The following is a 57,671-nucleotide window of genomic DNA, read 5'->3' on the forward strand; positions in this document are numbered from 1 at the left end:
GACGCCGCAGCAGGGCCGCCAGCTGCGGGGCGTACCGGGCCTGGTTGGCGGCCGTGGACCCGCCGCCGGGCGACGGGGAGGCGCCCGGCGTGCCCGACGTCGGGGTGTTCCCGGCCGCGCCGAACCCCACCCGGTTTCCCGCGGCGTCGGTGGCCGTCGCCGCGCCGCCGGGGTCGGTCGCGCCCGGCCCCGGGCCGCCGCTGTCACCGCAGCCGGTGAGGGCGCAGGTTGCGGCGGCCAGGCCAGCTCCGAGCAGGGTACGACGGGCGACAGGCATGCCGATGATGGTGACAGGAGGGACGCGGGGTCGCCAGCCTCGCTCAGCCGAACGCCGACCGCGTCCAGCGGCATGGTTGGTGTCTGACACCCGGGCGGACGTGTCGGGTAGACGGTCGCCGCTGTGCAACGATCGGTGCCACACCTCGTACCCCTTGGAGAGCACGATGTCCCTCTCCCCGGTTCGGGTCTTCGCCGCGCTGAATGCCGTGCGACCCCCCGACCAGCCGACCCCACGCCTGGGTAAGGCGGTGGTGGTCGGCGGCAGCGTCGCCGGCCTCCTGGCCGCCCGGGTCCTGTCCGACCACGCCCAGAGCGTGGTCCTCCTCGACCGGGACGACCTGCAGGTGAGCGGCGCCCGGCCCGGCGTGCCACAGGGGACGCAACTGCACGCGCTGCTGCCCGGCGGCCTGCTCCAGCTCGAGCAGCTGTTCCCCGGGTTCCGGCAGCAGGCGCTGGCCCACGGGGCGATCGAGGCGCCGCCCGCGGCCCGGCGCAGCTACCTCGACGGCCGCCGGAAGGTGGTCGTACCCGACGACGACGACAGCCTGGCGGGCAGCCGGCCCCTCCTGGAGGGGCTGATCCGCCAGCAGGTGCTCCGACTGCCGAACGTCAAGACGGTCACCGGCCGTGCCACGGGTCTCGTGTTCGACGGCGACGCGGTCACCGGCGTCCAGTGCGAGGTCGACCAGGTGCCCGGCGTCGAGGTCGCCGACCTGGTGGTGGACGCCATGGGTCGGTCCAGCCGGCTCTCCGACTGGCTGGAGCAGGCCGGCTGGGAGCGGCCCGCCACCCGTCGGATGGCTGTGCACCTCAACTACGCGACAGCCCTGTTCCGCCGTCCCGAGCAGACTCCGGAGGCGACAGTCGTCCTGGCCCTGCACACTCCGCGGACGATGACGGACATCGCCGGCGCCGCCTTCTTCGCCATCGAGGACGGCCGGTGGATGGCCATGATGGCCGGCTACGGACAGGACCGGCCGGGACGCACCGCCGAGGACTTCGTCCGACGGCTGCGGGAGCAGTTCCCGCCGGAGTTCGGCGAGGTCGCCGCGCAGGAGATGATCGGCGACGTCCAGACCTACCACCACGCCGACAGCCGGCGGAGGGACTTCCACGCGCTGCGGCGGTTCCCGGCGCGACTCGTCAGCGTCGGTGACGCCGTCGCGTCGTTCAACCCCGTCTACGGGCAGGGAATGACGGCGGCGGCCCTGCACGCGGCCTGCCTGTCGGCGTACCTGCTCTCCGACCCGGACCTGAGCGTTCCCGCCCGCCACTTCCTCGACCTGCAGAAGGTCGTGGTCGACGCCGCCTGGTCGACCTCGACCTCCGCCGACCTGGCGCTGCCGCACGTCGACGGGCCCTACCCGCGCGGCTACCGGGTCTCCAGCTGGGTCAGCCGGCAGATCCTCTCGGCGACGGTCACCGACGTGGCGATCGCCCGCCGGTTCAACGAGGTCGTCTCCCTGCGGGAGCACCCGCTGTCGCTGGCCACACCCGGCGTGATCCTGGGCGCCCTGCGCGCGAACCGGCGGGCCGGCTAGCCCGCCGCCCCGCGCAGGATCTCGACGACGAAGCGGTGGTCGTCCAGCTGCGGAAGCCCGGAGACACCCATCCAGCCCACCACGCCGGTGCCGCGCACCCGCAGCGGCAGCGCGCCACCGGCGGCGGCGTACCGGGAGGCCGGCAGGCCGTAGCGTTCGGTGAGCGTCACGTTCTTGTCCTGGCAGAGCCGGGCCACGTAGAGCGACGAGTGCTCGAACCGCATCACCACGCGTCCCTTGCGGCGCAGCCAGGCGTCGTTGTCCCGCGTCGAGCCGGGCAGGCCACAGTGGAAGAGCTGGCGCCCGGCCCGCCACACGCCCACCGCTACCGGCAGCCCCCGCCCGCTGGCGGCGGCGACGGCGCGCATCCCCAGCTCGTACGCGTCGGTCTCGGACAGGCCCGTACGCTCCAGCTCCGCCTCCTCGCGCAGCAGCTCGTCAAGCGTCGGCCAGGTGTCGTGGTCAGAAGGCATGGGTGTTCTCCTCGTCGTTCACCAGGCGCAGGGCGCGTAGTCCTTCAGGAAGCAGCCGTACAGGTCCTCGCCCAGCTCGCCGCGGACGATCGGGTCGTACACCCGGGCCGCGCCGTCGACGAGGTCCAGCGGGGCGTGGAACCCCTCGTCGGCCAGCCGCATCTTCGTCGGGTGGGGTCGCTCGTCGGTGATCCAACCGGTGTCGACGCTCGTCATCAGGATGCCGTCGGTAAGCATCTCCTGGGCACTGGTGCGGGTGAGCATGTTCAGGGCGGCCTTGGCCATGTTGGTGTGCGGGTGCCCGGGGCCCTTGTAGCCACGGCCGAACTGGCCCTCCATCGCCGAGACGTTGACCACGTACTTGCGCCGGGCCGACGCGGCGGCCATCGCCTGTCGTAGCCGACTGACCAGTACGAACGGCGCGGTGACGTTGCACAGCTGCACTTCGAGCAGCTCGACCGGGTCGACCTCCTGCACCCGCTGGACCCAGCTGTTGACCGAGTCGAGGTCCGGTACCAGGCCGCCGGCGTCGATGGCGGTGGACGCGGCGATCCGCTCCGGCGAGGCGGAGCCGCTCGTCAACGCCAACGCGGTGAGCGCGTGCGGGGTGAGCGCTGTCGACTCCGTGCCGGCGGTCAGGCTCCCCGCCGGGCCACCCGGGCCGGTCGGCTTGGCGAACGTGATCAGCTCCGGCAGGGGACCGTCCGGCAGCGCCGCGGCCTCCGCGGCGACGAGTTGGGCGTACGCCCCGGGCGAGCGGCGGACGGTCTGCGCCGCGTTGTTGATCAGGATGTCGAGGGGGCCCTGGCTGCTGACCGAGTCGGCGAGGGCGATCACCTGGGCGGGGTCGCGCAGGTCGATCCCGACGATCCGCAGGCGGTGCAGCCAGTCCCCGCTGTCGGGCATCGCGGCGAAGCGGCGTACCGCGTCGTGTGGGAACCGCGTGGTCACCGTCGTGTGCGCGCCGTCGCGCAGCAGCCGCAGCGCGATGTACATGCCGATCTTGGCCCGGCCGCCGGTGAGCAGCGCGCGCCGGCCGGTCAGGTCGGTACGGGCGTCGCGGCGCTCCCGGTTCAGCGCGGCGCAGGACGGGCAGAGCTGGTGGTAGAAGGCGTCCACCTCGCGGTAGCGCTGCTTGCAGATGTAGCAGCCGCGCGGGTTGTGCAGGAATCCCGCAGTCGTGCCGGCGGTGGGGGAGGCGAGGGGGATGCCCTGGGTCTCGTCGTCGATCCGGCCGGGCGCCCCGGTGGCAGTGGCCTCCGTCACCGCCCGGTCTGCCGCGAGGACGGCGTCGCGACGCTCCTCGCGTCGCCGCTGCTTGATCACCTTGTAGAGCTTCGCGGTGGCCCGCTGCACCCGCACCACGTCCGGGTGGTCGGAGGGAAGGGCCTCCAACGCCTCGAAGACGCTGAGACAGGTCTCCAGCCGGTTCCGGTCAATACCGTCCTGACCGTTTTGGGCAATCTTGTCCACTGTCATGCGTCGTTGTCTCGTCCCGTTTCCTGTGCCGGATTCTCCCCGGCCCACCCCAAGTCCGACCCGAAACTGTACGCACCACGCCGTCCCGGACGCATCCCCCGCCGCGTCGCCCACCCCCGACGACCCGCACGCCGTCGGACACCCTGCTCGGTGCCGTGGTCGGCGTGGGGGATGCTGGTGGCGTGCAGATCACGATCCTCGGCCCCCTCGCCGTCGACGGCCGGCCGGTCCGGGGCGAGCGGCTGGCGGCGGTGCTCCGCGCGCTCGTCGACGCGCGTGGCCGGGCGGTCTCCACAAGCCTGCTCGTGGACGCGGTGTGGGACGGGGCGCCGCCCGACGACGCGACAGGGGCCGTGCAGGCGCTCGTGTCCCGCGTACGCCGTCTCGGGCTGCCCGTGGTGGCCGTGCCGGGGGGTTACCGCCTGCCCGCCGACGAGGTCACCGTCGACGCCGTCGAGTCGCGGGAGCTCCTCGATCGGGGGCGTGCCGCCCTGCGGGCCGGCGACGCGCGGGCGGCCCGGGACTCGGCCGACCGGGCCCGTGCCCTGTTCCCCGAGGTCCCGGAGATCCTCACCATCGAGGACACCCGCCTGTTCACCGAGGTCGCCGCGCTGCGCGCCGAGGCGGCGCTCGCCGGCGCGGGGCCGTACGACGAGGCCGACCTCCGCCGGCTCGCCGCGCGGACGCCTCCGGACGAGCCGTCCGCCGCCCTGCTCGTGCGGGTGCTCGCCGCGCAGGGGCGGGAGGCCGAGGCGTTGGAGGTGGTCGAGCGCCTCCGCGACGACCTGGCCGAGCGCTACGGCACCGACCCGTCGCCCGTGATCACCCAGGTCCATCTGGCGCTGCTGCGTGGCGAGCTCACCGCGCCGGCCGCCGTCGCCCCACCCCGCCCGCCCGCGCGGATCGCCCTGCCCGCCGCGTGGCGCCGGCCGATGACAGCCCTCGTCGGCCGCGAGCGCGACGTCGAGGCCCTGGACGCGGCGCTCGACGAGTCGGCCCTCGTGACGATCGTGGCGTCCGGCGGCGCCGGCAAGACCCGCCTCGCGGCCGAGGTCACGCGGCGTACGGCGGCGGCCGGGCAGGCGGTACGCGTGGTGGAGCTGGCCGGTCTGCGCTCACCCGACGAGGTGCTGCCCACGGTGCTCGCGGCGCTCGGTGGCGCGGACACCTCGACGACGGGCGGCAACCTGGGCCTGGAACGGCGGGTACTCAGCCCCGAGGAGCGGTTACAGGCCCTGGCGCCGGACCTCGACGGACTGGTCGTGCTCGACAACTGCGAACACGTCCTCGACGCGGTGGCAGCCGTCGTCGCCGACCTGCTCGCGGTGAGCGCCCCGGAGGTCGCGGTGCTCGCGACCAGCCGGGCGCCGCTGGGCCTGGCCGGTGAGTGGGTGCACCGGCTGACCGCCCTGCCGGACTCCGACGCGCTCGGTCTGATCGAGTCCCGCGCGCGGGCCGGTGGCGCGGTGCCGACCTGGGACACCACGCGGGCTCTCGCGCTGTGCAACAGGCTCGACAACCTGCCGCTGGCCCTCGAACTGGCCGCCGCGCGACTGCGGCACATGCCGATCGACGACGTGCTCGCCGGGCTGACCGACAGGTTCGCGCTGCTCGACGACGCGCTGCGGGGCCTGCCGGAACGCCACGCGAGCCTGTGGGCGATGGTCGACTGGAGCCGCGAACTGCTCGCCCCCGACGACCGCACGCTGCTCGCGCGGGTCGCGGTCATCCCCGCGCCGTTCACCGCGGATCTCGCCGCCGCGGTCGCGCAGACCCCTGACGTACGGCGGGGTCTGGCGCGGCTCGTCGAACAGTCCCTGCTGACCCTTGTCGAGGGGGACGGCCCGCCGCGCTACCGGATGCTGGAGACAGTCCGCGAGTACGGCGAGGCACGCCTGGACGCGTCCGGCGACCGGGCCGCGGCGATGGCCGGCCTGGTCGGCTGGGCCCGGGACGAGGCGGTCGGGCTCGCCGGTCGCCTTGTCGGCCCCGGCCAGGTCGAGGCGCTCGACCGCTGCGCCGCCGAGCAGGACAACCTGGTCGCCGGGATGCGGTGGGCCCTGGCGCAGGACGACGAGCCTGCCGTCATCGACGTCGCCACCGCGTTGCTGCACCTCTGGACGGTGCGTGGCCTGCACCTGGAGGTCCTCGTGTGGGCGCGCGGGCTGCTGCACGTCGACGAGCCGCAGCGGCGTCGACGCTCGGCGATCCTGCGAGGCCGGGCCAGCGGCCGGCCGCTGCCGCACGCCGACCGGCTCGCCTGGACATGCCTGTTGATCAGCGTGAACAGTGGCATCAGCGCCGACCTGCGACCCGCCGTGCTCGGTCGACGTGCCCTGCGGACGCTGCTCGCGGAACGGCCCGCCGAGGTGTCGCCGCGGCTGACCGCGTTCGCTGTGGCGTTGCCCGGCTTCGACAAGTCCGACCTGGAGCAGAGCCTGAAGAGCGCGACCGAGATGATCGTGCATCCGGACCCGTACGTGCAGGCGCTCGGCCTGATCGCGCGAGCGGCGGTACGGGAGAACGGCGGCCTGGCCGAGGCGTCGATCGACGACGCCGAGCAGGCGTACCACCGCTTCGAGGTCGCGGGCGACCACTGGGGCATGGCGATGGCCGCGGGCGCCGTCGGGCAGTTCCTGCTGCCCGGCCGGGAGGGGCGGTCGGCCGAGTGGCTGGCGCGCAGCGTCCGGCACATGGAGATGGTCGGCGCCCAGCAGGACGCGCGCTCGATCCGGGTGCGGCTGGACGTGCAGCTCGCCCTGACCGGCGACCCGGACGCGGAGCGGCGGCTCCGGGAGACGGCGACACCGGGCCAGGCCGAGCAGATGGACGTCGCGCAGGCGCTTCTGGGCCTGGCGCACCTCGCCTGGCAGCGCGAACGCTACGACGAGGCGCTCACCCACGCCGACGAGGTGAACCGTAGTCTCGCCGGCTGGACCGGCCCGCCACCGCAGCCGCGCGTGATGATCCGGGCCTCGGTGGCGGTCCTGTATCTGCGGGTGGCCGACGCGCGGGGGGTGTCGGGCGCCGACGCCGCAGCCCAGGCGGCCGCGTTGCTGGCGCTCGCCCGCGAGGACGCGTTCACCTCGAAGGACCTGCCGGTGATCGGGGCGTGGGCGTCGGGCGGCGCGGAACTCGCCGCGTACCGGCGCGACTTCGACGCCACCCGCGAACTGTCCGCGCTCGCGAAGCGGCTCGGGACGCACATGGAGCTGTTCTTCCCGACCGGGCGCAGCGAACGACTCGACGCCGCCCTCGGTGACGAGGAGCAGCGTGAGTCGTCGCTGGCGGCCTGGCGTGCCCGGCCGGTGGCCGCGGCCGTCACCCGGATCCGCGAGCTGATGGAGAACCTGCTCGCCTAGATCTTCTTGCGGTACGCGCGCAGCGCCAGCGGCATGAACACCGCCACGAAGCCTGCGCACCAGGCGAGGGTCCACCACACGTGCGAGTCGAGCGGGGTGCCGAGGAACAGTCCGCGTACCGACGCCACCAGGTGGGTCATCGGGTTGACGTCCACGAAGGCCTGCATCCAGCCGGGCAGGGTGTCCGCGCCGACGAACACATTTGACGCGAAGCTCAGCGGCATGATCAGCGCGAACATCAGGCCCTGCACGGCGCCCGGGGTGCGCACCTTCATCGACACGTAGACCGGCAGCCAGCTCAGGCAGAGCGCGAACAGCACCGCGAGCAGGCATCCGGCGATCGCCCGGAACGGGTCGGTGTCGATCCGGAAGCCCATCAGGTAACCGATGGCGAGGGTCGAGACCGTGACGATCACGTACCGGACGACGTCGCCCAGGACCGCGCCGACCAGCGGTGCGGAGCGGGGGATCGGCAGCGACCGGAACCTGTCGAAGATGCCCTTGGCGATGTCGGTGTTGAGGTTGACGCCGATCGCGATGGCCCCGGTGGCGATGGTCTGCGCCAGGATTCCGGGCAGCAGGAACTGGAGGTAGTCGTGTGTGGATCCGGCGACCGCGCCGCCGAAGATGTAGACGAAGATGATGAGGAACAGCACCGGTTGCAGCGTGACGTCGATAAGTGCCTCGGGCGTCCGCCAGGTCTTGATGAGACTGCGCTTGGCGAGCGCCAGCGAGTGCCGCACGAGCCGGAACGGTCGCGGGTTGACAGTGGCCGTCGACAGGACGGGGTTCGTGGTGGGTGGTGTGCCGACCAGGGTGCTCATGCCGCTACCTCCACGCGCGCGGTGGTGTCGTCCTCGGATGCCGTACGCCCGGTGAGGGTGAAGAACACCTCGTCGAGGCTCGGCAGGTGCAGGGAGAGTTCGGTGACGGAGATGCCGGCGGAGGCGAACCGCGCGACGCTCTCGGTCAGGGCCGTGTCGTCGGTGACAGGCACCGCGAGCACGCCCTTGCGGATCTCGTCGGCCTGCGCGCCGGAGCCGACGTCGGACAGGATCGTCGCGATTCTCGGCAGGTCCGCGAGGTCGGACGGCCGGACCTCAAGCGTCTGCCCGCCGACCACCCGCTTGAGTCCTTCGGGCGTGTCGTGCGCGATGACCCGCCCGTGGTCGATCACCGTGATCGCGTCCGCGAGCGCGTCGGCCTCCTCCAGGTACTGGGTGGTGAGCAGCACCGTCGAGCCGTTGGTGACAAGCGACCGGACCACGTCCCACATGTCCTCGCGCTTGGCCGGGTCCAGCCCGGTCGTCGGCTCGTCGAGGAAGATCACGTCGGGGGAGCCGACGAGGCTGGCGGCCAGGTCCAGCCGCCGCCGCATACCCCCGGAGTAGGTCTTGGCCTGCCGGTTCGCGGCGTCGGTCAGGTCGAACCAGTCAAGCAGCTCGGCGGCCCGTCGCCGGGCGCCGGAGCGACCCAGCTCCAGCAGCGTGCCGAACAGCTCCAGGTTCTGCCGCCCGGTCAGGTCCTCGTCGACCGAGGCGTACTGGCCGGTGAGGCCGATGCTCTGCCGGACCCGCTCGGCGTCGCGGACGACGTCGAAGCCGCCGATGCGGGCGCTGCCGGCGTCCGGGGTGAGCAGCGTGGAGAGGATGCGGACGGCGGTGGTCTTGCCAGCGCCGTTGGGACCGAGCACGCCGAGCACGGTCCCCCGGGGTACGGCGAGGTCCACGCCCTGCAGCGCCCTCGTCTTCCCGAATGTCTTGACGAGGCCCTCGGCCTCGATCACCAGATCGGTTGTCATGTCCCAGAGCGTGCGCCGGTCGCCTGACACCGCGCCGACACGCCGCCGACACCGCCGCCGACACCTGTCGACACCGGTGAGGGAGGGCTGCCGGGAGGGCGACCGGCGGCCGCCGGTTCGCGTTATGCTGGTCCCGGCAGAGCGCCTGCCCGCGCCCGATGTGGTGGCCCACGCCCGACCACATGCTGGGGCCAAGAGTCGCCGACTCCGCGCCGTCGCGTCGACCCTCGGTGTGCCCGTCACGCCGCCCGTTCGGTGCAGTGCGTGGGGCTGCCCCGGAGGCGCCATGTCTGATCACCACCCCCGCCGCACCCCGACCCCGGGACGTGCCCGTCAGCGCGCCATCCGGGAGCAGGCGGCCCGCGCCGGCGTCGCCTACTCGGTGGCCGCCCGGCACCTCGAGTCGCTCGGTCTGCGACCCGGCGAGACCCTCGCCACGTACGGCCGGACGATCTATCCGATCGGCGTCGACAGCCACCGTCAACTGCTCGTCGAACGCCGCGAGCGGCGCTCGTTCGAGGAGCGGGTGACTGACACGCGGCGGGCCGCCGCCCTGCCGAACGGTCGTGCCCGCCACCTCGTCGACCGGTTTCCGCCCAGTCGGGGGCGTACGGGCGCCGGGGTGGGCCCGCTCTACCACGGTGACGGTCGCGAGGAGCTGCTCGCGATGCTCTACCTCGTGGTGGCGGCCGAGTCACCGGGGCTGCTGCCCGAGGTGGGGGATCTGGTCTGGATCGCGGAGCTGGGCGAGGACACCGCCCTCGACACGGCCTGCGCCGAGGTCGACCGGGAGGCCCGCCGCCTGCTCGACCGGGAGCCGGTGTCGCTCTGGTCGATGATCGAGCAGGCGCTCATCCGGGCCGAGCGCGCCCCGGACTGGCCGGTTCGCGAGGAGGCGATCCGGCACGCGGCGCTCCTACGGGCGATGATGACCCCGCGGGTGGGACCCTCGGGCGAGCCGTACGTGGCGGAGTTGCCCGTCACAGGTGTCCGCCAGATCCTCGACGTGCTGCTCATCGTGGCCGACGACGGCCATGCTCCGGGCACCCGGGTACGCCTGCTCGACCCGTCGAACGGTACGGGGACGGCCACCATCGTCGGCGCCCGCTGGGGTTCGTCAGGCCCGCCGGTGGGCTATCTCGTCTGGCCCGACGGTGCGAAGGCGCCGCTGGCGTCCCGCGCCGAGGAGCTGGTCGTCCTGGCTGCCCAGGAGGCCGTCCCACGGTGAGGCCGGACGTCGGGCGGCAGGGCGCACGCGCCCGGGACTTGAAATCCTACCTGTCTGATAGGAAAATCGGTTCATGCTGCTTGTTCGGCTGTTCACCTCCCGCCGAGTCGTCGACCTGATGAGGGTCGCCGCGCAGCTCTGTCCGACGGCGCCCAGCCCCGCCTGAGCGGGCCGCCCCTGCCGCCTGGACCCATCCCTCGGGAGGAACGCCATGACCTCGTCCGCGGACGACGTGACCGATGCCGACGCCGATGCGCTGCGGACGTTGCTGCGCCACCAGGCCAGCACCGTCACGGTGGTCACCGCCCCCGGCTCGCCGCCGGTCGGCTTCACCGCGACCTCGTTCACCTCGGTGTCGCTGTCGCCACCGATCGTCTCGTTCTGCCTGAACCTCGGCTCGTCGAGTTGGCCGACGCTGGGGCGGGCCCGACACGTGGCGGTGCATCTGCTCGCCCACGGCCAGCACGAGTTGGCCCAGACCTTCGCCACCAGCGGCATCGACAGGTTCGCCGCGCCCACCCGGTGGCGGCCCGGCCCGCAGGGTGCGCCAATTCTCGACGGCACCCTGGCCTGGCTCCTGTGTCGGGTCGTCGACCGGGTGACGGTCGGCGACCACGTCGTGGTGCTGGCCGAGCCGGAACTGCTGCGGCACGCCGACGTGGGCTCGCCGTTGCTCTACCACCGAGGCCGTTACGCCGGTCTCGCGGACGCTCCGGACGGGCCGGTCCGTCGGGCCGCCGCCTGACGGCTCACAACCTGACGGCCATCCCGGCCGACGCGGGGCGGTGACTGCCCCGACCGGCCGCGACCTGACCGGAGCGCCGGCCCGCCACAATTCGGGAGGATGCCATGCGTGCCATCGTCGCCGCACCGGATGCTGTCGACGGGTTCCGGGTGACGGAGGTTCCCGACCCGGCGCCCGGGCCGGGGCAGGTGCTCGTCGAGGTGCGGCACGCCGCCGTCAACGCCGGCGAGGTCCGCCACCTCGACGTCTGGCCGGCCGGCAGCGTGCTCGGCCACGACGCCGCCGGGCACGTGCTGCGCGGCGCCGAGGACGGCAGCGGCCCCCGGCCGGGTGACCGGGTGCTCGCCTTCGGGCAGGGGGCCTGGGCGCAGCGTGCGGTGTACGAGGTGGACAGTGTCGCGGTGGTTCCCCCGGCCGTCGACCTGGCCGAGGTGGCCGCGCTGCCGATGGTCGGCCTCACCGCGTTGCGCACGCTGCGGGCGTCCGGTCCGCTGCGCGGTCGCCGGGTGCTGGTCACCGGCGCGTCCGGGGGAGTGGGTCGGGTGGCGGTCCAACTCGCCCGGCACTTCGGCGCGTACGTGCTCGCGGTGGTCGGCTCGGCGGCGCGGGGCGAGGGACTGGCCGCGCTCGGCGCCGACGAGGTGATCGTCGGCCTCGATGGCGGCGTCGAGCATGTCGACGTGGTGCTGGAGACCGTGGGCGGCGCCCAGTTGGTGGCCGCGTGGGGTCTGCTGACGCCCGGTGGGGTGCTGCACAGCATCGGCTGGGCATCCGGTGCGCCTGCCGTCTTCCCGGTGAACTCGACCTTCGCCCCGGGCGTCGCGCGAACGCTGCGGTCCTTCGGCGACACGTCGTCGCCGGCGGCGGATCTGGCGCTGCTGGTGGACCTCGTGGCCCGGGGAGTGTTGCGGGCGCCGATCGGCTGGCGCGGATCGTGGCACCACCTCGGGGAGGCGGTCGGCGCGCTGCGGGAGCGTCGGGTGCCGGGGAAGATCCTGCTCGATCTGGACTGAGCACGGCGTCGGGCGGCTGCCCGGTGGGCCGGTCCCGGCTCGCGTGCACGTCCGGGCCGGACCACCGGACACAATCCCTTTAAATCCTATAGCTTTAGTAGGTATTACGTCAACGAATCGGCCCCGCCACGTGCGATAGCCGACATCCGTCGATCGATTCGTTGACACCACCCCGGCGGTGACTGTGGACTCGGCTCATGTCCAGCGAGCTGCGGCTGACGATCCGCGGCCACATCGACTTCGGTCGGGTGTGGTCGAGTTCCTGTCTGGCCTGACCCGGCACCCTCGCCCGTACCCGGCCCGCCACACCGGCCGCCGAGGTGGGGCTCACCGCCGAGCCGACCGCCGCGCCATCCGCACCGACACCCCCTGACCGGCCCGCCCAACCGCGCGGGAGTCGGGTGTCGGCGTACCCGAAACCGCCTGTCTGGACAGGAGACCTCGCCATGCCCGCCCGCCGTCTGCGTACTCTCGCCGCCGCCACAATCGCCCCGCTGCTCGCCGTCCTCGCCGGTTGCTCCACAGGCGCCGCCCCCGCCGCCGAGGCGGCCGGCGAGCCCCGCTCCGGCGGCGCCCTCACCTGGGCCGTGGAGACCGAGCCGATCACCCTCAACCCGCACCAGTACGCCCAGGCCAAGGCCCGCCTCCTGGTCTGGAACACCTTCGAGTCCCTGCTCACGTACGACAAGCAGGGAAAGCTGGTGCCCTGGCTCGCCACCGGCTGGCAGGCCGCCCCGGACGGCAGGTCCTACACCCTGACGCTTCGCGACGGGGTGACCTTCACCGACGGGACGCCGCTGGACGCGGCCGCAGTCAAGGCCAACATCGACAAACTCCGCGAGCCCGGGTACGCGCCGGGCGTCGCCGCCGTGCAACTGCGCAACCTCAAGGCCGTCGAGGTGGTCGACCCGCGCACCGTACGGCTCATCCTCACCACGCCCGACGTGCTCATCCTCGACTTCCTCGCCTCCCCGCAGGGCGCCCAGGTCTCGCCGAAGTCGCTTCGCGAGGCGAAGAACCTCAAGGCCGGCGGCGTCGACGTCGTCGGCACCGGGCCGTTCGTGCTGGACCGCTACGTCCCCGGCCAGGAGCTGCACTACCGGCGCAATCCCGGCTACGACTGGGCGCCGCCCACCGCGACCCACACCGGCCCCGCCTACCTTGACGAGATCACCTACCGGTTCCTCAAGGAGTCGGCGGTGCGCGTCGGCGCCCTCACCTCCCGCCAGGTGCAGCTCGTCGAGGGCGTGCCCGCCACCGACCAGCCCCTGGTGACCGCCAACCGGACGCTGCGCCTCACCCGGGAGCTGAACTCCGGCTCGGCCTACTCCTACTACTTCAACACCTCGCACGCGCCCTTCGACGACCTGCGGGTCCGGCAGGCGTTCCGGGAGGCCGTCGATGTCGACACCGTGCTGAGGTCTGTCTACCGCGACACCGCCACCCGCGCCTGGAGCGTGATCAGCCCGTCCAGCCCGCTGTACGACAAGAGCCTCGACGGCGGGTACGGCGGCGACGTCGCCAAGGCGAACGCCCTGCTCGACCAGGCCGGCTGGGCGACGCGTGACGCGGAGGGCTTCCGGGTGCGCGACGGCAGGCGGCTCACCGTACGGCTGGTGCAGGCCGCCCCGTACGTCCGCGACCGCCGCGACGTCCTCGCGCAGGCCGTCCAGGCCGCCGTGAAGCAGAGCGCCGGCATCGACCTGAAGATCGCACTTGTCGACCAGGGCACCGCCACCCAGGCGTTCGAGCGCAACGCGTACGAGGTCTTCGACAACTCGCGAGCCGACACCGACGCGGGCGCGGCGCTGAACCTGCTGCTGCACTCGAAGGGCGGCATCAACCGCACCCGCGCCAACGATCCCCGCACCGACAAGCTCCTGGAAGCCGGTCAGGCCACCGCCGATCAAGCGAAGCGGGCCGGCATCTACGCGCAGCTCCAACAGCGTGTCGTCGCCGAGCAGGCCCTGGTGCTCCCGCTCTACGCGCCGGCCGACCAGATCGCGGCCAGCACCAGCGTCGGCGGGGTCCGCTTCGAGCCCACCGCCGGGGTTCCCGCAAGCGCGTACGACCTGTGGATCGGCAGGTGACATGAACAGCTCACCCCTGCGCGCGGCGGCCCGCCGGCTCGCCGCCGGACTTGTCGTCCTCTGGGCCGCCGCCACCGCCGCGTACCTGGCCCTGCTTGTCGCGCCCGGAAACACGGTGGACACGATCGTCGGCGACGGGGCGGACACCCCGCAGATCCGTGCCCAGATCATCGCCGAGTGGAGCCTGGACCGGCCCGCGGTCGTCCAGTACCTCGACTACCTGCGGCGGCTCGCCGGCGGCGACCTGGGCCGCTCCTACTTCCTGCAACGGCCCGTCGCAGAGGTGATCGGCGAACAGCTCGCACCCACGCTCGCCCTCGCCCTCGCCGCCGCGGGCCTCGGGGTGCTGCTCGCCCTCGTCCTCGCCGTCGCCACCGCCGGGGACCGTCGTCCCTGGCTCCGCAGGGCCAGCTCCGGCGCCGAACTGCTGCTGGTCTCCACCCCACCCTTCCTGATCGGCATCGTGCTGCTCAGCGTCCTGTCGTTCCGGTTCGGACTGTTCCCGGTCTCCGGCGACCAGGGCATCGGCGCGCTGGTGCTGCCCGCCGTCACGCTTGCGCTGCCCGTCGCGGGACTGCTCGCCCAGGTGCTCCGCGACGGGCTCGACCGGGCACTCGACGAGCCGTTCGTGCTGACCGCCCGGTCCCGGGGCGTACGGGAACGAACTGTGCTCCTGCGGCACGCGCTGCGGCACGCGCTGCTGCCGGCCGTCACCCTTGCCGGCTGGCTCTTCGGCATCCTGCTGGGCGGCGCCGTCATCGTCGAGCAGGTCTTCGGTCGACCCGGCCTCGGCCAGGTCACTCTCACGGCGGTGACAAGCAAGGACATGCCTGTGGTGCTGGCGGTGGTCACCCTGTCCGCCGCCGTCTACGTCGCGGTCAACACCATCGCGGACCTGACGTACCTGCTTGTCGACCCGCGCCTGAGGAGGAGCTGACCCGATGACAGTCACCCTGGCCCCGGCAACCACCGACGCGCACATACCCCACCCGTCCACCCCGCCCGCCCCGACCGTCCGCCGACGCCGGTGGCGACCAGGGCTGCTCACCGCCGGGGCGTACCTGCTCCTGCTCGTGGTCGCCGCGGTCTGGCCGGCGGTCCTGGCGCCCGGTGACCCGCTCGCGGCGGACCCGCTGGGAGTGCTCGAAGCGCCGAGCGCCGCGCACTGGTTCGGCACCGACCACCTCGGCCGTGACGTGTGGACCCGGGTCGTGCACGGGGCCGGGCACTCGCTCACCATCGGGGTGGCCGCCACGGCGATCGCTGTCACCGGCGGCGTGCTGCTCGGTCTGCTCGCCGGTCTCACCCACCGGCTCGCCGACGAGACCCTCAGCCGCGCCTTCGACGCCATCTCGGCCTTTCCGATCCTGCTCCTGGCGTTGCTGTTCATCGCCGTCGCCGGGCCGGGCACGGTCAGCCTGATCATCGCCATCGGCGTCGCCACCCTGCCGCACCACGCCCGGGTGGTGCGTGGTCAGACACTGCTCGTCCGCCGCGCCGCATACGTCGAACAGGCAGTCACCTTCGGCCTGTCCCGACGCCGGCTGGTGGCGCGGCACGTCCTGCCCAACGTGATCGGCCCGGTGCCGGTTCTCGCGGTGATCGGGCTCGGCGAGGCGATCATGATCGCCGCCGGGCTCAGCTTCCTCGGCATGGGTCCACAGCCACCGTCGCCCGAGTGGGGCGCGATGCTCTCCGAGGGACGCAACTACCTCCAGGTGGCCTGGTGGATCACCGTCCTGCCCGGCGTCGCGGTCACCGCGACAGTCGTGGCGTTGACAGTCGTCGGCCGGCACTGGCAGACCCGCTTCGACGGGCGGCAGCGCTGATGGCCCCCCTGCTCGCGGTCGAGGACCTGCACGTCGACTTCGACACCCCCACCGGACGGGTCGCGGCGGTCCGAGGGATCAGCCTCACCGTCGAGCGCGGCGAGTGCGTGGCCATCGTCGGCGAGTCCGGGTCCGGCAAGAGCGTCACCGCCCGTACCCTGGTCGGCCTCGCCGGCCCCGGCGCGAGCGTCCGCGCCGCCCGGCTCGACCTTGCCGGCCAGGATGTCCGTGGCCACCGCCCACGGGACTGGCGACGGGTACGCGGACGGCTCGCCGGGCTCGTCCTGCAGGACGCGTTGGTCTCCCTCGACCCGCTGCGTACCGTGGGCGCCGAGATCGGCGAGGTGCTCGCCACCCACGGCATCGTCGGCCGCCGCGAACGGGCCGGCCGGGTCACCCATTTGCTCGACGAGGTCCACCTCCCGGAGCCGGAGCGCCGCGCCCGGCAGTACCCGCACCAGCTCTCCGGCGGGCTGCGGCAGCGGGCGCTCATCGCCTCGGCGATCGCCGGGGAACCGGCCCTGCTCATCGCCGACGAGCCGACCACCGCGCTTGACGTCACCGTGCAGGCGCAGATCCTGCGGCTGCTCGCCGAGCGGCGGGCAGCCGGGGTGAGTCTGCTGCTGATCAGCCACGACCTCGCGGTGGTCGCCCAGGTCGCCGACCGGGTGCTGGTCATGCGCGACGGTCGGATCGTCGAGCACGGCCCCACCGCCGGGCTGCTGCGGGCCCCGGCACATCCGTACACCCGGCAGTTGCTGGCGGCGGTGCCCTCGGCGTCGTCGCGGGGGTACCGGCTCGCCGCCGCCGCGGTCGGGCGTGACGGCGGCGTCGCGCGGCGGGAGGCGCTGCCCGCCCGTCCCGAGGTCCGCCCGGGCGACACGCTTCTCGACGCGACCGGGTTGACCAAGAGGTACGGCGACCACACGGTCGTGCGGGACGTCTCCTTCACCATCGCGCGGGGCGAGACGTTGGGGCTGGTGGGGGAGTCCGGGTCCGGTAAGAGCACCCTGGCCCGGATCGTCGCCGGCCTCCTGGCCGCCGACTCCGGCGCCGTCACCTTCGAGAACGCGCCGTGGTCCGGGGTGCCCGAACGGGTCCGTCGCCCGCTGCGCCGCCGGCTGCAACTGATCTCCCAGGACCCCCTGAGCTCCTTCGACCCGCGCTACCGCGTAGCCCAGGTCGTCGGGGAGAACCTCGACCCCGACGTCCGTCGGGGCGATCGCCGCGACCGTGTCGTCGACCTGCTGCGTCGCGTCGGCCTCGGGCCGGAGCTGCTCGACCGGCACCCGCGACAGCTCTCCGGCGGACAGCGGCAGCGCGTCGCCATCGCCCGCGCGATCGCCCCACGACCCACCCTGATCGTCTGCGACGAGCCGGTCTCCGCGCTCGACGTCTCGGTCCAGGCCCAGGTCCTCGACCTGCTGGCCGATCTGCGTGCCACCGACGGCACGGCTCTGCTCCTCATCTCCCACGACCTGGGCGTGGTGCACCACCTCAGCGACCGCGTGCTGGTCATGCACGACGGCGCGGTGGTCGAGCAGGGCCCGGTCGGCGATGTCTTCACCTACCCCCGACACGACTACACCCGGTCCCTGCTCGACGCGTTGCCCACGCTCGTCACGGCCGGCCGACCGCAGGAGGTACGCCAATGACCGAGAAGACCCTGCACCTGGCCGTGGCACTTGACGGCCTGGGCTGGCACCCGGCGGCCTGGCGGCGCTCGCGCGCCGGAGCGTCAGCGCCGCTGACCGCCCGCTACTGGGCCGCGCTCGCCGGCGAGGCCGAGAAGGCCACTCTGGACCTGCTCACCATCGAGGACAGCCTCGACCTCCAGTCGTCGCGGCCCGACGGCCCGGACGGCCGCGCCGACGAGCTCCGGGGGCGTCTCGACGCGGTGCAGATCGCGGCCGGGGTCGCCCCGCTGACCCGGCACATCGGGCTGGTCCCGACCACCAGCACCACCCACACCGAACCGTTCCACGTCTCGACCGCCGTGGCCACGCTTGACCACATCAGCGGTGGGCGGGCCGGTTGGCGGCCCCGGGTCTCGGCCCGCCGAGCCGAGGCCGGGCACTTCGGCCGCCGCGAGATCCCCGTGCTGGACCCGACCCGGCTCGACGAGCCGGAGACGGTACGGCTCGTCGGCGACCTCTTCGCCGAGGCCGGCGACGCGGTGGACGTGGTACGCCGACTCTGGGACAGCTGGCAGGACGACGCCGAGATCCGGGACGTGGCGACAGGCCGTTTCGTGGATCGGGACCGGCTGCACTACGTCGACTTCACCGGGCGGTGGTTCTCGGTCAAGGGCCCCTCCATCGTGCCCCGGTCACCGCAGGGCCAGCCGGTGGTCGCCGTGCTGGCCCACTCGTCGGTGCCGTACGCCTTCGCCGCCCGGCACGCCGACGTCGTCTTCGTCACCCCGACCGACCCCGGACACGCCGCCGCCGTCGTCGCGGAGGTCCGGGCTGTCGAGGAGACAGTCGGCCGCGGCGGGCCACCGCTGCGCGTCCTCGCCGACCTGGTCGTGCTGCTCGACGAGACGCCGACGCTCGCCCGCAAGCGCAGGAACCGTCTCGACGACCTGCACGGCGCGCCGTTCACGTCGGACGCGGCCCTCTTCTCCGGTACGCCGGGGCAGCTCGTCGACCTGCTGGTCGAGTGGCACCGGGCCGGGGTGGACGGTTTCCGGCTGCGGCCGGCCGTCCTCCCCGACGATCTGACCGCGATCACCCGGGCGCTGGTGCCGGCGCTGCGTGCACGCGGTCTCTTCCGCGCCGGATATCCGGGCGGGACGCTTCGTGGCCTGCTCGGCCTGACCCGACCGGCCAGCCGCTACGCCGTCGCCGCGACCGCCTGAGTCTGGAGACCGTCATGCCCAAGCAGATCATCCTGGCCGCGCACTTCCCCGGCGTGAACAACACCACGGTCTGGAGCGATCCGGACTCCGGCAGCCAGATCGACTTCTCCTCCTTCGTCCACCTGGCCCGCACGGCGGAACGGGGCACGTTCGACTTCATCTTCCTCGCCGAAGGGCTGCGCCTGCGCGAGCAGCGAGGCCGCATCCACGACCTGGACGTGGTCGGCCGCCCGGACACGTTGACCCTGCTCGCCGCCCTCGCCGCGGTCACCACCCACCTGGGCCTGGCCGGCACGCTCAACACGACCTTCCGGGAGCCGTACGAGCTGGCCCGCCAGTTGGCCAGCCTCGACCACCTCTCCGGTGGGCGGGCCGCCTGGAACGTCGTCACCACCTCCGACGCGTTCACCGGGGAGAACTTCCGCCGGGGCGGCTACCTCGACCGTTCGCTGCGCTACGAACGGGCCGCCGAGTTCGTGCGTACCGCCCGGACGCTGTGGGAGTCGTGGCCGGCGGGAGCGATCGTGGGGGACCAGGACGGCGGCCGGTACGTCGCGGACGCCGACCCGGGCGCCTTCGCCCACCACGGCGACCAGTTCGACATCGCCGGGCACTTCACCGTTCCGCGCAGTCCGCAGGTGCACCCGGTGATCCTGCAGGCCGGCGACTCGCCCGACGGGCGCGAGTTCGCGGTGTCCAGCGCGGATGCGATCTTCTCGCGGCACGGCACCCTGGAGGCCGGTCAGGAGTTCTACCGGGACGTGAAGTCCCGGCTGGCCCGGTTCGGTCGCCACCCCGACGAGTTGAAGATCATTCCCGGGGTCACAGTCGTCCTCGGTGACACCGACGCCGAGGCGCAGGAACGCGCCCACCACATCCGCCGCCAGCAGGTCAGTCCGCAGACCGCGATCCTGTTGGTGGAGCAGCTGTGGAACCGTGACCTGTCCGGGTACGACCCCGACGGCCCGCTGCCCGCCGAGGACCCGGACGTCACCGCCGACACGATCAGCAGGGGTCGGGCCGGCATGTACCCCGACCCGGTCGCCACCGCCCGGCAGTGGCGGACGTTGGCCGAGGAGAAGGGCCTCGGCATGCGCGACCTGGTCATCGAGGTCACCGGCCGGCAGTCGTTCGTCGGCACCGCGCGGCAGGTCGCCGAGCGGATGGACCACTTCGTGCAGTCCGACGCCGCCGACGGGTTCATCCTGGTGCCGCACCTGACCCCGGGTGGTCTCGACGAGTTCGTCGACCAGGTCGTTCCGCTGCTGCAGGAGCGCGGAGTGTTCCGCGCCGAGTACACCGGCACCACCCTGCGTGACCACCTCGGCCTCGGCCCCGCCCGCCCGGTCACCCCGGTCGGTGCGGCGTGAGCCCGCCGGTCACCGTGTGCCGGCGACGCGGGGACGATCCGGACGCCGCCGCCCTGCGCGCGGCGATGACCACGGAACTGCGTCGGCGGTACGCCGACCGCCCCGCCGACCCGATCCACCTGCCGGACACCCAGGTGCTCGCCCCGACCTCGGTGGCCTGGACGGGTGTGGCGTACACCGTCGACGCCACGCCGGTCGGGCACGCCGCGCTGCGCTGGCACGGCCCCGACCTGGAACTCAAACGGATGTACGTGCTGCCCGCCCATCGGGGGCGCGGAGTCGCCGCGATCCTGCTCGACGCGGTCCGCGAGGCCGCCGGCCAGCTCGGCGCGGCACGGATCGTGCTGCAGACCGGTGACCGCCAGCCCGACGCGGTCCGCCGGTACGAGCGGGCGGGCTACCACCCGATCCCGGTCTTCGCCCCGTACGACGCCCTGCCGTACTCGCGCTGCTTCGCCCTTGCGGTGCGCCCGCCCCTGACCCTGCCGCCGAAAGTGACGGTCCCGGCATGAAGTTTCTGCTGATAACCCTGATCACCCATCTGCCCGACCCGGTCACCGGCCGGCGCAGGAGCACCACCGACCGGTTCCGCGAGGTGATCGACACCGCAGTTCTCGCCGAGGAGCTCGGCTTCGACGGGTACGGCGTCGGCGAGCGGCACGAACGCCCCTTCATCTCCTCCTCGCCGCCTGTGGTGCTGAGCCACATCGCGGCCCGGACCGCCACGATCCGGCTCTTCACCGCTGTCACCACCCTGAGCCTGCTCGATCCGGTCCGCGCCTACGAGGACTACGCCACCCTCGACCACCTCTCCGACGGACGGCTCGAACTGATCATCGGCAAGGGCAACGGCGCCGCGCAGGCCCAGCTCTTCCACGTCACCGCCGACGACCAGTGGGACCGCAACCGGGAGGGCTACGAGCTGTTCCGTCGGCTCTGGCGGGAGGAGAAGGTGACCTGGTCCGGGACGTACCGGCCGTCGCTCACCGAGGCCGAGACCTGGCCCCGCCCGCTGCAACAGCCCATCCGGGTCTGGCACGGCAGTGCCACCAGCAGGGAGTCGGTCGACCTCGCCGCCCGCTACGGCGACCCGATCTTCTCGGCCAACGTCACCAACCCCATCGAGCCCTACGCCGAGCTGATCCGCCACTACCGGGATCGGTGGGTCCACTACGGACACGACCCGGCCGACGCCCTCGTCGGCGCCGGGACCGCGGGATTCCACGTGGCGCGCACGTCGCAGGAGGCGATCGAGAGGTACCGGCCGATCTTCGACGCCCGGCTCGCCGCGTTCGGCCGGCTCGGCATTCCGCCGGTCTTCCACACCCTGTCCGACGCCATCGAGCGCAGCTCGATGCTCGTGGGAAGTCCGCAGCAGATCATCGACAAGGTGCTGCGCTACCACGAGCAGTTCGGCCACGAGGTCATCCACCTCCAGGCCGACCACGACGGGCTGACCGACAAGCAGCACCGGGAGAGCCTGGAGCTGTTCCAGGCCGAGGTGGCGCCGGTGCTGCGCCGGGAGATCCCCAGCCGCCCCTTCCGCGCGCCGGTGACCGCCGTCGCGCCGGCCTGACCAGAAACGGGGACCACGATGTCAGCGACCCCTCTGTCCGTTCTCGATCTCTGCCCGGTTCCCGCCGGCGGCACCGTCACCGACGCGCTGCGCAACACGGTCGACCTGGCCGGCCGGGCCGAGCAGTCCGGCTACCACCGCTACTGGCTGGCCGAGCACCACCTCGCCGCAGGCGTGGCCAGTTCGGCGCCGGCCGTGCTCATCGGGCAGGTGGCCTCGGCCACAAGCGTGCTCCGCGTCGGCTCCGGCGCGGTCCAGGTCGGCCACCGCACCGCCCTGTCGGTGGTCGAGGAGTTCGGCACCCTCGCCGCCCTGTATCCGGGGAGGATCGACCTCGGCCTGGGCCGGTCCGGACAGCGGCGTGTGGAGGCCGTCCGAGAACTCGCCGCGTCCACCCCGCCGCCGCAGGCCGAGGCCCGGGTGGTCGACGGACTGCTGATCCCGCCGCCGTTCTCCTACGCCGGCGTGCTCGCCTCCCCCCGATTCGCCCTGAGCAGCTCGCTGCTGCACCAGCCGGGCGCGCAACCGCCGGCCTTCGCCGACCAGCTGGCCGACGTGCTGGCCCTGCTGCGCGGCGACTACACCGACGCCGACGGCCTGGACGCGCACGCCGTTCCGGGGGAGGGCGCCGACCTGCGGGTGTGGCTGCTGGGCAGCAGCGGCGGGGAGAGCGCACAACTCGCCGGCGCGCTGGGCCTGCCCTTCGCCGCCAACTACCACGTCAGCCCCTCCTCGGTGCTCGACGCGGTCGCCGCCTACCGGGCCGCGTTCCGGCCCTCGGCCGTGTTGACGCAGCCGTACGTGGTGGTCTCCGCCGACGTCGTGGTCGCCGAGACCGACGAGGCCGCACACCGCCTCGCCACGCCGTACGGGCCCTGGGTGCGCAGCATCCGCAGTGGCGAGGGGGCCATCCCGTTCCCCAGCCCGGAACAGGCCGCCGCGCTGCCCTGGACCGACGCCGACCGTCGGCTCGTCGCCGACCGGGTCGACACGCAGTTCGTCGGCTCGCCCGGCACGGTCACCGAGCGACTGCGGACCCTGCGCGACGTCACGGGCGCCGACGAGTTGCTGATCACCACGATCACGCACGCGCACGCCGACCGGGTCAGCTCCTACGAGCTGCTCGCCAAGGAGTGGCGGGACTGACCGCGCTCGTCGCCGTACACGGCTGCCGGTTCCCCTGGTCGTCGAGCGCTGCCATAATGACTGTGGCGCCCGTCGATACGGCCGGGCCCGGGGGAAGCCCTCCGCGGAGCGCGGATGGTGGGTCGTAACCCGGAGGCCGCCATGGACCTTGTCCCCGACACCAGCGCCCTTTCCCCCATCGTCGATCTGCTCGGCGCCGCGCTGCAACTGGCAGCCGCGGTGGTCAGCCTGCTTGCCGTCGGCGCCGCCCGTGGCCGTCGCGGAGATCGACGTGGCAGGCGCGACGACGACGCCTCGGCCCCATAACGCGGGAATACGATCCAGCGGGGATGACCCGCAACATCCATGCACCTCAATATGATGATCGCTATCTCGAATCAAGGTGCGCTCACGAGGCGTACCGTCCTGATGCGGAGGAATGCATGGTTCGCTGGCGTACCCTCACCGGCCTGGTGGCCGCCGCGCTGGCCGCGGCCAGCCTCACCCTCGCGGCGCCCGCCGCCGCGGCCGACAGCCCCGTCACGCCGAACGTCGTGGGCGGCACCCGCGCCGCGCAGGGCGAGTTCCCGTTCATGGTGCGGCTCTCGATGGGGTGCGGCGGGGCCCTCTACAGCTCCCGGCTGGTGCTCACCGCGGCGCACTGCGTGGGTTCGACAGGCACCAACACCAGCATCACCGCGACCCTCGGGACTGTCGACCTCCAGTCGTCCAGCCGGATCACCGTCCGGTCCAACTACGTCTACCGCGCTCCCGGCTACAACGGCGCCGGGAAGGACTGGGCGCTGATCCGCCTGGCCACCCCCGTGACCGGGTTGAGCACGTTGAAGATCGCCACCACCACCGCGTACGACAGCGGCACCTTCACCATCGCCGGCTGGGGCGCCGCGCGCGAGGGTGGCGGCCAGCAGCGGTACCTGCTCAAGGCCACCGTGCCGTTCGTCAGCGACTCCACCTGCAACTCCAACTACGGCGGCGACCTCATCCCCGCCGAGGAGATCTGCGCCGGCTACGCCAGCGGCGGCACGGACACCTGCCAGGGCGACTCGGGCGGCCCCATGTTCCGCCGCGACGCCACCAACGCGTGGATCCAGGTCGGCATCGTCAGCTGGGGCAACGGTTGCGCCCGACCCAACTACCCGGGTGTCTACACCCAGGTGAGCTACTTCGCCTCGTCGATCGCCTCGGCCGCGGCGAGTCTCGGCGGCTGACGAACCCCCCGACGTACGACCTCTTGGGCGGCCCGGACGACCACGGTCCGGGTCGCCCGCTCGTGCGCCGGCTTCGGCCCGGCGCGGTCCGGTACCGCGCGGCGGCGCCCGGAGTGGGCCAGCCGACAGATTCGGCAGGCCGCGCGTTCGGTGTCGTCGGAGGCCGCCATGATGAGTCGGTGCAGATCCTGTCCATCCAGTCGTCGGTCGCCTACGGCCACGTCGGCAACTCGGCCGCCGTCTTCCCCCTCCAGCGGCTCGGGCACGAGGTCTGGCCCGTCCTGACTGTCCACTTCTCCAACCACACCGGGTACGGCGCGTGGCGTGGACCGCTGCTGGCGGCCGCCGACGTGGCCGAGGTGATCGCCGGCATCGCCGACCGGGGGGTCCTCGGTGACGCCGACGCGGTGCTGTCGGGCTACCAGGGTGATCCGGCAGTGGGTGCCGTGATCCTGGACGCCGTGGCCCAGGTCAAGGCCCTCAACCCGGCCGCGGTGTACTGCTGCGACCCGGTGATGGGCGACCTCGGTCGGGGCATGTTCGTCCGGCCGGGCATCCCGGAGTACCTGCGTGACACAGTCGTGCCGCGCGCCGACATCATCACGCCGAACCACTTCGAGCTGAACTTCCTCGCCGGCCGCGAGACGTCCTCGCTGGCGGAGGTGCTGGACGCCGTCGACGTCGTACGCGCCACCGGGCCGAGGCACGTCCTCGTCACAAGCGTGCTGCACGGCGACGTGCCGGCGGGCTCGCTTGAGGTGGTGGCGGTCTCCGACGAGGGCGCCTGGGCGGTGACCACGCCGCTGCTGCCGATCAACCCGAACGGCGGGGGCGACGTCACCGCGGCGCTGTACCTGGCGCACCTGTCGACCTCCGGCTCACCGGCGATTGCGTTGGAGCGCACCATCTCATCAGTCTTCGCCGTCCTCGAGGCGACACTCGCGGCGGGCACCCGGGAGATCCAGCTGATCGCGGCGCAGGACGCGATCGCCCAGCCGCCCACGAGGTTCACCGCCCGCCGACTGCGCTGACGGCGGGCCGCCGCGTCGCAGCGGCACGGCGATCCCAGGCGGCTCAGCGCAGCGCGTCGTCGCGAAGCACCGCGTGCGCGCCGACGGTCTGGTTGACGATCTGGGTCACCCGCACGTCGACGACGACGCTGGCCAGCGCCACCGCGTCCGGTCGGCTGAGGCCGTGCAGCCGTTGCAGCAGGGTCAGCATCGAGGTGAGGGCCATGAACGTCGCGTCGTCGAGGGACGCGCCCACGCCCAACGTCAGCCAGGCGTCGGCGGTGCGGGCCACCGGGCCGGTGACCGGGAAGTCGTCGCGGACGTCGAAGGTCAGCGTCACCTCGTCCATCGGGCACTCGATCGCCGTACCGCCGACCTCGCCGTCGCCCTGCGCGGCGTGCCCGTCCCCGACCGAGAACAGCGCCCCGTCGACAGGGATCGGCAGCAGCAGGGTGCTGCCGGCGGTCAGGTCCTTGCAGTCCAGGTTGCCGCCGCAGGGCCGAGGCGGAATTGTCGAGTGCTTCCCCGGTTCGGCGGGCGGCATGCCGAGCACCCCCATGAACGGGCGCAGCGCCACCGTGTGGCCGTGCTGGTTGCGGCCGGTCAGCGCCACCGGGTCCAGTTCCCAGGCGTGCACCACGCCGTCGGTCTCGACGCCGTAGCGCTTGTTGAACCCGCTCGGCCACCCGCCGGCCACAGTCGTACCCCAGGTGGCCGGCACGATCGCGTCGACGCGTACCGCGAGGGTCTGGCCGGCGCGGGCACCGCGCACCGCGACCGGCCCGATCAGCGCATGCCCGTGGTCGGGCTGGTACTGCGGGGCGCGGGGACGGTCCCGGTTCGGCCCACCGGCGTACGGGCCGGCCGACCACCAGCAGTCCAGGGTGCGGTAGGTGACTGTGTCGCCGGGGTCGATGGTGAGCGTCGGCGGAAGGTCGGGGGAGAAGTGACCGTGCAGGGTCTCGTCGCCGGGTGCGAGGGTGTGTCGCATCTGGGCAGGCTACGTGCCGGCGTGGAGCGGCGCGACCCGCGCGCCCGGCGACGGCTGGAAAGCCGGTGCGCGGCCGGTCCGACCCGGGCCGACCGCGCACCTCGACAGTCAGTCGACTGTCGGCGCTGCCGTCCTGGCCGCCTCGGCCAGCGCCGCGGCGGCCCCGGCGTACGGGTTGTAGCTGTAGCCGCGCGCCAGCCCGGCCGGGACCGCGAAGTACTCGGCGGACACCTTCGCCGGGTCGCTGGCCAACTCACCGCGGGCGGGTACGTCGTTGCCGTCGTCCCAGCCCCACGGGGCGTTCGCGGAGTTCGCCGAGCAGCTCCACGTGCCCGAGCCGCAGTCGCCTGAGGTGTCGCCGGCGAACGTACCCAGGCTGGCGAACAGGTTCGCGTTGGTCCGCTGCGCCCACAGGCCCCCGGCGGCGAAGATGTCGACGAGTTGGTAGCGCACGTCGCGGTCGTCGCCGCTGCTCGGCGTCTCGGCGACAGTGGACGGGTAGTAGACCAGGCCGTCGCCGTTGATGGCGTACTGCGGATAGGCCTTCAGGCCGTGCCCCTGCGCCTCCTGCGCGGTCACCGGATGCGCGAACGAGTCGTGCGGTGACGTCTGGAACTGGAGGGTGCCGTCGACGCTCTCCCGGCCGCTGGTCCAGGTGCTGCCGGCCGGCGTGTACGAGTAGAAGTCGCTGTGTGCGACGGTGACCGCGCCGCGCAGGACGCCGTACGGGGAGCCGTCGCGCTCGACCGCGAAGAGAACGCCCTCGCCGTCGTTCTCGTGTTCGGTCTCGAAGAACGGGTGGTCGGTCCAGTCCCGGGGGTGGAAGAAGAGGTACGTGATGTACCAGTGCGTGCTCGTCTCCACGACGGAGTAGTACGCGTGCGCCGCGAGCGAGGTGCCGGCCTGGCCGGCGCGGTCCCAGTTGTTGCGCCCGTTCAGGTCGCCGTCGAAGTCCACGGCGGTCAGATAGTCGGACTGACCGCCCAGGGCGTGGGCGCCGGTGGCGTCGACGTCCTGGTAGTGGACGGGCGCCCACCGCAGGGCCAGCTCGGCCCGGCTGACGGCGGCGGTGGCGGGCGTCGGCGCCGCGAACGGAGCGACGGCCAACGCCGCCACGGCGGCCGTCGCGGTCAGTGCCCTCGCCACCCGGGTTCGCCGGCTCGTGCTGCTTCTGTCGCGCATGGTGTGCTCCCGCGTCGAATTGACAGGCCACGATGGATCATCGTCGGTGCAGGGGCCCGGCACGTGTCCCCGCGGCGACGAGCAGGCAGCCGCTTCTCGACGGGCTCGCGTCCCACGACCCGGCACCGCCGCCGGCCTTGTATTGACGCTTGTCGAATGCAATGCTGTGGTCGGTCGCGCTCGGGAGCCAGCGCGCCCACTCCTCTCCGGATGCGGGGACGCGCGAGGTGGCCCCACCACCCGCGCCGGGCAGTCCCCGTCAGCGGCCGCATGCCGATCGCCGTCGGGCGGCCGCCGCACTCCGGCCCCGTACGGTCGGTCGCCCATCCTCGGCCGCGACGGCGACGGTTCCCCCGGAGGTACCGATGCTCCGCATCTTCCTGGCAGCCACGACAATGGCTCTGGCCGGCTGGGCCGGCACGACAGGCTTCGTCGAGGCCGCACCGGCGCCGGCGCCGGCGGTCACGCCCACACCCACCCTGTCGCCGTCACCGACCCCGACCCCTACCTGCCCGCCGGCCCTACCGATCGCCGCCTCGGTGACCGCGGTGACCACCACGAGCGTGACGTTGTCGTACTCGATCTTCTTCCGCCCGCCCTGCGGCTACGACCCGCCGATGACCGTCAGCCTCTTCGCCAGCCGGGCGGACGCCCAACAGTGGCAGTCTCCGGTGGCCCAGGCCGTCACCGGGCCCGAGCGCAACGGGGTCGTCACCATCGACCAGCTGACGCCCGACACCGAGTACTGGTACCGGTTCAGCGACGCCGAGGGCCGACGGGACCCGTACTGGGTCGCCGCGGTCCGGACCGCTGCGCTGACGGCGTGCTCGGCGACGGCCACGATCGACTCCCGCTGGGGCACCGGCTTCGTCGCCACGGTGACAGTGCGCAGCACCGGGACGCAGACGCTGGACCGGTGGAGCGTCTCCTGGCGGTGGGCCGGCGACGAGCGCATCCAGACGGTCTGGCGCGGCGTCGCCGAGACGACAGGCGCCGACGTCACGGTCCGCAACGCCTCCTACAACGGGACACTCGCCCCGGGCGGCGTGACGACGTTCGGCCTGCTCGTGACCACAAGCGCGGTGCCCGACGGGCTGACGCTCACCTGCAACCGCTGACCGGTGACCCGGCCGTGGCCCGCGCCCGTCAGGGTTTGCGGGCCACCGCGCCGTAGGCGTCGATTCCCTTGGCATCGGCGTCGTCCGGGCGCCACAGCGGGATCGGCACGAGGCCGGGCTCCACAATCGTCAGCCCGGAGAAGCAACCGGCGAGATCCTCAGGGCTGCGCAGGATGTACGGCACACCGCCGTTCTCGGCCAGCCGCTGCGCGCCGGAGACCACCGCGGGGCTGGTGTTGGTGCCGTCCCAGAGAACCAGGTGACTGCCGGACGCGGTCGCGTCCATCGTCCGCCCGACGATCGAGCGCACCACCTCCAGGTCCGGCTCGTACCCCAGCACACCCATGAACATCACCGCGATCGGCTTGTCGAAGTCAAGCGTCCGCGCCGCCTCGGCGAGGATCCTCTCCGGGTCGTGGTAGTCGGCCGGGACGTACGTGGTGACGCCCTGCGTGGTCGTGCTGGCCAGCAACGCGCGGGCGTGCACGAGGACCATCGGGTCGTTGTCGACGTAGACGATCCGCGCGTCGGGCGCGATGCCCTGGGCGACCGCGTGGGTGTTCTGCATGGTGGGCAGGCCCGTGCCGATGTCCAGGAACTGCCGGATGCCCGCCTCGGCGGCCAGGTGCCGTACGGCCCGCACCAGGAACCCGCGCGACTGCTGCGCCATCACCACGATCTCCGGGTAGACCTCGGCCACCGCGTCACCGGCCGCCCGATCGGACTGGAAGTTGTCCTTGCCGCCCATCCAGTAGTTCCAGATGCGCGCCGCGTGCGGCACGTCGGGCTGCAACGTCGCGGCGAGTTCGGGGTCCGGGCCGGCCATGCCAGGCTCCTATCGAGGGGTTCGTGGGCGTGGGTAGCACCCCGGATTGTCCACTATCGACAGCGCCGGCCCGGACCGGGTCGCCCACGGCGGCACGGGCGACCCGACGACGGGTCACGGCGCGTCCACGACCTCCCGGCCCAGCGGCCAGAACGCGGCCGGGACGAGCTTGAAGTTGGCGACGCCGAAGGGGATCCCGATGATCGTGACGCAGAGCGCGATGCCCGCGAGGATGTGCGACAGGGCGAGCCACCAGCCCGCCAGGACCACCCACAACACGTTCGCCAGCCCGGAGCCGACGCCCGCGCCCGGCTTGGGCACCAGGGTGCGACCGAAGGGCCACAACGAGTAGACGGCGAGGCGCAGCGAGGCGACGCCGAACGGAATGGTGACGACCAGGACGAAGCAGACCAGGGCGGCGAAGCCGTAGCCGATCGCCAGCACGAGGCCACCACCGAAGACGAGCCAGAGGACGTTCAGGAGGAAGCGAATCACCCCTTCAGCATGCGCGACCCGCGCCACCGGGCCCTGGCCCGCGCTCAGTCCGGCAGCCCGCCGCAGGCGACCCCGTCGATGGTGCACGCCGTGGGAGTCGCGCCGATCGCCGCGCCGTTGACCCGGAACGTCACACGGACCGAGGCGCTGCCCGGCACCTGCCCGGCGCTCCCGTCCGGCACGAACGTCCACACCGCGCCGTCCTGCGTGGCCCGCGCGCCCTGGACCGCGCTGACACGCAGCGACTCCCGGGGCAGCGTGACGGCAAGCGTCCACTGCGCCACCGGAACCGGCCCCGGATTGGTGACCGTCACGGCGGCGCCGTAGCTGAGCAGGGCCTTCTCCTCGATGGCGAAGTCGGCGCCGAGCGCGGCCGGAGTCGGCGACGCCGACGAGGGGGTCGCGGCCGGCGCGCTTGTCGGCGGCGGGGCGGGCGGCGGGGCCGCGCTGACAGATGGTGGCACGGAGGTGGTCGGGTTGCTGGCCGCCGGCTTCGCCTGCCCCCGGGGCGTACCGGCCTCGGGAGTGCCCAACTGGTCCACCGACGGGGGCGGGTCGAGGGTCACCGGCGCCAACTGCTCCGGCGTGCGCACCACACCGACGATGGAGACCACAGTTGCCACCACCACCCCGAGCGCCGCGAGCACGGCGATCCAGGTGGCCCGCGACACGTCGGCCCGGCCGGTGACCACCCGCCGTACGGCTGCGGCGGCGGCCACGATCCGGTCCAGCAGAATGATCGCCACAGTACGCCGTGGCTGCGGCGGTGTTGCCGGCACTGCCTCTCCCCTTCACTTCATCCCCGGACGCCCGCCCGCGACAGTTGGGCCGCGGTGGCACCCGACCCGTCACAGGCCGCGCAACCCGACGAGTATCGACTCGAGCAGCTCCTGCGACGGCAGCTCCGACAGCGTCGGTGGTTCGTGCGTCTCGACCAGACCCGCCCCGAGCAGGTCACCGAGGAGGACCCGGACGGTGCCCAGGGGCAGATCCAGCTCGGCGCTGACCTCGGCCACCGACACTGGATGGTGACACAGCTCGACGATCCGCGCCTGTTCGGGGAAGAGCGCCGTGGGCGGTGCGGCCGGCCGCCGCGCGACGACGAGCGAGATGAGGTCGAAGCGGCCCCGCTCGGGCGCGGTACGCCCACCGGTCATCGTGTACGGGCGGGCCACCGGGCCGGCGTCGTCGTCGTACCACGCCTCGTCAGCCGAGCCGGCGCTGTGCACCAGAGTCCCCGCTTCTCGCCGCGGAGGCGGGGCCCAGGCTGATCGGCAGGTGCTGTTCGGCCTGCCCCACGAAGAGCGCGACCTCGTACGCCATGTCACCCACCTCGATCTCGTCGCCGGCGATCCGGACGGTGAGGATGGTCCCGTTCGGGATGGTGGCGACGAACAGGAACGCCCGCGACATCTGCACCACGATCTGCCGGAGCCCGCCCGCGTCGCAGGTCCGGGTGGCGGCCAGCCCCAACGCCAGCAGACCGGCGACGATGCCGGAGATCTGGTCGGCCAGCGTCGCCTCCACCCGGCGGGAACCGCCCAGCGGCAGCCCGTCCGGTGAGAGCACCACGGCGAACTCCGCCCCGCGTACCCGGTCGACCAGGCGGTCCAGCGCGCCGGTCAGGCTGTCCGCGGTGACCACTGCATGCGTCATCGATGTCTCCTCGTTGCTCTCGTGACCGGCAGTTCGACGGTGTCGGGGCCGGTGCTGCCGGATTCGGGCCCGGCGAAGCGGGACTGGCGGACCCGTATCGGCAGCTCACCCGTTCCGCCGGCCCTGCCCGCGTCGGGTCCGCTCCGACCCGGTCGGTACGCGGGCCCGGGAACAGTCCCGGCCGGGCCGCCGGTCACGGTGACCAGCTCCGCCGGCAGGTCCACGATCGCGGCCGTCCCGCCGCGCCGACTCGGCCGCAGCGTGACCCGGGCACCGCAACGGGCGGCCAGCAGGGCGACCGTGTGCAACCCCGTGGCGTCGGTGGGCGGGCGGGCAGGCGGGTTCGCGAGCAGGTGGTTGGCCTCGCTCAACGCGGTCGCGTCGAGGCCGGGACCGTCGTCGACCACGACGACCGCGCAGCCGTGCGGCCGGTGTTCACCGGCGACCCGGACCGTGGTGTCGGTGGCCGAGTAGGCCAGAGCGTTCTCGATCAGCTCGGCCAGCAGGTGCACGACGTCCGTGACGGCGGGCCCGGCGAGCGACCACGGCCAGTGCGGCGCGACCAGGACGCGGTGGTATTCCGGCACCTCGGCGACCGCGCCGCGCGTGACGTCGAGCAGGGCGACCGGACGCCGCCAGCGGCGGGCCGGGGTCGCGCCGGCCAGGGTGATCACCTTCTCCACGTTGCGGCGGATCCGGGTGGTGAGGTGGTCGAGCTGGAACAGCTCGTCGGCCTCCTCGGCGCTGCGCTCCCGCCGCTGCATCGCGTCCAGCAGGTCGAGCTGGTCGCGGAGCAGGACCTGGTTGCGCCGGGTGACCCGCACGAACAGCTCTCCGAGGCGACGGTCCTCGACCGGCCCGCCGCCGGTCTGGCCGGTCCCGGACCGGTCGGCTGGTGGCTTGTCGTCGGCGGGCGGGGCCGGCGGCGCGGGCGCGGATGGCTCGGGCCGACGCTCATCGGCGCCCGAGCGGTCCCGCTCATCGGCGCCCGAGCGGTCCCGCTCATCGGCGCCCGAACGGTCCCGCTCGTCGGTCAGTCGGCGCACGGTGGCGGCCCAGCCGAGCAGCACCGCCAGCACGGCGATCAGCCCGAGCCCCACCACCGCGCCGGTCCGCCCGACGATCACCGCGGCGCCCGGCGTGGCCCGTTCGACGCTCCCGCGGGCGGTGGTCGTCACCAGTTCGTGAAGCGCGCCGAGCGCGGCGTCCGCCGCCGCCCGCCAGTCCGCCGCGCTGATCCCGCGCAGGGCGTCGGCCCGGTCCGTCCGTAGCAGGGCGTCCTCCACGGCGAGCAGGCCCGCGAACTCCGGGCCCGCCGCGAGACGCTTGTGCGCGCTCCGGCCGCCGGCCGGCAGGCCGGCCGCCGCCTCGGCGCGGGCGTACCGCTGGGTGGTCACCAGCTCGACCAACAGGCGTCGCTCCTCGGCGCTGATCCGACCGCTCACGACGGCGGCGGTGACCAGGGTGTCCTCCCGGGCGAGCAGCTCGCGGGCGCGGGCCAGCGCGATCACCGCGCGGGTCTCGACAGCCAACCTGCTCTCGTACGCGCCCCACTCCGGTCCGTACACGTCGAAGGCGGCGTCGACGAGCTTGTCGTACCCGTCGGTCGCCCCGGCGCGGTCGAGGTACCCGGAGTCCACCTGGGACCGGACGGCGCCCAGCCCGTTGAGCCGCCGGACGAGCGCCTCGGCCCGGTCGCGGACCGCTCCGGCGCTGAGCAGGCGCAGATCGCGGCCGGTCGGGAACGCCCGGACCTCCGTCGCCGCCCGGTCGGTCACCTCCCGCGTCCCGGCCAGCGCGGTCCGCGCCCGCGCCGACCCGGCCAACGACTCGGCCGTCACCCGGCGCTCGGTCTGCAGGCTGAGGATCAGCCGGTCGATGGGCTGGCCCAGGGTGTCGGCCAGGGTCCGCACCCGCAGCAGGTCGACCGCGTCCTGGCCGGTCAGGTAGGCCGCGTAGGACCAGAGCGTGAGCAGCACCGCCGCCGCGGCGACGAGCCGGACCCGCAGCCGTCGTTCGTTGGTGCGTGTCACGTCGCGCTCCGCCGCGACACGTGGTGCGACCGGTTCATCGCGCCGACCGTTGCGGCCAGGGCTGCCCGGCGGCGTCGCTGGCCCGGTCGGCGACGACGGTACGCAGCAGCGCCAGCAGCTCCGCACGGTTGGCGCAGTTCAACCGGTTGCGCATGCGGGCCACGTGGTGCTCCACGGTCTTCGCCGAGATGAAGAGCCGATCGCCGATCTCCCGGTAGGTCAGTCCGGCCAGCACCAGCTCGGCCACCTCGTACTCCCGGTCGCTGAGGCCCTGCTGGGCGGGGGCCGCGATGGCGTCGGTCGCCTGGGTGGTGCTCTCGCCGGTGGTCGGTCGCGGCCCGCCGGTCGCGGCAGCCGGCCGGCCCTGGAGCACCCGGGCGCACTCCAGCAGGGTGGTCATCGCCCGCCGGTCCGAGGTGCGGATCGCGGCCTGCCCGGCGAGGCGCGCGCCGTCCCAGCACAGGCCGGTGTCGTGCAGGCCACGGGCGGCGGCCTCCACCCGCACCGGGTCGACCACGCCGCGCAGCACCTCGACCCAGCTCTCGGCGGCCGCGGCGACCACGGCGGCGTAGCGGCTGTGGTCCGCGGCGGCCAGCAGGGCGGCGACGTGGTCGTCGGCGGCCGTCGGCTCGCCGCTCAGGATGGCCGCGTGCAACCCGCTCCAGTGCAGCGGGACGCTCCACAGTGTCGGGGCGCCGAGCCGGTCGAGCAGCGCCCGACCCTCCCGAAGGTACGGGGCCAACCGGGCCGCGTCGCCCAGTCGCGCGCCAGCGATGGCGAGTTCGCCGAGCGGCAGCAGCGTGAACAGGTCGACGGGATGGCGGACCACCGCCTCCAGGGCCTGGCCCCACCCCCGCTTGAGCGCGGCGAGGTCGCTGGTGCGCCGGCCGATGCCCATCCGCAGCGCGGCGGCGAAGAGCAGGTCACGTGACTCCAACGGCCGGTCGTCGGTGGTCACCGTGGCGAGGCGTTCGGCCGCCGCGGCCGTCTGGCCCCGGACCATCAGGATCCAGGCCTGCAACAGTCGGTGCCGGCGGGCCATCAGCGGACCACCGACGCCGGCCTCCTGCGCCCGGTGCAGGACCCGCTCGGCGATGTCCAGCTCGCCTGAGTGCACGGCGGTCAGGGCGGCCAGCGCGGCCGGACTGTCCGGCAGGAGCGCCGCCCGACCGTCCGGCTCCAGCAGTGCGGCGGCCTGCACGAGCGCGGAGAGCGCCGCGCTCGGCGTGCCGGTGACGCTCTCGCGCACCCCCTCGGCCATCAGCCGGGCGGCGCTGGCGTGCAGTGTGGGCGGTTCGCCTGCCGACTCGTCGACAGGCGGCCCGGCGGCGGTCAGGTCGCCTGTGGCGAGCCCGCCGACGGTGGCGAACGCCAGCGAGGAGGCGGTGCCCGACCACCGGTACAGCTCGACGCTGCGGCCGGTGTGGCCGCGGTGCGCCAGGGCTGTCGCGGCCACCACTGCCGCGTCGGCGCGGTCCGTCGGGTCGGTCGTGGCAAGCAGCCGGTCCGCGAGGCGCAGCGCGTCGTCGAGGTTGCCGGCGAGCGCGGCGGCGAGAGCCTGCCGGGCGCTCGTCGGGTGCCCGGCCGCCGTGGCGGCGGCGAACAGGTCGGCCGCGAAGGCCGGCTCGTCGGCCAGCGCCTCCTGCGCCGCCGCGGTCAGCGTCGAGGACGGGCAGTCGCCCAGCACGCCTACCGCGAGCAGCGAGCGGACCAGCGGTAGCACCGGCCCGCCCCGGGCGAGCTGCAACTCGGTGAGGCGACGCCAGACCGCGCTGCGTTCGGTGGCCGGGCTGAGCGTGGTGACGGCCCGCCGGACGATAGGCGTGAGCCGGCCGTCGGCACCGATCAGCCCGGCCGCCCGGGTCGTGGCGATCAGCTCGTCGACCGCCTCCGGCTCCTGGTCGAGCAGCGGGCCGAGCATGGTCACCGGCAGCGGTACGCCGGCCGCGACCGCGAGCAGCAGCCGTCGTACGGCGGTGGGCTGGATCTCCAGCTCCGGCGCGAATTCGAGGACGACGGACCGGGGTGGTTCGGTCGGGGCGCCGGTCAGGCCCGGGGCTGCGCGCAGGCCACGGGTCAGCCGCTCCACGTCGCGGGGGACGCCACCGGTCTGCGTGTGCACGAAGTCGACCAGGTCGCCACGGTGTGCCAACTCGGGCGCGGCGGCGAGGTGGGTCGCGGTCTGTTCCCGACCGAACGGGCCGAGCAGCACGGCCTGCCCCTCGCGGCGCAGCGCGTCGGCCAGCTCGGAGAGGGCCGCCGACCGGGGCCAGGGTCGGTGGGCGACGACCAGCCGGTGCCGGCGGGTGGTGACCAGGCCCAGCAGCACGCCGATCCGCTCGTCGTCGAGCAGGTGCGCGTCGTCGACAAGCAGCAGCTCGGTCGGATCGACGGGATCGCCAGGCTCCGGGACGCCCGTCCGCACGGTGCCCCCGACCCGCTGCTGGACGCGCGTCAGTTCGGCGAGCAGCGCCGTCTTGCCGTGACCGGCGGGGCCGACCAGGCCGACGGTGAGCGGGCCAATCGGATCGTCGACGACCCGGTCCAGCAGGGCCGTGGATGCGCTGCCCAGCACCAGCCGGGACTCGACGACGTGTTTCATGATCATTGCGGTCATCCTTCGCGTCCCCGGCTGAGCGTCAGTGCCAGGCGGGACGCCTTCGGCAGGTCGAGGGGCAGGATCCGGACCGGAGGGCGCGGTGGTGGAGCACCCGGATCGGTGGTCCGGTCTCGGGGTCGGCGCGACGCCGGGATGGTGGCCCGGCCGGCGTCGCTCACCGGCGCCGGGTCGCGTATCGGCGCCGGGGGCCGGGGGCGGGGCGACACCACCTGGCAGGCCGCGCTCGCCGCCCCGGTGGCGGCGGTCAGCTGCGCGTCCGGCTGCACCTCGACCGGGACCGCAAGCGCCGCGGTGATCAGCTCGGTGACCAGCGGGATCCGGGCCGAACCGCCGGCGAGCAGCACGCCGTCGAGCTGCGTCGGCGCGAGGCCGGCACAGCGCACGGTGCGCAGCAGGAGGTCGACTGTGGCCTGCACGGTCGGGCGGATCATGGCCTCGAACTGCGCGCGGGTCACCGGTATCCGCGCCGGGCCGGTCGGCAGGCTCAGCACCACGTCGGCGGCCAGTTCGACGGTGAGCGCCCGCTTGACCCGGTCGCACTCGGCCGGCAGCCCGCGCAGGGCGGCGTGGTGCTCCCGACGGCCGGTGGCGGCCAGCTCCCGGGACAGCACGGTACGTACGTGGCTGGCCAGCAGTTCGTCGAAGTCCGCGCCCCCGATCGGGTCGAGCCCCTGCGGGGTGCCGAAGCCCTCGTAGGTGCCGCGCGGGGTGCGCCGCACCAGGGCCGCCTCGAAACTGGCGCCGCCCAGCGCGTAGACGGCGGCCGTGGTGCCGGCGAACCCGTGGGCCGCGTGGCTCTCGGCGACCGTGACCGTGCGGGGCAGTAGCGTGACGGAGCGCAGCCCGAGGTCGACGAGCGCGCGGTGCAGCAGCTCCCGCCGGTACGGCCGCCAGCTCGCCGGGTGGCTGAGCACTACCGCCTCGGCGGGGCCGCCCTCCGCGGCGTGCACCTGCTCCACCACCCAGGCGGCCAGCTCCGCCGTGAGCGTCTGCGGCGCGCACGGCTCGCCGCCGAGCAGCAGGGGCACGTCGTCGCCGATGCGGCGGACGAAGTCCCTGGTGGTGCGGCTGCCGTCGTCGGTGGCGGGCCCGCCGATGTGCAGGGCGCCGTCCTCGGCCAGGTGCAGCACCGACGGTACGAGGGGCGAGCCGGCGTTCAGCGGGACAGCCTCCGGGCGCGTCCAGGTGCGACCGTCGCGCCGTGCGACGGCGGCGGCGGTGTTGGTGCTTCCGATGTCGATCCCCAGGACGTACGGCATCCGTCTCTTCTCTTTCCGCGAGTTGGCCGGCTGGTGGCGATGGCGTCGGCGCTTCCCGGCGACCCGCCCCCGGCGAAACCCGCGGGCTCCTACGTTCGTACCAGAGATCGCTCCCTGGTCGGGACCCTAATCTGGCCGGGACGGTTTCCCCCAGTCCCCCTAACGGTGGAGCCGATCAAGGCCCTAACGCGGCGGGATCGGATGCGGGCCGAGCCCCGATGTCCGGGATCGGCCCCCGCAATAGCGTCACTGTCGACGAACGACGGTCGCCGATGCCAATCCGAGGAGAACCGGCACATGGACTCGCAACAGACCCTCCACGACTTCGTGCTCGACCTGCTGACCAACCCGGACGCGCGGTCGGCCTTCGACCTCGACCCGGAGGGCGCGCTGCACGCCGCGGGGCTCAACGACATCACCGCCGCCGACGTGCAGGACGTGGTTCCGCTCGTGGTCGACTACGCCCCGGGGCAGGGCCTCGCGCCGCTGGTCCCGGCCGTCGGGCAGCTCGGGTTCGACCCGCTGGTGACCGACGCCACCGACGTGGTCGGCCAGTTGCAGAGCGTGGCGCAGCAGATCAGCGTCACCAGCTCTCCTGCCGGGGTGGACGTCAAGGCCGGTGTGCTCGGCGCCATCGCCGTCGACCCGACGACCGTCGCGGCCGGAGTGACGGTGCTTCCGGGCGTCGGCCTGGGCGTCGGCCCGAGCGGCCTCGACACCGACCTGACCGGCGTGGCCGACGTGGCGCACACCCTCGACGCCGACGTGGTGCAGCCGGTCGACGGCATCGCCGACCCGGTGCTCGGTGACGTGACCGGCACGCTCGGCGACCCGACCGGCCTGCTCGGCGCCACCGACCCGGGTCTGCTCGGCGGCGACCTGACCGGCGGTGTCCTCTCCGACGCGCACGGTCAGGTCGACGGCATCGTCGGCTCCCTCGGCGTCCACGACACCCTGGGTGGTCTGGGCCTCACCGACGGCGCGGTCGGCGGCGTGGTGCCACCGGTCGACGTCCCGTCAGTGGTGGGCGGCGTCACGCACCACGTGGACAGTCTCCTCCCCGGTGTCACCGGCACGGTCGGTGACGTGACCGGAGGGGTCACCGACGGTGTGACCGGCGACGTGCACGACGGGGGGCCCGCCTCGTCGGACCACGGGCTGCTGGGCCTCACCGGCGGTCTGCTCTGACGGGGATTCCCGTCGGAAGCGGGGGGCCGGGTCGCCTCGGGCGGCCCGGCCCTTCCCGGGTTCCCTTCCGGAACCTCTTGATAATTGAGCCGAAATCCGCACACTTGGTGCGGTGATGGCGGGGATCTGGTTGGACGTCCTGGACGAGATCGCCCGGACGTGCACCACACACGGTCGCGGCGACCTGCTCCAGACGGTCCGACAGAAGCGTGCCCAACTGCTGGACCCGAAGCTGCGCGTCCTGGTCCTCGGCGAGCCGAACCAGGGCAAGAGCCAGCTCATCAACGCGATAATCAACGCGCCGGCCTGCCCGGTCGGTGATGGTCGTACCACAGTCCTGCCGACAGTTGTGCAGCACGCCGAGGCCGCCTCCGCGGCAGTGGTCCAGGCGCCGCCGACGTCGGGACGGCCCGCGGGCGTCCCGGCCGCGACGCTCGTCGAGCGGACCCCCCTGGCGCTCGACCAGGTCACGGCCGGGGTGTCCGGCGCCCTCGGGCGGCGGCCGGGCGGCGGTCCGGCGTACGTCGAGGTCGGCCTGCCCCGCGCGCTGCTCGCCGCCGGACTGGTGCTTGTGGACACTCCCGGCACCGACCAGGTGGCGGCGCTCGGCGGGGCCGCGGAGGTCGCCGCCTCCACCCGCGCGGACGCCGTGCTGCTGGTCACCGACTCGACACGGGAACTCTCGGTCGCCGAGCTGGACATGCTGCTGCACGTCACGCGGTCGCAGCCGAACGTGGTGGTGGTGCAGAGCAAGACCGATCTCGTGGCGGACTGGCGTGCGGTGGCCGAACGCAACCGGCAGCACCTCGCCGACGCGGGCGTCGCGGCGCCGCTGATCCCGGTGTCGGCGACCCTGCGGCTGCGCGCGGCGGCGACCGACGATCGCGGTCTCAACGCCGAGTCCGGCTTTCCGGCGCTGATCGCCCGCCTGCAGCGGGACCTGACCGGCAAGGCCGACCACCTGGCGCGGGCGTCGGTGCAGGCGGTGGCCCGTACGGTGGTGGAGCAACTGGCCGCGCCGCTGCGCGCCGAGTTGGCGACGCAGGAGGCCGAGGAGCAGTCCGGGCCGATCTCCCGGCTGCACGCGGCCCAGCGGGAGGTCGACGAGCTGCGCCGCTGCTCCACCCGTTGGCAGAACACCCTCGCCGACGAGATGGCCGACCTGCTCTCCGACATCGAGTACGACCTGCGCGACCGCACCCGCCAGATCCTGCGTGCCGTGGACGAGGCGTTCGACACGGCCGACCCTCTCGTCGCCTGGGACACCTTCGCCGAGTGGCTGGAGCGCAGTCTCGTCGAGGCCGCGGAGGCCAACCACGAGTGGCTGATCCAGCGCTGCGACTGGGTCGCCCGTCGGGTGGCCGCCACCTTCGACCGGTACGGCTACGACGTGCTGCCGCCCTGGTCGATGACGATGCCGGCGGATCTCGGTGACCGGCTGCCGGATCTGGAACGACCGCGGATCGACAGGTTCACCACGGGTCAGAAGCTGTTCACCGGCATGAAGGGCTCGTACGGCGGCATGTTGATGTTCGGCCTCGCGACGACCCTGGCCGGCATGCCGATGATCAACCCGGTCTCGGTCGGCATCGGCGCGCTCTTCGGCGGCAAGAGCATCCGCGACGAGGGCAAGCAGTTGCTGCGCCGCCGGCAGGCGACGGTCAAGACGGCCATCCAGCGTCATGTCGACGAGTTCTTCGTCCGGATGGTTCGGGACTGCCGCGACGCCGCCCGCCAGGTGCAGCGGATGCTGCGCGACCACTTCACGGGGCTGACCGAGGAGTTGCAGGAGGCCATCGTGCAGTCGTTTCGCAGCGCGAAGCAGGAGGCGGACACCGATGTCGCCCTGCGCGAGCAGAGGCAGCGGGAGATCCGGCTGAAGATGACCCGCCTGGCCGCGCTCTACGAGCAGTCCCAGCAGTTGACCGCGACTCGGTCCACCCCGGTGCTGTTGGAGCCCCGGGCATGACGGTCGGGGTGCGGTTGGACGAGGCGGCGTGGGGGCTGCTGCACCAGGCCATGGACCTCTACCAGCACGACGCGCGGGCCCTCGGGCGGTTGCGGCACCAGGTGGCGCGGTTGGAGCAGCCGCTGCGGATCGCGGTGGCCGGTCCCTGGCGTGCCGGCAAGTCGACGGTGCTGAACGCGTTGATGGGGGAGGAGGTCGCGCCTGTCGAGGGCGCCGACGGCGTCTTCACCTGGTACGAGGACGGCACGTCGCCGCGCGCAACCGCGTACCCGGTCGGCCAGCCGCCCCAGGAGCTGACGGTGGTCAAGTCGGCGACCGGGATGCGGGTGGATCTGGGCTGGCGGGTCGGCGAGGTGCGCGACATCGTGGTGCGGTGGCCGACGCGGGCGCTGCGGCAGGTGACGCTTGTCGACACCCCGGCGCTCGCGGCGGTCGACGAGCAGGGCCACGCGCCGGTGCTGGATCGCGTCCTGCGGGACTCGGACGCGGTGCTGTTCCTGACCCGCGACGGCCGCGACAGTGATCTGCGGGTGTTGGAGTCCGCTCGGGACAGTGTCGTCGGGCAGGCCGCCCCGGTGAACGTGATCATGGTGTTGTCCCGGGCGGACGAGGTGGGCGGCGGCCGGATCGACGGGCTGCTCACCGCCCGCCAGCTGGCCCGACGGCACCACCGCGATCCCCGGGTGGGCGCGCTGGCCGTGAACGTGGTGGCGTGCAGCGGGGCGATCGGCCTCGCGGGCCGGATGCTGAGCGAATCCGACTTCGCCGCGCTCGCGACGCTGGCCGGGGTGTCCCGCGCCGAGTTGGAGGCCCACCTGCTCTCCGCCGACCGTTTCGTCCGTGGCGAGCTTCCGGTGCACCTGGACTCGGAGGTGCGCGCCGGTCTGCTGGATCGGTTCGGGCTCTTCGGGATCCGGCTCGCGACGACCCTGGTGCGCGGTGGGTTCGACACCCGGGTGACGTTGTCGGCGGAGCTGATCCGGCGCAGTGGGCTCACCGAGCTGCGGGAGTCGATGACCCGTTGTTTCGTCGATCGTCGCGACGCGCTCAGGGCGCGTTCGGCGCTGGCGGCCGTGGAGGCCCTGGTGCGGGCCGAGCCGGTGCGGGGCTCGGGCGAGTTGGTCGGCGCGATCGAGCAGATCCTGGCGGGCGCGCACGAGTTCCGGGAGTTGCGCCTGCTGGTGGCGCTGCGCAACGCCCGCCTCGGTTTCGACGCCGAGCTGGCGGCCGAGGCGCAGCGCCTGGTCGGCGGTGACGGGGTGGGTCTGGCCGCGCGGCTCGGCGTCGAGCACGAGGCGACAGTGCAGCGGCTCTGGGAGGTCGCCGCCGACGCCCAGTGGCGGTGGCGGGACCGGGCCGAGGATCCGTTGCTCCCGCTGGTTCAGCGCCGGGGCGCGGAGGTGGTCGTCCGCAGTTGTGAGGGGATGCTCGCCGAGCTGGCCGCGGGCGGCCGCTGAGCGTCGCGCGTGCGGGGCGTCCACCCGGGACGCCCCGGCCGGCGTGTTTCGGTGCGGTCGACCCATTGACAGCGCCGTGGTCGCCGGGAAGCATCTGCCCAACATCCACCGGTTCTGCCCTCGGTTGTCTCGCACGTCCGATGACAACGATGTCAGGGTCGGCCCGTCCGTCCACGATCGACCACCGCAACCACCATCCCCCCGTACGACGTACTCGACCGGATCGAGTCGAAAGGCCCCGCCCCCATGCCGTATCTCCCCCGTGCGCGCACCGTGTCCCTCCGGATGGCCGCCGCGACCACCGCCGCCCTGCTGCCGCTGAGCCTGGTCGTCGCCGCGCCCCTGGCCAACGCCGCGCCAAGCGCCGCCCCACCGGGCTCCTTCAGCTCGTCATTCGAGTCGGCCGACCCGCAACCCGCCACGAGCACCGTCGAGGTCGACAGGTCGGGCCGGCCCGTGCAGGGCAACCTGAGCGGATCGAGCAGCGCGAACCTTCCCGGCAGCCTGCTCGGCCAGGTCGACGCCGTGACCGCGAGCGCCCAGAACGCGCCGAACGAGATCGCGGCGAACCTCGCCGACGGAAACCCGTCCACCAAGTGGCTGGCGTTCGAGGCGGCCGGCTGGGTGACGTACCGGCTGGCGAAGCCGGCGGTCGTGACGCGGTACGCGCTGACCTCTGCCGACGACGAACCGACCCGCGACCCCCGCGACTTCACCCTCCAGGGGTCCACCGACGGCAGCACCTGGACGGACCTGGACCGGCAGACGCAGCAGCGCTTCGCCAAACGGTTCGCCACGAACACCTACCGCGCCACCAACACGACGGCGTACGGCTGGTACCGCCTGCTGATCTCCGCGAACTCCGGCGACTCCCTCACCCAGCTCGCCGGCTGGGACATCAGCGACGGCTCGGACGTCCGCCCGCCCGCCACGCCCATGGTCAGCGGCGTCGGCCCGGGGCCGGTCGGCGGCTACACGACGAAGCCGAGCGTCGGCTTCACCGGGCTGGCCGCGCTGCGCTACTCCGGCGGCGCCGAGGCCGACGGCCGCTCGTACGCGACGAACAGGCTGTTCGACGTCGACATCCCGGTCGGGTTGAACACCCGCCTGTCCTACCGGATCTTCCCCGAGTTCACCGGCCAGGACGCGCGGTACCCGTCCACGTACGCCGCCGTCGACCTGCACTTCACCGACGGCAGCTACCTGAGCGGACGCAAGCCCGTCGACCAGCACGGCTACCCGCTGACGGCGGCCGGCCAGGGCGCGTCGAAGGTGCTCTACGCCGACCAGTGGAACGCGGTGCGGGCCGACCTCGGCACCGTCGCGCGGGGCAAGACGATCGACCGCATCCTGCTCGCCTACGACGACCCGCGGGCCACCTCGGAGACCCGGTTCCAGGGCTGGCTCGACGACGTCGAGGTGACCGGATCGCCGACGGCGATCGACGGCTCCCGGCTGACCCCCTACGTCGACACCCGGCGCGGGACCAACTCGACGGGCGGGTTCTCGCGCGGCAACAACCTGCCGATCACCGCGGTGCCGAACGGTTTCAACTTCTTCACCCCGGTGACCGACGCGACCTCCGACTCCTGGGAGTACGAGTATCACCGCGCCAACAACGCGGCCAACCTGCCGATGTTGCAGGGCCTCGCGATCTCCCACGAGCCGAGCCCGTGGATGGGCGACCGCAACCAGATGTCGGTGATGCCGGTGGCCGGCGACGGTCCGCTCACCGGGTCACCCGCCAGCCGGGCACTGGCCTTCCGCCACGACGACGAGGTCGCACAGCCGGACCTCTACCGGGTCACGACGCAGAGCGGCCTGGTCGCGGAGATGTCACCCACCGACCACGCCGGGATCATGCGGTTCACCTTCGGCCCCGGTCCGGCGACCGGAAGCCTCGTCTTCACCAAGGGCACCTTCACCATCGGCGCCGACGGCACGTTCACCGGCTGGGTCGACAACGGAAGTGGCCTGTCCGCCGGGCGCAGCCGCATGTTCGTCTCCGGCACGTTCGACCGGGCGCCGACGGCGTCCACGGCGACGTCGGCGACCTTCGACGTCTCCGCCGAGCGGCAGGTGACCATGCGGATCGCGACGTCGTTCCTCTCCGTCGACCAGGCCCGCCGCAATCTCGACCTGGAGGTGACAGGCCGCAGCTTCGACGCGATCCGCACGGCCGCCACCGCGGCGTGGAAGGACCGGCTCGGCCGGGTCGAGCTGCGCGGCGCGACCGAGACGCAGCTGGTCACCATGTACTCGAACCTGTACCGGCTGAACCTCTACCCGAACTCGCAGTCGGAGAACACGGGCACCGCCAGCGCACCCCACTGGCAGTACGCGAGCCCGGTGTCCGCGCCGACCGGCACGTCGAGCGACACCCGGACCGGCGCGAAGATCGTGGACGGCCAGATCTACGTGAACAACGGCTTCTGGGACACCTACCGCACCGTGTGGCCCGCCTACGCGCTGCTCTACCCGGACGTCGCCGCCAGGATCTCCGACGGCTTCGTCCAGCACTACCGTGACGGCGGCTGGATCGCCCGCTGGTCGTCGCCCGGCTACGCCGACCTGATGACCGGCACCAGCGCGAACGTGGCGCTCGCGCAGGCGTACCTCAGCGGGGTCAAGCTGCCCGACCCGCTGGCGGCGTACGACGCGGCAGTCAAGGACGCGACAGTCGCGTCCGGCCGCGGCGCGGTCGGCCGCAAGGGCATCGAGACGTCGCTGTTCCTCGGCTACACGCCGACGTCCACGGGGGAGTCGGTGTCGTGGGCGCTGGAGGGCTACATCAACGACTACGGCATCGGGAACATGGCCGCCGCCCTGGCGAAGGACCCGGCCACGCCGAAGTCGGAGCGTGACCGGCTCAAGGAGGAGTCGCGGTACTTCCTGGAGCGGGCCCGCAACTACGTCCACCTGTTCGACCCGAAGACGAAGCTGTTCCAGGGTCGGGACGCCACCGGCGCCTTCCTCGCCGGTGACCCGCTGGACTGGGGCGGCGTCTACACCGAGACCAACGGGTGGAACTTCGCGTTCACCGCGCAGCAGGACCCGCAGGGCCTGATCAACCTGTACGGCGGGCAGAAGGCCCTGCGCGACAAGCTCGACACCTTTTTCGCCACGCCGGAGAACGCCGACCGCCCCGGCGGCTACGGGGGCGTCATCCACGAGATGCTCGAGGCCCGTGCGGTGCGCCTGGGTCAGCTCGGCATGAGCAACCAGCCGTCGCACCACATCCCGTACCTGTACGACGTCGCCGGCGCTCCGGCGAAGACGCAGGCGATCGTGCGCGAGATCATGCAGCGCCTGTACGTCGGCAGCGAGATCGGCCAGGGCTACCTGGGCGACGAGGACAACGGGGAGATGTCGGCCTGGTACGTCCTCAGCTCGCTGGGCATCTACCCGTTGCAGGCGGGCTCGACCCACTGGGCCATCGGCTCGCCGCAGTTCACCAGGATGACCGTCCACCGCACGACAGGCGACATCGTGGTCAACGCCGCGAACAACAGCACCCGCAACGTGTACGTGCAGAGCGTGCGGGTCAACGGCAAGAAGCAGAACGGGGTGTCCGTCGACGTGTCCGCGCTCGCCCGGGGCGCCACGATCGACTTCCAGATGGGGCCCAACCCGTCGTCCTGGGGCACCGGCCGGAACGACGTGCCGCCGTCGCTGACGAAGGGCGACGCGGCGCCCGAGCCGCTGCAGGACGTCACCGGGCCCGGCCTGGGCACCGCCACCACGAGTGGCGGTCAGGACGCGGCGGCGCTGTTCGACGACTCGTCGACCACGCAGCTGACCGCGTCGACGGGCACGCCGCAGATCAGCTGGGCCTCCCGTGGCGGCCGCCAGAAGCCGACCTACTACACGCTCACCTCCGGCGCGGGCGCCGGTGACGCGGCGGACTGGCGGCTGCAGGGCTCCACCGACGGCCTCACCTGGAGCACCCTGGACTCCCGCACGGGGGAGGTCTTCCGCTGGCGCAACCAGACCCGGCCGTTCCGGATCGACAAGCCGGGGCGGTACTCCCAGTTCCGCCTCGTCGTCACCAGGACCGCCGGCGCCGCACAGCCGACCCTCGCCGAGATCGAGCTGCTCGCCGGCGGAGACCTCGACCTGGGCGGCGGTGACATCACGGTGACCGCCACGGACGGCGCGACCGCGCGATCCGGCGCACCCGCGACGGTGGCACTGGCCACCGTCACCGGCGGCGACGCCGACGACTATCGGGCCACGATCGACTGGGGTGACGGCTCACCGGCCACCGAGGGCACCCTGACACTGAGTTCGCGGGCCGTCTACCGCGTCAGCGGCGCACACACCTACACCACGCCCGGGTACCACCAGGCGAGCGTCACGGTGACCGACGGCGCCGGCCAGGGCTCGGTGACTGTCGGCGTGGACGTCGCGTACGCGCCGGACTCCGGTCTCGCCGCGGCGTTCGACACCGTGTGCGTCGGCGACGAGGGCACCCTCGCGGCGGACTGCGACGCGAAGTCGTGGGCGTACTCGCGGGCAGCCCTCGCGGCGGCCGGCGTGACCCAGGGGCAGCGACACCAGGTCCCGGGCACGGCGTTGAGCTTCACCCTGCCGCAGATCCCGGCGGGACAACCGGACAACGCCACAGGCAACGGCGCGACCATCGCTCTGCACCTGCCCTCCGACGCCCGGAGCATCTCGTTCGTCGGCGCCGGTACGCAGGGCAACCAGAGCACCACCGCCACGGCCACGTTCAGCGACGGTGGCACCGCCAGCATTCCGATCCAGTTGAGTGACTGGACGTTGGGCGGCAACGCCAACGGCACCCCGTCGTACGGCAACATCGTTGTCGCGAAATCCGCGTACCGGCTCAGTGGCACGAGCCGTGACGGCGCCCAGCCGTTCCTGTTCGCCACCGCGCCGTACCAGATCCCGGAGGGCAGAACGCTTGTCTCGGTGACCCTGCCGACGCAGACCGGCGATCCCCGCTCGGCGGGCCGCATCCACGTGTTCGCCGTCGCCGACGACGGCACGCCTTCCGCCGCGCTGGTGACCGCCGCCCCCGCCGACCAGAGCGTCGACGCCGGGCAGGTCCTCGCGGCGAACCTCGGCTCGGTGACCGGAGGGGTACCCGGTTTCACCGGCTACCACGCCCGTGTCCAGTGGGGCGACGGGACGGTTCCCGCCGACGTCACGGTCGGCGCGGCCGGGGCGCTGAGCGGCCAGCACACCTACGCGAGGGAGGGCACCTACACGGTGCACGTCACCGCGTGGGACACGCTGTCGAGCAGCACCGCCACGTTCACCGTGACCGTCCGGCGTACCGGGCGCCAGCCGGCACTCGCGGTGTCCGGCACCCAGCCGGTCACCGCCGGTGACGCGGTCACTGTCGACGGCAGCGGGTTCGCCGCCGGGGAACGGGTGACTGTGGTCCTGGCCGCCGGCACGACGCGCAGCGTGACGGTCCCGGCGTCCGCGACGGGCACGGTCCGCGCCACCGTCACGACGGCGGGGGACACGCCCCCGGGCAGGTACGCCGTCCGCGCCACCGGCGCCTCCTCCGGTACGCAGGCGACGGCCACCGTGCAGGTGACCTCGCGATCGGGAAGCCCGGCCTACCAGCCGCGCGTGTCGTTGCCCACGACGTCCGGACCACGCGGTACGTCGATCACGGTCGACGGCTCCGGGTTCGCGCCGAACGAGGCGATCACGGTCAGCTTCGGCGACGGCCGTGGGGTCGGCACGGTGCGCGCCAACGGTGACGGCGTCGTCGCCGGCGCGACCGTGAGCGTTCCGGATTCGGCGCAGCCGGGCGCGACACGGGTGACGCTGTCCGGTGTCACCTCGGCGACTGCGGTGTCCGCACCGTTCACCGTCACCGGCGCGAGGTGAGCCGGAGGTGACACCGTCGGGCGGGCCGTGCTCCACGGCCCGCCCGACGTCGGCGCGACGGGCCCCATCGAGCCACGGTGGCCGTCCGGCCTCGGTGCTCGTCCGTCGTGGTCCGCGCGTCGTGGTCCGCGCGTCGTGGCCCGCCCGTCGCGGGGCCGATCCGCTGGCAGCCGGGGCAGCGCGCGTGGTGCGGCCCGGCTTGCAGAACGGACGCTGCTGGCGTGCCTGCCGCGCTGTGGCGCGGCCGATCCGCGCCGCCGGCACGGCACTGTCGCCCTTGGCCGGTATACCGCAGAGTCATATTCATACCTCTGCGGTATACCGCTCACGGGTTCATCCGCTCCGCGGTCCGTCCGCGAGGGCCGCCCGCGAGGTCCGTCCGCCAGGTCCGTCCGCGAGGCGCGTCCGCGAGGGCCGCCCGCGAGGTCCGTCCGCCAGGTCCGTCCGCGAGGCGCGTCCGCGAGGTCCGTCCGCGAGGGCCGTCCGCGAGGGGCGTCCGTCCGTCAGGCCAGTGCGTCCGTCAAGGGCCGTCCGTGCCGCTGCCCCACGTCCGGGGCAGCTCTACAGGGGCGGCTCCCGGCCCTTGTCACCGGTTCGGCGGTGTCGCCGCCGCGGATCCCGGTGGCGCGCTCAGGCGGAGCTGCCACCGCCGGCCGTGGTCGGTGAGCCGGACGATCGCCAACGGCTCCACGTCCAGCTGCCGGTAGGTCGCCAGCGGCAGGCCCAGCGCGTGCACGACCGCCACCCGGATCACGAGCGGATGGGTGACGGCCGTGACCCGTCGGCCGAGGCCGCGCTGTCCGTCGAGCCACCGGCCGACGCGCTCGCGCAGGCCGGCGACGGATTCGCCCCCGTGCGGCGCGGCGTCCGGGGTGGACAACCACTCGTGCAGGGCGTCGGGTTGCGCGGCGGCAACCTCCTCAAGCGACCGGCCGGTCCAGTCGCCGTAGTCGCAGTCGGCAAGCGCCGTCTCGACGGCGGGCGCGAGGCCGAGGGCGTACGCGGTCTGGACGGCCGCCACGGCGGGGCTGGACAGGCAGGCGTCGGTGTCGCTCGACGACGCCCGCCGGTCCAGCCCGGGCAGGGCGAGGGCGGCGCGTCGGCCCCCCTCGTCCAGTCCGTCGTCCCCGCCGAACCGGGCCCGCCGCAGGGCGGCGGTGTGACCGTGGGCGACCAGCCGCAGGCTGGTGGCGCTCACCCGGCCAGTCGTGCGTCGGCGAGCGCGCGCTGCCTGTGCATCAGGGCTGCGAAGAGCAGGCCGATCCCGGTCCACAGCACCACCTGGGTGCCGAGGGAGGCGAGTCGGAAGCTCCACAGCAGCGTGGCGGGGAAGTCACCCGGGACTTCCTGGAACGACGGCAGCACCACGTAGGCCACGCCTGTGACAAGCAGGAAACCGCCGACCGCCGCCGCGGCGCGTTGCCACACCGGCGCCTGTGCGCCGACCGACCGGTAGCCCAGCGCACCGGACCAGACCGCCACCAGCCCGAGAACCACCAGCAGCAGGTAGGTGACCGTGCGCTGGTTGATGGTGGCCGGGTCGCCGACGGCCGGAGGGTTCGGCGGGTACTTGAGGAACGGCACGATCACCGCGCCGAGCAGCGCGCCGCCGGCCAGCAGCAGCCCGGACCGCCCGTCGTCAACAGTCCGCCGCCGCCGGTTCAGCAGGACGTACGCCGTGGCCAGCAGGCCACCCATCGCGGTGCCGAACAGCGCGGTGGCCAGGAACAACCCACCACGCTGGCCGTTCCTGCTGACCAGGGCTTCCTCGTCGTGCTGGTGCCCGCCGGTGGCGGGTTCGGCGTGTGACGCCGCCTCCTCGATGGCGATGGCCGCCTCGACGTGTGGTTCGCCGACGACGTAGGCGAACGTTCCCGCGAGCAGGCCGGCCACCAGGCCGGCGAGCAGCCCGCGCAGGAGAACCGTGACGAACGTGGGTGCGGTGCCGGCGCCGCTCAGTGGCACGGGACACCGAGCAGGTGCCGGCCGTCGTGCATCAGCTCGTGCAGGTACATCCCGCTGCGCGAGACCGCGCCCTGGTCGAAGGCGACGAGATAGGCCAGCAGGGTGAGCACGGCGACGGTGGCCAGGACCGTCCACAGGAGACGGGTCGGGGCAGCGGGGTGCACCAGCGGCTGGCTGGACGTGGAACTGGACATGCGTGCACGAACCTCCTCGGGGATGACGCGTCCCCATCGCAAGGCTGCGGACGACCGAGCGTCCTGGCTCGCGGCCCCCGGGGTCGGGGACCGCTCACAGTGGCGCGACCGCGCCGGATTCTCACCGGCTTCCCTCGCGTCGCCGCAGATAGTGGGTCGACCGTATCGGTGCCGGTTCTCCTCGGTCAAGCCGGCGGCGGGGTCCGATCACGACGCCGCCGACGCTCGCTCGCCTGCGCGCGCCGGCGGATCGACGACTGCCGTCACGGATGAGCGCGACACGCCCGGCCCCGACATGTGGGGTGTGACAAACGTGGTCGCCCCTATATATGGTGTCGACCGCAGCTGGTTCGGTCACTCAACCCAGGGTGGCCGACGCAAGAGGGAACCCGGTGGAAGTCCGGGACTGCCCCGCAGCGGTGAGTGGGAACGACAGCCGTCATCAGCACTGGGCCGCCATCTGGCCTGGGAAGCGACGGCCGGTAGGTGACCGGGCGACCCCGGTCGTGCCCGCGAGTCCGAAGACCTGCCAGCGCGCCGCGTACCCGCATCCGGGTGGGCGGTGGTCCGAGGCCGCGTGGGACGGCCGACGCCTTCCGGATCCGCGCCCCGTCGGCGTGGCGTCCGCCGGTGTCGGCCTCCTCGCGCCGAGGGCCTTCAGGTCCTCAAGCTCGCGAGGAGTGAGTGGTGACAGTTACCGAGGTGACCCCGGCCGGCGGCGACACGGCCCTCCGGCGTACGCCGTCGCAGGTCCGCGAACGCGACGGCGGCAGCGAACCGGCGGACGTGCGCACGCTCGTCGCCACTGTCGAGCGCTGGGCCGACGACCTGCCCGACGTCGACCCGCTGCGGGTGGCGACCCGCACGATCAGCGGCCTGTACGACGGCGCGACGACTGCCGAACGGGACCGGCTGACCATCCAGACCGCGGCCGAGATGATCGGTACGGAGCCGCAGTACTCGCGCCTCGCCGCCCGGCTGCTGGCCAGCCACATCGAGCGGGAGGTACGCCGGCAGGGCGTCACCTCGTTCAGCGCGGCGATCCGGGCGGGCCACGCCGAGGGCCTGATCGGTGACGACACCGCCGCGTTCGTCGCCGCGCACGCCGCGACCCTCGACCACGCGATCGACCGGGACGGCGACCGCCGATTCGAGTACTTCGGCCTGCGCACGGTCTACGACAGGTACCTGCTGCGCCACCCCACCAGCCGATTGGTGCTGGAGACCCCGCAGTACTGGCTGCTGCGGGTGGCCTGCGGTCTGTCCCGTACGCCGGACGAGGCTGTGGACTTCTACCGGCTCATGTCCAGCCTGGCCTACCTGCCCAGCTCGCCGACGCTGTTCAACTCCGGCACCCGGCACACCCAGATGTCCTCGTGCTACCTCGTCGACTCGCCGCGCGACGAACTGGACTCGATCTACCAGCGCTACGCCCAGGTCGCCAACCTGTCCAAGTTCGCCGGCGGCATCGGCCTCGCGTACTCCCGGGTCCGCTCCCGGGGCGCGCTGATCCGCGGCACGAACGGGCAGTCAAACGGGATCGTGCCGTGGCTGCGCACCCTGGACGCGAGCGTGGCGGCGGTCAACCAGGGTGGCCGGCGCAAGGGCGCCGCCTGCGTCTACCTGGAGCCGTGGCATCCGGACATCGAGGAGTTCCTGCAACTGCGGGACAACACCGGCGAGGACGCCCGGCGTACGCACAACCTGAACCTTGCCAACTGGATCCCGGACGAGTTCATGCGGCGGGTCGAGGCCGACGAGGTGTGGTCGCTGTTCGACCCGGACGAGGTGCCCGAGCTGCCCGACCTGTGGGGGGAGCGGTTCGACGCCGCGTACCGGGCCGCCGAGGCGCAGGGCCGCTACGTGCGACAACTGCCGGCGCGGGAGCTGTACGGCAAGATGATGCGAACCCTGGCCCAGACCGGCAACGGCTGGATGACGTTCAAGGACGCGGCCAACCGGCTGTGCAACCAGACCGCCGAGCCGGGCAACGTGGTGCACCTGTCCAACCTGTGCACCGAGATCATCGAGGTGTCCAGCGACGCCGAGACCGCCGTGTGCAACCTCGGCTCGGTGAACGTCGCCGCCCACGTCGCCGACGGCGGCATCGACTGGGAGCGCCTGCGCGCCACCGTCCGGACGGCGGTGACGTTCCTCGACCGGGTCATCGACATCAACTACTACCCGACACCGCAGGCGGCGGCGAGCAACCCCCGTTGGCGGCCTGTCGGTCTCGGGCTGATGGGCCTTCAGGACGTGTTCTTCGCGCTGCGGCTGCCGTTCGACTCGCCGGCCGCGCGAGAGTTGTCCACCCGGATCAGCGAGGAGCTGTACCTGACCGCGCTGGAGACCTCCGCCGACCTGGCGCGCGACTTCGGCGCGCATCCGGCGTACGCGCAGACCCGGGCCGCGCGGGGCCAGCTCCAGCCCGACCTGTGGGGTGTCGACGGTACGCAGACCGCACGCTGGGCCGCGCTGCGCCAGCGGGTCGGGGCGTACGGGCTGCGCAACTCCCTGCTGGTGGCGGTCGCGCCGACCGCGACGATCGCCTCGATCGCCGGCTGTTACGAGTGCGTCGAGCCGCAGGTGTCCAACCTGTTCAAGCGCGAGACCCTGTCCGGGGAGTTCTTGCAGGTCAACACGGCCCTGGTCCGCGAGTTGAAGGCACGTGGCCTGTGGACCGAGCAGATCCGTTCGGCGATCCGGCGCGCGGAGGGGTCGGTGCAGGACGTCACCGAGCTGCCGGCCGACGTGCGGGAGCTGTTCCGCACCGCGTGGGAGTTGCCGCAGCGGGCGCTCATCGACCTGGCGGCCGCCCGCGCGCCGTTCATCGACCAGTCCCAGTCGCTGAACCTGTTCCTTGCCTCGCCCACTATCGGCAAGCTCTCCTCGATGTACCTGTACGCCTGGAAGACCGGGCTGAAGACCACCTACTACCTACGCTCGCGCCCCGCCACGCGCATCCAGCAGGCCACCGTCAGCGCCGTCGCACCCGTCGCCGTCGCACCCCTCGCCGTCGCCGTCGACGCCGAGTCGCTCGCCTGCTCGCTGGAGAACCCCGAGTCGTGCGAGGCGTGCCAGTGACCGCTCCCGACACCACTACCGACACGAGGACCACGCACATGCTGCTCGACCCCGGGATGGACCTCACCCTCCGCCCGATGCGCTACCCGCACTTCTTCGACCGGTTCCGCGCCGCGATCCGCAACACCTGGACGGTCGAGGAGGTCGACCTGCACGCCGACCTCGCCGACCTGGACAAGCTGTCGCCGGCCGAGCGGCACCTGGTCAGCCGCCTGGTGGCGTTCTTCGCCACCGGCGACACGATCGTCGCCAACAACCTGGTGCTCAACCTCTACCAGCACGTCAACAGCCCCGAGGGCCGCCTCTACCTGTCCCGGCAGCTGTTCGAGGAGGCCGTGCACGTCCAGTTCTACCTCAACCTGCTCGACACGTACGTGCCCGACGAGACCGAGCGGTTCGCCGCCTTCGCCGCCATCGAGAACATTCCCTCGATCCGCCGCAAGGCCGAGTTCTGCTTCCGCTGGATCGACTCACTGGGGGAGTTGCGAGAGCTGCGGACCTCCGACGACAGGCGCGCGTTCCTGCTCAACCTCATCTGCTTCGCCGCCTGCATCGAGGGATTGTTCTTCTACGGCGCGTTCGCGTACGTCTACTTCCTGCGCTCCCGCGGCCTGCTGCACGGCCTGGCCTCCGGCACCAACTGGGTCTTCCGCGACGAGTCCATGCACATGGCGTTCGCGTTCGACGTGGTGGACACCGTGCGCGCCGAGGAGCCCGACCTGTTCGACGACGATCTCGCCGACCAGGTCCGTCAGATGCTCACCGAGGCCGTCGAGTGCGAGGTCCAGTTCGCCGAGGACCTGGTGGGCCAGGGCGTGCCCGGTCTCACCCTCGCGGACATGCGGGAGTACCTCCAGCACGTCGCCGACCGACGTCTCGCCCAGCTCGGGATCGCCCCGCACTACGGGTCCGCCAATCCGTTCGCCTTCATGGAGTTGCAGGACGTGCAGGAGCTGTCCAACTTCTTCGAGCGGCGGGTGTCGGCGTACCAGGTGGGGGTGACCGGGACTGTGGCCTTCGACGACGACTTCTAGGAGGACCCCCACCCCACCCCCTCCCCACCCCGTCGACCAGGAGGTTGTTGCTCCCCTATCGGCGTATCAGGGGCACCAACTTCATGATCAACGTCGGCGGCGGGCGAGGTGGGGGTGGGGTGGGGGTGTTCTTGGGGTGGGGTGACTGTCAGGCGGGGGAGCAGGTCGGGGTGATGGTCGGAGGACTGCTGGTGGCGCTCGTGCTCAGGTAGCCCGCGGTGGTCGACGTTCCCGGCGCGAGCTGCCCGTTGTAGGCGGCGTTCGCGACGGTCACCTGGGTGCCCGTCTGGGTGAGGGCGCCGTTCCAGACCTGCGACACCGTCTGGCCGCTGGGGAGGGTGAAGGTGACCCGCCACCCGCTCAGCGCCGAGGCCCCGGAGTTGGTGACCGTCAGCCGCCCCTCGAATCCGCCCTGCCACGTGTTGACAACTGTGTTGGTCACCGCACAGGACTGCCCACCCGGGACGGTCGGCGTCGGGGTGGGGGTGGACGTCGGAGTGGGCGTCGGGGTGGGCGTCGGGGTCGGCGTCGGCGTCGGGGTGGGCGTCGAGGTCGCGGTGGGGGTCGGCGTGGGCGTCGTGGTGCCGCCGGCCTGGAACTGCCACCAGTTGAGGTTGAACAGGTTGCCGCTGCCGCCGGTGAAGCGCAGGTACAGGTCCTGGGTCCCGGACGCGCCGCTGACCGGGCAGGAGACGGTCTGCCAGGTCTGCCACCCGCCGGTGCCCGGCACCGCGCAACTGCCCACCCTCGTGCCGGTGGGGCTACCGAGGCGCAGTTCGATCGTGCCACCGGACGTGGCCGACGCGACCCGGGCCGAGAAGGACGTCGCGCCCGTACCGAAGCCCACGCCCTTGACCTTGATGTAGTCCCCGTTCTCGATCCACCCGACGTTCATCCCGCCCTCGCTGGCCGGCTCGGTCTCGATGCCGGAGCCCCAGGCGATGGTCTCGGCCTCCTGCCGCCCGTACGGGTTCAGGGTGCCGATCTGGGGGGCGCCCGTCGTGGTCATGGTGATCGTCGGGATGGTGCCGTTGGTGTTGTAGGTGAACTTCTCCACGGCCACCGAACGGGTGTAGCCGCTGCCGCCGGGCAACGCTCCGTTGTGGTAGAAGAGGTACGAGCCGCCGTTGAAGTCGATGACTCCGGGGTGGTTGGTGAAGCTGGCACCCTGGCGGGGCATGACAGTCCCTCGGTAGGTCCAGGGTCCGGTCGGGCCGGTCGCGGTCGAGTAACCGATGAACTCGGAGCAGCACTCCGCCGCGAACACGTTGTAGTAGATGCCGTTGCGCTTGTAGACCCACGGGCCCTCTTCGTAGAGGGTCGGCCGGCTCGCGTTCCCCGTCCGGGTGCCGAACCCGGCGGTGGTGAGCGGAATCTTGGTGGCGCTGCCGCTGTAGGAGATCATGTCCGCGTTCAGCCGGACGTACCACAGGTTCGGGTTGCCCCAGTACAGGTACGCCTGGCCGTCGTCGTCGATGAAGACGGTGGGGTCGATCTCTCCGTTGCCCACGAGCGGGCGGCCGATGGCGTCCCGGAACGGCCCGGTCGGGCTGTCGGCGACCGCGACGCCGATGGCCATCGAGTTGGTCGCCCGGGCGGTCACCGGCACGTACCAGTAGAACTTGCCGTTGCGGGCGACGACCTGGCCGGCCCACGCGTTGGCGCTCGCCCAGCTGAAGGTGTTGAGGCTCAGGGGTGAGCCGTGGTCGGTCCAGTTGACCATGTCGGCCGACGACCACACCCGCCAGTCCTTCATGGTGAAGTACGTCGAGCCGTCCTCGTCGTGGCCGGTGTAGAGGTAGACCCGTCCGTCGTGCACTAGCGGAGCCGGGTCGGCGGTGTAGATGTGCTGAACGATTGGGTTGTCCGCGTGGGCGGCCGTGGCCGGCGCCAGCGTCGAGATGAGCAGCACGCTCACGAGCCAGGCGATGCCGCGTCGGAGCCGGTTCTTCGTCCGTGGTGGCGGTGTGGGGTGCATCGGTACCTCCAGGGTGGGTCACGACGGGCGGGCACGGTCCGCCGGTCTCACCGGCGGGGCGCCGCGTGTCGTTGCATGTCGCTTCGGGACCTCGGTGGTGGCCGTGCCGCGGGAACGGCGGCAGGCATCGGGTGTCCACCATGGCTCCCGCGCGCGGCGGCCCGCCGTTGTTCGACGGCGGTGGTCAACGTCCCTGAGGGAGGCCCGGACACCCACCAGCGGGCGTTGGTCATGCGCGACTCCATCGACCTCGGCGGATCGAGTGGAGCGGTGAAGCGTGCCCTTCGCCTCTGCGGCCTGAGGGTAGTCTGTTATCGCTAACATTCTCAAGCGATGGACGAGCCTGGATTTCCGTGCCGCCGTCACGGGCCCGTCGGAGCCGGGTCGCGCGGGACTCGTGGCCAGGTCGTCAGTGCTGCGGCGCCGGTCGTCAGCGCTGCAGCCGCGTCGGGCTGCCCGGCCCGCTGCGCCGGACGAGCCACGCCTCGGTGATGTGCGTGAACATCGCCTGTGCCGCGCCGTCGGGGTCGTGGGCGGCGATGCGCTCGAAGATGCGTCGGTGCCCCTGGTTCGACGCCACGCACAGGGCCCGTTCGGTCTTGCCCATGTATCGCGCCGTGTTGACGACCTGGCTCTCCAGGGACCGGACGACACCCCGGGCGATGCGGTTGCCGGACGCCTGCATCACCGTGTCGTGGAAGGCGCGGTCGTGCTCGTGGTAGGTGACGTGGTCGTCCACCAGCTCGTCCATCCGGTCCACCTGGGCACGCAGCCGATCGATGGTCTCCTCATCGGCGAGTCGGGCGGCCACGTTGGCCATGTCGGACTCCAGCACCCGTCGGGTGACCACCAGATCGTCGAGGATCGCCAGGGTGTCGTCCACGGCGATGGTCGCCGCGAGGACGAGCTCGTCGAGCATGTCCCACGCCGAGGGCGAGGTGACAAGCGTGCCACTGCCCTGGCGGACCTGCACGAGCCCCTTCTCCTGGAGGATCTTCACCGCTTCCCGGATGACCGTCCGGCTCACCGAGAAGGTCTCGCAGAGCACCGGCTCGGGGGGTAGCGGGGTGCCCGAGGGGTGCACTCCCCGCACGATCCGGGTCACCAGCTCGGCGGTGATCGCTTGAGCCAGGTTTGTCGGGCGACGGGCCCAGGTCGGTGCCGCCGTGCCGTTGACGGTCGACTGGTTCGATGTCGTCACGTTCACCTCCGCGTAGCCGCGGGAGCGGGCCCACGAGTCCGCCCCAGTGTACGGGCAACCGTTGACGTCAGACGTCATACGAGTTACGTTCTCGTCAATCTTGCATCGACGGCCGGTCCTCGGCCACTCCCCATATGAAGGTGAGCAACGATGAAGCAACGAGCAGTGTGGGCCGCGGTCCTCGTTGCCGGGCTGGCCCTGACCGGCTGTGGAAGCGCGACAGGTTCGGGTTCATCGTCCGGAGGCTCGGACAAGAAGCTGGTCGTCTGGGACTGGAAGTCCGGCGAGGCCAGCTCCGCGCAGTACGTGGAGAAGGCCAAGGCCGACTTCGCCAAGAAGCATAAGGACGTCGAGGTCGAATTTGTGGCCCAGCCGTTCGACCAGTACTACACGTTGCTTGGTGCGGCCATCCAGTCGGGCAAGGGTCCGGACGTCATCCTGTTCAACGGTGGTGGCCAGATCCGCGACCGGGTGGACTCGCTCCAGCCGCTCGACGAGTACGTGGGCGAGGACCGGCAGCGGCTGGCCGGCTGGGAGGCG

45 protein-coding genes and 2 riboswitches (2 of these 47 running past the window's edge) are annotated in these 57,671 nt (G+C 72.8%); of the genes, 25 read left to right on the forward strand and 20 right to left on the reverse strand.

What is annotated here, in order from left to right; translation table 11 throughout:
* A protein-coding gene (locus OOJ91_RS00770) for a serine hydrolase domain-containing protein (protein ID WP_266241348.1) crosses the window boundary here: on the reverse strand, positions 1-277 show its beginning. The gene continues 1,106 nt to the left of window position 1, outside the view; the window shows 277 of its 1,383 coding nt (coding positions 1-277); the start codon lies at positions 275-277; its stop codon lies off the left edge, out of view.
* 166 nt (positions 278-443) lie between these two features.
* Between OOJ91_RS00770 and OOJ91_RS00775 the strand changes: the two genes are divergently transcribed.
* Complete coding sequence (locus tag OOJ91_RS00775; RefSeq protein WP_266241349.1) at positions 444-1,820, forward strand: FAD-dependent oxidoreductase; 1,377 nt, start codon at positions 444-446, stop codon at positions 1,818-1,820.
* Here OOJ91_RS00775 and OOJ91_RS00780 read toward each other — a convergent pair.
* Both OOJ91_RS00780 and OOJ91_RS00785 read right to left on the reverse strand, forming a co-directional pair.
* Entirely contained in the window at positions 1,817-2,293 is a 477-nt protein-coding gene (locus OOJ91_RS00780) for a heme-degrading domain-containing protein (protein WP_266241350.1), read from the reverse strand. The genes OOJ91_RS00775 and OOJ91_RS00780 overlap by 4 nt on opposite strands.
* An 18-nt stretch (positions 2,294-2,311) precedes the next feature.
* A complete protein-coding gene (locus OOJ91_RS00785; protein WP_266241352.1) occupies positions 2,312-3,772 on the reverse strand; it encodes an SDR family oxidoreductase in 1,461 nt (486 codons plus the stop codon).
* Between the two features lie 182 nt (positions 3,773-3,954).
* On the opposite strand from OOJ91_RS00785, the gene OOJ91_RS00790 reads away from it, so the two are divergent.
* A complete protein-coding gene (locus tag OOJ91_RS00790) occupies positions 3,955-7,134 on the forward strand; it encodes a BTAD domain-containing putative transcriptional regulator (RefSeq protein WP_266241354.1) in 3,180 nt (1,059 codons plus the stop codon).
* On the opposite strand, the gene OOJ91_RS00795 is transcribed toward OOJ91_RS00790, so the two are convergent.
* Positions 7,131-7,958: an ABC transporter permease gene (locus OOJ91_RS00795; RefSeq protein WP_266241355.1), complete on the reverse strand. Its 828-nt coding sequence runs from the start codon at positions 7,956-7,958 to the stop codon at positions 7,131-7,133. The two genes, OOJ91_RS00790 and OOJ91_RS00795, sit on opposite strands and share 4 nt — an antisense overlap.
* Positions 7,955-8,935: an ATP-binding cassette domain-containing protein gene (locus OOJ91_RS00800; protein WP_266241356.1), complete on the reverse strand. Its 981-nt coding sequence runs from the start codon at positions 8,933-8,935 to the stop codon at positions 7,955-7,957. Before OOJ91_RS00800 ends, OOJ91_RS00795 begins: the two co-directional genes overlap by 4 nt.
* Positions 8,936-9,221: 286 nt before the next feature.
* Here OOJ91_RS00800 and OOJ91_RS00805 point away from each other — a divergent pair, with 286 nt between their 5' ends.
* From OOJ91_RS00805 to pdxY, 15 genes are all read left to right on the forward strand, one after another.
* On the forward strand, positions 9,222-10,163 hold the full coding sequence (locus tag OOJ91_RS00805; protein ID WP_266241357.1) for a hypothetical protein: 942 nt from the start codon (positions 9,222-9,224) through the stop codon (positions 10,161-10,163).
* Positions 10,164-10,374: 211 nt separating this feature from the next.
* The gene (locus tag OOJ91_RS00810; protein ID WP_266241358.1) at positions 10,375-10,908 is read left to right on the forward strand and encodes a flavin reductase family protein; all 534 of its coding nucleotides are present in this window, start codon (positions 10,375-10,377) and stop codon (positions 10,906-10,908) included.
* 104 nt (positions 10,909-11,012) lie between these two features.
* Positions 11,013-11,921 (forward strand): zinc-binding dehydrogenase, encoded by a 909-nt coding sequence (locus OOJ91_RS00815; RefSeq protein ID WP_266241359.1) that lies wholly within the window; start codon positions 11,013-11,015, stop codon positions 11,919-11,921.
* 446 nt (positions 11,922-12,367) lie between these two features.
* The gene (locus tag OOJ91_RS00820) at positions 12,368-14,011 is read left to right on the forward strand and encodes an ABC transporter substrate-binding protein (RefSeq protein WP_266241360.1); all 1,644 of its coding nucleotides are present in this window, start codon (positions 12,368-12,370) and stop codon (positions 14,009-14,011) included.
* Position 14,012: 1 nt separating this feature from the next.
* Positions 14,013-14,948: an ABC transporter permease gene (locus OOJ91_RS00825; RefSeq protein ID WP_266241361.1), complete on the forward strand. Its 936-nt coding sequence runs from the start codon at positions 14,013-14,015 to the stop codon at positions 14,946-14,948.
* 4 nt (positions 14,949-14,952) lie between these two features.
* Entirely contained in the window at positions 14,953-15,840 is an 888-nt protein-coding gene (locus OOJ91_RS00830) for an ABC transporter permease (RefSeq protein WP_266241362.1), read from the forward strand.
* Positions 15,840-17,495, forward strand: a complete 1,656-nt coding sequence (locus tag OOJ91_RS00835; protein WP_266241363.1) for a dipeptide ABC transporter ATP-binding protein — start codon at positions 15,840-15,842, stop codon at positions 17,493-17,495. Before OOJ91_RS00830 ends, OOJ91_RS00835 begins: the two co-directional genes overlap by 1 nt.
* On the forward strand, positions 17,492-18,700 hold the full coding sequence (locus OOJ91_RS00840) for an LLM class flavin-dependent oxidoreductase (protein ID WP_266241365.1): 1,209 nt from the start codon (positions 17,492-17,494) through the stop codon (positions 18,698-18,700). Before OOJ91_RS00835 ends, OOJ91_RS00840 begins: the two co-directional genes overlap by 4 nt.
* A gap of 14 nt (positions 18,701-18,714) precedes the next feature.
* A complete protein-coding gene (locus OOJ91_RS00845; RefSeq protein ID WP_266241367.1) occupies positions 18,715-20,070 on the forward strand; it encodes an NtaA/DmoA family FMN-dependent monooxygenase in 1,356 nt (451 codons plus the stop codon).
* Entirely contained in the window at positions 20,067-20,582 is a 516-nt protein-coding gene (locus tag OOJ91_RS00850) for a GNAT family N-acetyltransferase (RefSeq protein WP_266241369.1), read from the forward strand. Before OOJ91_RS00845 ends, OOJ91_RS00850 begins: the two co-directional genes overlap by 4 nt.
* Complete coding sequence (locus OOJ91_RS00855; RefSeq protein ID WP_266241370.1) at positions 20,579-21,646, forward strand: LLM class flavin-dependent oxidoreductase; 1,068 nt, start codon at positions 20,579-20,581, stop codon at positions 21,644-21,646. The genes OOJ91_RS00850 and OOJ91_RS00855 overlap by 4 nt, the downstream gene beginning before the upstream one ends.
* A gap of 18 nt (positions 21,647-21,664) precedes the next feature.
* The gene (locus OOJ91_RS00860; protein ID WP_266241371.1) at positions 21,665-22,792 is read left to right on the forward strand and encodes an LLM class flavin-dependent oxidoreductase; all 1,128 of its coding nucleotides are present in this window, start codon (positions 21,665-21,667) and stop codon (positions 22,790-22,792) included.
* Between the two features lie 141 nt (positions 22,793-22,933).
* Positions 22,934-23,098: a hypothetical protein gene (locus tag OOJ91_RS00865; RefSeq protein WP_266241372.1), complete on the forward strand. Its 165-nt coding sequence runs from the start codon at positions 22,934-22,936 to the stop codon at positions 23,096-23,098.
* 116 nt (positions 23,099-23,214) lie between these two features.
* Positions 23,215-24,000, forward strand: coding sequence for a S1 family peptidase (locus tag OOJ91_RS00870; protein ID WP_266241374.1), 786 nt, complete (start codon positions 23,215-23,217; stop codon positions 23,998-24,000).
* 179 nt (positions 24,001-24,179) lie between these two features.
* Complete coding sequence (gene pdxY, locus OOJ91_RS00875; protein ID WP_266241375.1) at positions 24,180-25,031, forward strand: pyridoxal kinase PdxY; 852 nt, start codon at positions 24,180-24,182, stop codon at positions 25,029-25,031.
* Positions 25,032-25,074: 43 nt separating this feature from the next.
* Here pdxY and OOJ91_RS00880 read toward each other — a convergent pair whose 3' ends face one another.
* The gene (locus tag OOJ91_RS00880; RefSeq protein WP_266241376.1) at positions 25,075-26,001 is read right to left on the reverse strand and encodes an acetamidase/formamidase family protein; all 927 of its coding nucleotides are present in this window, start codon (positions 25,999-26,001) and stop codon (positions 25,075-25,077) included.
* Positions 26,002-26,109: 108 nt separating this feature from the next.
* On the reverse strand, positions 26,110-27,183 hold the full coding sequence (locus OOJ91_RS00885; protein ID WP_266241377.1) for a hypothetical protein: 1,074 nt from the start codon (positions 27,181-27,183) through the stop codon (positions 26,110-26,112).
* Between the two features lie 365 nt (positions 27,184-27,548).
* Here OOJ91_RS00885 and OOJ91_RS00890 point away from each other — a divergent pair, with 365 nt between their 5' ends.
* Positions 27,549-28,301 (forward strand): cellulose binding domain-containing protein, encoded by a 753-nt coding sequence (locus OOJ91_RS00890; RefSeq protein WP_266241379.1) that lies wholly within the window; start codon positions 27,549-27,551, stop codon positions 28,299-28,301.
* A 28-nt stretch (positions 28,302-28,329) separates the two neighbouring features.
* On the opposite strand, the gene OOJ91_RS00895 is transcribed toward OOJ91_RS00890, so the two are convergent.
* The 8 genes from OOJ91_RS00895 to OOJ91_RS00930 form a co-directional block, all read right to left on the reverse strand.
* Positions 28,330-29,127 carry an SAM-dependent methyltransferase gene (locus OOJ91_RS00895; RefSeq protein ID WP_266241381.1) on the reverse strand — a complete coding sequence of 266 codons (798 nt, stop codon included), beginning with the start codon at positions 29,125-29,127 and terminating at the stop codon, positions 28,330-28,332.
* Positions 29,128-29,241: 114 nt separating this feature from the next.
* Complete coding sequence (locus OOJ91_RS00900; RefSeq protein WP_266241383.1) at positions 29,242-29,622, reverse strand: YccF domain-containing protein; 381 nt, start codon at positions 29,620-29,622, stop codon at positions 29,242-29,244.
* 44 nt (positions 29,623-29,666) lie between these two features.
* Positions 29,667-30,401 (reverse strand): cellulose binding domain-containing protein, encoded by a 735-nt coding sequence (locus OOJ91_RS00905; protein WP_266241384.1) that lies wholly within the window; start codon positions 30,399-30,401, stop codon positions 29,667-29,669.
* A gap of 69 nt (positions 30,402-30,470) precedes the next feature.
* A complete protein-coding gene (locus OOJ91_RS00910; protein WP_266241385.1) occupies positions 30,471-30,851 on the reverse strand; it encodes a DUF742 domain-containing protein in 381 nt (126 codons plus the stop codon).
* Positions 30,829-31,278 carry a roadblock/LC7 domain-containing protein gene (locus OOJ91_RS00915; RefSeq protein ID WP_266241386.1) on the reverse strand — a complete coding sequence of 150 codons (450 nt, stop codon included), beginning with the start codon at positions 31,276-31,278 and terminating at the stop codon, positions 30,829-30,831. The genes OOJ91_RS00910 and OOJ91_RS00915 overlap by 23 nt, the downstream gene beginning before the upstream one ends.
* A complete protein-coding gene (locus OOJ91_RS00920) occupies positions 31,275-33,311 on the reverse strand; it encodes a sensor histidine kinase (protein WP_266241388.1) in 2,037 nt (678 codons plus the stop codon). Before OOJ91_RS00920 ends, OOJ91_RS00915 begins: the two co-directional genes overlap by 4 nt.
* A 34-nt stretch (positions 33,312-33,345) precedes the next feature.
* On the reverse strand, positions 33,346-35,919 hold the full coding sequence (locus tag OOJ91_RS00925) for a helix-turn-helix transcriptional regulator (RefSeq protein WP_266241389.1): 2,574 nt from the start codon (positions 35,917-35,919) through the stop codon (positions 33,346-33,348).
* Positions 35,920-35,924: 5 nt separating this feature from the next.
* Complete coding sequence (locus tag OOJ91_RS00930) at positions 35,925-37,190, reverse strand: Hsp70 family protein (protein WP_266241391.1); 1,266 nt, start codon at positions 37,188-37,190, stop codon at positions 35,925-35,927.
* A 297-nt stretch (positions 37,191-37,487) separates the two neighbouring features.
* Here OOJ91_RS00930 and OOJ91_RS00935 point away from each other — a divergent pair, with 297 nt between their 5' ends.
* The 4 genes from OOJ91_RS00935 (at position 37,488) to OOJ91_RS00950 (ending at position 47,675) form a co-directional block, all read left to right on the forward strand.
* The gene (locus OOJ91_RS00935; RefSeq protein ID WP_266241392.1) at positions 37,488-38,378 is read left to right on the forward strand and encodes an IniB N-terminal domain-containing protein; all 891 of its coding nucleotides are present in this window, start codon (positions 37,488-37,490) and stop codon (positions 38,376-38,378) included.
* A gap of 115 nt (positions 38,379-38,493) precedes the next feature.
* Positions 38,494-40,347: a dynamin family protein gene (locus OOJ91_RS00940; RefSeq protein WP_266245215.1), complete on the forward strand. Its 1,854-nt coding sequence runs from the start codon at positions 38,494-38,496 to the stop codon at positions 40,345-40,347.
* On the forward strand, positions 40,344-41,804 hold the full coding sequence (locus OOJ91_RS00945) for a GTP-binding protein (protein ID WP_266241393.1): 1,461 nt from the start codon (positions 40,344-40,346) through the stop codon (positions 41,802-41,804). The genes OOJ91_RS00940 and OOJ91_RS00945 overlap by 4 nt, the downstream gene beginning before the upstream one ends.
* Positions 41,805-42,089: 285 nt before the next feature.
* Positions 42,090-47,675: a GH92 family glycosyl hydrolase gene (locus tag OOJ91_RS00950; RefSeq protein ID WP_266241394.1), complete on the forward strand. Its 5,586-nt coding sequence runs from the start codon at positions 42,090-42,092 to the stop codon at positions 47,673-47,675.
* Between the two features lie 586 nt (positions 47,676-48,261).
* On the opposite strand, the gene OOJ91_RS00955 is transcribed toward OOJ91_RS00950, so the two are convergent.
* Genes OOJ91_RS00955 through OOJ91_RS00965 form a run of 3 tightly spaced genes read right to left on the reverse strand, consistent with a single transcriptional unit; the run spans position 48,262 to position 49,834 of the window.
* Positions 48,262-48,873 (reverse strand): histidine phosphatase family protein, encoded by a 612-nt coding sequence (locus OOJ91_RS00955; protein WP_266241395.1) that lies wholly within the window; start codon positions 48,871-48,873, stop codon positions 48,262-48,264.
* On the reverse strand, positions 48,870-49,640 hold the full coding sequence (locus tag OOJ91_RS00960; protein ID WP_266241396.1) for a CbtA family protein: 771 nt from the start codon (positions 49,638-49,640) through the stop codon (positions 48,870-48,872). Before OOJ91_RS00960 ends, OOJ91_RS00955 begins: the two co-directional genes overlap by 4 nt.
* Positions 49,631-49,834 carry a CbtB domain-containing protein gene (locus tag OOJ91_RS00965; protein WP_266241397.1) on the reverse strand — a complete coding sequence of 68 codons (204 nt, stop codon included), beginning with the start codon at positions 49,832-49,834 and terminating at the stop codon, positions 49,631-49,633. The genes OOJ91_RS00960 and OOJ91_RS00965 overlap by 10 nt, the downstream gene beginning before the upstream one ends.
* A gap of 35 nt (positions 49,835-49,869) precedes the next feature.
* A riboswitch (cobalamin riboswitch) is annotated at positions 49,870-50,010 on the reverse strand.
* 153 nt (positions 50,011-50,163) lie between these two features.
* A riboswitch (cobalamin riboswitch) is annotated at positions 50,164-50,382 on the forward strand.
* Between the two features lie 154 nt (positions 50,383-50,536).
* Between OOJ91_RS00965 and OOJ91_RS00970 the strand changes: the two genes are divergently transcribed.
* On the forward strand, positions 50,537-52,918 hold the full coding sequence (locus tag OOJ91_RS00970) for a ribonucleoside-diphosphate reductase subunit alpha (protein ID WP_439117042.1): 2,382 nt from the start codon (positions 50,537-50,539) through the stop codon (positions 52,916-52,918).
* Between the two features lie 38 nt (positions 52,919-52,956).
* Positions 52,957-53,952, forward strand: coding sequence for a ribonucleotide-diphosphate reductase subunit beta (locus tag OOJ91_RS00975; protein WP_266241399.1), 996 nt, complete (start codon positions 52,957-52,959; stop codon positions 53,950-53,952).
* A gap of 148 nt (positions 53,953-54,100) precedes the next feature.
* Here the strand turns inward: OOJ91_RS00975 and OOJ91_RS00980 are convergent, their stop codons facing one another.
* Positions 54,101-55,930: a family 43 glycosylhydrolase gene (locus tag OOJ91_RS00980; RefSeq protein WP_266241401.1), complete on the reverse strand. Its 1,830-nt coding sequence runs from the start codon at positions 55,928-55,930 to the stop codon at positions 54,101-54,103.
* A 430-nt stretch (positions 55,931-56,360) separates the two neighbouring features.
* Positions 56,361-57,131, reverse strand: a complete 771-nt coding sequence (locus OOJ91_RS00985) for a FadR/GntR family transcriptional regulator (protein ID WP_266241402.1) — start codon at positions 57,129-57,131, stop codon at positions 56,361-56,363.
* Between the two features lie 150 nt (positions 57,132-57,281).
* On the opposite strand from OOJ91_RS00985, the gene OOJ91_RS00990 reads away from it, so the two are divergent.
* Positions 57,282-57,671, forward strand: the 5' end (the start) of a protein-coding gene (locus tag OOJ91_RS00990; RefSeq protein ID WP_266241404.1) for an ABC transporter substrate-binding protein. 879 nt of this gene lie beyond the right edge of the window; the window shows 390 of its 1,269 coding nt (coding positions 1-390); the start codon lies at positions 57,282-57,284; its stop codon lies off the right edge, out of view.

Source organism: Micromonospora lupini (assembly GCF_026342015.1).
GTDB lineage: Bacteria > Actinomycetota > Actinomycetes > Mycobacteriales > Micromonosporaceae > Micromonospora > Micromonospora lupini_B.

Excerpts from the sequence above, each read along its gene's own strand:
- OOJ91_RS00785 (WP_266241352.1), bottom strand. The coding sequence starts at position 3,772 with ATGACAGTGGACAAGATTGCCCAAAACGGTCAGGACGGTATTGACCGG.
- OOJ91_RS00965 (WP_266241397.1), bottom strand. The coding sequence starts at position 49,834 with ATGTCCAGTTCCACGTCCAGCCAGCCGCTGGTGCACCCCGCTGCCCCG.
- OOJ91_RS00780 (WP_266241350.1), bottom strand. The coding sequence starts at position 2,293 with ATGCCTTCTGACCACGACACCTGGCCGACGCTTGACGAGCTGCTGCGC.
- OOJ91_RS00855 (WP_266241370.1), top strand. The coding sequence starts at position 20,579 with ATGAAGTTTCTGCTGATAACCCTGATCACCCATCTGCCCGACCCGGTC.
- OOJ91_RS00810 (WP_266241358.1), top strand. The coding sequence starts at position 10,375 with ATGACCTCGTCCGCGGACGACGTGACCGATGCCGACGCCGATGCGCTG.
- OOJ91_RS00820 (WP_266241360.1), top strand. The coding sequence starts at position 12,368 with ATGCCCGCCCGCCGTCTGCGTACTCTCGCCGCCGCCACAATCGCCCCG.
- OOJ91_RS00845 (WP_266241367.1), top strand. The coding sequence starts at position 18,715 with ATGCCCAAGCAGATCATCCTGGCCGCGCACTTCCCCGGCGTGAACAAC.
- OOJ91_RS00945 (WP_266241393.1), top strand. The coding sequence starts at position 40,344 with ATGACGGTCGGGGTGCGGTTGGACGAGGCGGCGTGGGGGCTGCTGCAC.
- OOJ91_RS00825 (WP_266241361.1), top strand. The coding sequence starts at position 14,013 with ATGAACAGCTCACCCCTGCGCGCGGCGGCCCGCCGGCTCGCCGCCGGA.
- OOJ91_RS00835 (WP_266241363.1), top strand. The coding sequence starts at position 15,840 with ATGGCCCCCCTGCTCGCGGTCGAGGACCTGCACGTCGACTTCGACACC.
- OOJ91_RS00865 (WP_266241372.1), top strand. The coding sequence starts at position 22,934 with ATGGACCTTGTCCCCGACACCAGCGCCCTTTCCCCCATCGTCGATCTG.
- OOJ91_RS00935 (WP_266241392.1), top strand. The coding sequence starts at position 37,488 with ATGGACTCGCAACAGACCCTCCACGACTTCGTGCTCGACCTGCTGACC.
- OOJ91_RS00950 (WP_266241394.1), top strand. The coding sequence starts at position 42,090 with ATGGCCGCCGCGACCACCGCCGCCCTGCTGCCGCTGAGCCTGGTCGTC.
- OOJ91_RS00925 (WP_266241389.1), bottom strand. The coding sequence starts at position 35,919 with ATGATCATGAAACACGTCGTCGAGTCCCGGCTGGTGCTGGGCAGCGCA.
- OOJ91_RS00800 (WP_266241356.1), bottom strand. The coding sequence starts at position 8,935 with ATGACAACCGATCTGGTGATCGAGGCCGAGGGCCTCGTCAAGACATTC.
- OOJ91_RS00915 (WP_266241386.1), bottom strand. The coding sequence starts at position 31,278 with ATGACGCATGCAGTGGTCACCGCGGACAGCCTGACCGGCGCGCTGGAC.
- OOJ91_RS00980 (WP_266241401.1), bottom strand. The coding sequence starts at position 55,930 with ATGCACCCCACACCGCCACCACGGACGAAGAACCGGCTCCGACGCGGC.
- OOJ91_RS00880 (WP_266241376.1), bottom strand. The coding sequence starts at position 26,001 with ATGCGACACACCCTCGCACCCGGCGACGAGACCCTGCACGGTCACTTC.
- OOJ91_RS00795 (WP_266241355.1), bottom strand. The coding sequence starts at position 7,958 with ATGAGCACCCTGGTCGGCACACCACCCACCACGAACCCCGTCCTGTCG.
- OOJ91_RS00830 (WP_266241362.1), top strand. The coding sequence starts at position 14,953 with ATGACAGTCACCCTGGCCCCGGCAACCACCGACGCGCACATACCCCAC.
- OOJ91_RS00860 (WP_266241371.1), top strand. The coding sequence starts at position 21,665 with ATGTCAGCGACCCCTCTGTCCGTTCTCGATCTCTGCCCGGTTCCCGCC.
- OOJ91_RS00775 (WP_266241349.1), top strand. The coding sequence starts at position 444 with ATGTCCCTCTCCCCGGTTCGGGTCTTCGCCGCGCTGAATGCCGTGCGA.
- OOJ91_RS00805 (WP_266241357.1), top strand. The coding sequence starts at position 9,222 with ATGTCTGATCACCACCCCCGCCGCACCCCGACCCCGGGACGTGCCCGT.
- OOJ91_RS00870 (WP_266241374.1), top strand. The coding sequence starts at position 23,215 with ATGGTTCGCTGGCGTACCCTCACCGGCCTGGTGGCCGCCGCGCTGGCC.
- OOJ91_RS00940 (WP_266245215.1), top strand. The coding sequence starts at position 38,494 with ATGGCGGGGATCTGGTTGGACGTCCTGGACGAGATCGCCCGGACGTGC.
- OOJ91_RS00975 (WP_266241399.1), top strand. The coding sequence starts at position 52,957 with ATGCTGCTCGACCCCGGGATGGACCTCACCCTCCGCCCGATGCGCTAC.
- OOJ91_RS00890 (WP_266241379.1), top strand. The coding sequence starts at position 27,549 with ATGCTCCGCATCTTCCTGGCAGCCACGACAATGGCTCTGGCCGGCTGG.
- OOJ91_RS00895 (WP_266241381.1), bottom strand. The coding sequence starts at position 29,127 with ATGGCCGGCCCGGACCCCGAACTCGCCGCGACGTTGCAGCCCGACGTG.
- OOJ91_RS00885 (WP_266241377.1), bottom strand. The coding sequence starts at position 27,183 with ATGCGCGACAGAAGCAGCACGAGCCGGCGAACCCGGGTGGCGAGGGCA.
- OOJ91_RS00815 (WP_266241359.1), top strand. The coding sequence starts at position 11,013 with ATGCGTGCCATCGTCGCCGCACCGGATGCTGTCGACGGGTTCCGGGTG.
- OOJ91_RS00840 (WP_266241365.1), top strand. The coding sequence starts at position 17,492 with ATGACCGAGAAGACCCTGCACCTGGCCGTGGCACTTGACGGCCTGGGC.
- OOJ91_RS00930 (WP_266241391.1), bottom strand. The coding sequence starts at position 37,190 with ATGCCGTACGTCCTGGGGATCGACATCGGAAGCACCAACACCGCCGCC.